At 68.9% G+C, this 56,194-nt stretch carries 54 protein-coding genes (1 of these 54 cut by a window edge); 27 read left to right on the top strand and 27 right to left on the bottom strand.

Annotation, left to right across the window (positions count from 1 at the left end; all coding sequences use genetic code 11):
- Positions 1 to 1,030: the 3' portion of an alkaline phosphatase D family protein gene (locus ACP7AB_RS15135; protein WP_425992700.1), read on the top strand. The gene continues 656 nt to the left of window position 1, outside the view; only the last 1,030 of its 1,686 coding nucleotides appear in the window; its start codon lies beyond the left edge, outside the window; the stop codon is at positions 1,028 to 1,030.
- 1 nt (position 1,031) lies between these two features.
- Here the strand turns inward: ACP7AB_RS15135 and ACP7AB_RS15130 are convergent, their stop codons facing one another.
- Positions 1,032 to 1,322: a YciI family protein gene (locus ACP7AB_RS15130; RefSeq protein ID WP_425992702.1), complete on the bottom strand. Its 291-nt coding sequence runs from the start codon at positions 1,320 to 1,322 to the stop codon at positions 1,032 to 1,034.
- A 117-nt stretch (positions 1,323 to 1,439) separates the two neighbouring features.
- On the opposite strand from ACP7AB_RS15130, the gene ACP7AB_RS15125 reads away from it, so the two are divergent.
- On the top strand, positions 1,440 to 1,673 hold the full coding sequence (locus tag ACP7AB_RS15125; protein ID WP_425992703.1) for a hypothetical protein: 234 nt from the start codon (positions 1,440 to 1,442) through the stop codon (positions 1,671 to 1,673).
- A gap of 37 nt (positions 1,674 to 1,710) precedes the next feature.
- Here ACP7AB_RS15125 and hutI read toward each other — a convergent pair whose 3' ends face one another.
- Genes hutI through ACP7AB_RS15110 form a run of 3 tightly spaced genes read right to left on the bottom strand, consistent with a single transcriptional unit; the run spans position 1,711 to position 4,537 of the window.
- A complete protein-coding gene (gene hutI, locus ACP7AB_RS15120; protein ID WP_425992705.1) occupies positions 1,711 to 2,916 on the bottom strand; it encodes an imidazolonepropionase in 1,206 nt (401 codons plus the stop codon).
- Complete coding sequence (locus ACP7AB_RS15115) at positions 2,913 to 3,803, bottom strand: agmatinase family protein (RefSeq protein ID WP_425992707.1); 891 nt, start codon at positions 3,801 to 3,803, stop codon at positions 2,913 to 2,915. Before ACP7AB_RS15115 ends, hutI begins: the two co-directional genes overlap by 4 nt.
- 2 nt (positions 3,804 to 3,805) lie before the next feature.
- Entirely contained in the window at positions 3,806 to 4,537 is a 732-nt protein-coding gene (locus ACP7AB_RS15110; protein ID WP_425992709.1) for a UTRA domain-containing protein, read from the bottom strand.
- Positions 4,538 to 4,628: 91 nt separating this feature from the next.
- Here ACP7AB_RS15110 and hutU point away from each other — a divergent pair, with 91 nt between their 5' ends.
- Both hutU and hutH read left to right on the top strand, forming a co-directional pair.
- Positions 4,629 to 6,296, top strand: coding sequence for a urocanate hydratase (gene hutU, locus ACP7AB_RS15105; protein WP_425992711.1), 1,668 nt, complete (start codon positions 4,629 to 4,631; stop codon positions 6,294 to 6,296).
- A 2-nt stretch (positions 6,297 to 6,298) separates the two neighbouring features.
- The gene (hutH, locus tag ACP7AB_RS15100) at positions 6,299 to 7,828 is read left to right on the top strand and encodes a histidine ammonia-lyase (RefSeq protein ID WP_425992713.1); all 1,530 of its coding nucleotides are present in this window, start codon (positions 6,299 to 6,301) and stop codon (positions 7,826 to 7,828) included.
- An 86-nt stretch (positions 7,829 to 7,914) separates the two neighbouring features.
- On the opposite strand, the gene ACP7AB_RS15095 is transcribed toward hutH, so the two are convergent.
- Genes ACP7AB_RS15095 through ACP7AB_RS15035 form a run of 13 tightly spaced genes read right to left on the bottom strand, consistent with a single transcriptional unit; the run spans position 7,915 to position 18,323 of the window.
- Entirely contained in the window at positions 7,915 to 8,361 is a 447-nt protein-coding gene (locus tag ACP7AB_RS15095) for a chemotaxis protein CheE (protein WP_425992715.1), read from the bottom strand.
- Complete coding sequence (locus ACP7AB_RS15090) at positions 8,358 to 8,957, bottom strand: response regulator (RefSeq protein WP_425992717.1); 600 nt, start codon at positions 8,955 to 8,957, stop codon at positions 8,358 to 8,360. The genes ACP7AB_RS15095 and ACP7AB_RS15090 overlap by 4 nt, the downstream gene beginning before the upstream one ends.
- A 4-nt stretch (positions 8,958 to 8,961) precedes the next feature.
- Positions 8,962 to 9,303, bottom strand: coding sequence for a hypothetical protein (locus ACP7AB_RS15085; RefSeq protein ID WP_425992719.1), 342 nt, complete (start codon positions 9,301 to 9,303; stop codon positions 8,962 to 8,964).
- Positions 9,303 to 9,842: a chemotaxis protein CheD gene (locus ACP7AB_RS15080; RefSeq protein ID WP_425992790.1), complete on the bottom strand. Its 540-nt coding sequence runs from the start codon at positions 9,840 to 9,842 to the stop codon at positions 9,303 to 9,305. The genes ACP7AB_RS15085 and ACP7AB_RS15080 overlap by 1 nt, the downstream gene beginning before the upstream one ends.
- Entirely contained in the window at positions 9,842 to 10,231 is a 390-nt protein-coding gene (locus ACP7AB_RS15075; protein ID WP_425992720.1) for a response regulator, read from the bottom strand. The genes ACP7AB_RS15080 and ACP7AB_RS15075 overlap by 1 nt, the downstream gene beginning before the upstream one ends.
- A gap of 9 nt (positions 10,232 to 10,240) precedes the next feature.
- Entirely contained in the window at positions 10,241 to 11,281 is a 1,041-nt protein-coding gene (locus ACP7AB_RS15070) for a protein-glutamate methylesterase/protein-glutamine glutaminase (RefSeq protein WP_425992721.1), read from the bottom strand.
- Positions 11,278 to 12,162 (bottom strand): CheR family methyltransferase, encoded by an 885-nt coding sequence (locus tag ACP7AB_RS15065; RefSeq protein ID WP_425992723.1) that lies wholly within the window; start codon positions 12,160 to 12,162, stop codon positions 11,278 to 11,280. Before ACP7AB_RS15065 ends, ACP7AB_RS15070 begins: the two co-directional genes overlap by 4 nt.
- Positions 12,159 to 12,617, bottom strand: coding sequence for a chemotaxis protein CheW (locus tag ACP7AB_RS15060; RefSeq protein WP_425992725.1), 459 nt, complete (start codon positions 12,615 to 12,617; stop codon positions 12,159 to 12,161). The genes ACP7AB_RS15065 and ACP7AB_RS15060 overlap by 4 nt, the downstream gene beginning before the upstream one ends.
- 2 nt (positions 12,618 to 12,619) lie before the next feature.
- Positions 12,620 to 14,932 carry a chemotaxis protein CheA gene (locus ACP7AB_RS15055; protein ID WP_425992727.1) on the bottom strand — a complete coding sequence of 771 codons (2,313 nt, stop codon included), beginning with the start codon at positions 14,930 to 14,932 and terminating at the stop codon, positions 12,620 to 12,622.
- 3 nt (positions 14,933 to 14,935) lie between these two features.
- Positions 14,936 to 15,301, bottom strand: coding sequence for a response regulator (locus ACP7AB_RS15050; RefSeq protein WP_425992729.1), 366 nt, complete (start codon positions 15,299 to 15,301; stop codon positions 14,936 to 14,938).
- Positions 15,298 to 15,576 carry an STAS domain-containing protein gene (locus tag ACP7AB_RS15045; RefSeq protein ID WP_425992731.1) on the bottom strand — a complete coding sequence of 93 codons (279 nt, stop codon included), beginning with the start codon at positions 15,574 to 15,576 and terminating at the stop codon, positions 15,298 to 15,300. Before ACP7AB_RS15045 ends, ACP7AB_RS15050 begins: the two co-directional genes overlap by 4 nt.
- Entirely contained in the window at positions 15,576 to 17,510 is a 1,935-nt protein-coding gene (locus tag ACP7AB_RS15040) for a methyl-accepting chemotaxis protein (RefSeq protein ID WP_425992732.1), read from the bottom strand. Before ACP7AB_RS15040 ends, ACP7AB_RS15045 begins: the two co-directional genes overlap by 1 nt.
- Positions 17,511 to 17,561: 51 nt before the next feature.
- Positions 17,562 to 18,323: a TorF family putative porin gene (locus ACP7AB_RS15035; protein WP_425992733.1), complete on the bottom strand. Its 762-nt coding sequence runs from the start codon at positions 18,321 to 18,323 to the stop codon at positions 17,562 to 17,564.
- A 556-nt stretch (positions 18,324 to 18,879) separates the two neighbouring features.
- On the opposite strand from ACP7AB_RS15035, the gene ACP7AB_RS15030 reads away from it, so the two are divergent.
- The 16 genes from ACP7AB_RS15030 (at position 18,880) to ACP7AB_RS14955 (ending at position 36,382) form a co-directional block, all read left to right on the top strand.
- Positions 18,880 to 20,376: a sensor histidine kinase gene (locus ACP7AB_RS15030; protein ID WP_425992735.1), complete on the top strand. Its 1,497-nt coding sequence runs from the start codon at positions 18,880 to 18,882 to the stop codon at positions 20,374 to 20,376.
- A complete protein-coding gene (locus tag ACP7AB_RS15025) occupies positions 20,373 to 20,984 on the top strand; it encodes a response regulator transcription factor (protein ID WP_425992737.1) in 612 nt (203 codons plus the stop codon). Before ACP7AB_RS15030 ends, ACP7AB_RS15025 begins: the two co-directional genes overlap by 4 nt.
- Positions 20,985 to 21,193: 209 nt before the next feature.
- Positions 21,194 to 21,907, top strand: a complete 714-nt coding sequence (gene rutB, locus ACP7AB_RS15020) for a pyrimidine utilization protein B (RefSeq protein ID WP_425992739.1) — start codon at positions 21,194 to 21,196, stop codon at positions 21,905 to 21,907.
- Positions 21,908 to 22,300 carry a pyrimidine utilization protein C gene (gene rutC, locus ACP7AB_RS15015; protein ID WP_425992741.1) on the top strand — a complete coding sequence of 131 codons (393 nt, stop codon included), beginning with the start codon at positions 21,908 to 21,910 and terminating at the stop codon, positions 22,298 to 22,300.
- 50 nt (positions 22,301 to 22,350) lie between these two features.
- Positions 22,351 to 22,656 carry a DUF3147 family protein gene (locus ACP7AB_RS15010; RefSeq protein ID WP_425992792.1) on the top strand — a complete coding sequence of 102 codons (306 nt, stop codon included), beginning with the start codon at positions 22,351 to 22,353 and terminating at the stop codon, positions 22,654 to 22,656.
- Complete coding sequence (gene rutD / locus ACP7AB_RS15005) at positions 22,644 to 23,453, top strand: pyrimidine utilization protein D (RefSeq protein ID WP_425992794.1); 810 nt, start codon at positions 22,644 to 22,646, stop codon at positions 23,451 to 23,453. The genes ACP7AB_RS15010 and rutD overlap by 13 nt, the downstream gene beginning before the upstream one ends.
- Positions 23,454 to 23,465: 12 nt before the next feature.
- Entirely contained in the window at positions 23,466 to 24,539 is a 1,074-nt protein-coding gene (gene rutA / locus ACP7AB_RS15000) for a pyrimidine utilization protein A (protein WP_425992743.1), read from the top strand.
- A gap of 3 nt (positions 24,540 to 24,542) precedes the next feature.
- Positions 24,543 to 25,376 (top strand): enoyl-CoA hydratase-related protein, encoded by an 834-nt coding sequence (locus ACP7AB_RS14995; RefSeq protein ID WP_425992745.1) that lies wholly within the window; start codon positions 24,543 to 24,545, stop codon positions 25,374 to 25,376.
- A 183-nt stretch (positions 25,377 to 25,559) separates the two neighbouring features.
- The gene (locus ACP7AB_RS14990; protein ID WP_425992747.1) at positions 25,560 to 27,197 is read left to right on the top strand and encodes a TldD/PmbA family protein; all 1,638 of its coding nucleotides are present in this window, start codon (positions 25,560 to 25,562) and stop codon (positions 27,195 to 27,197) included.
- Between the two features lie 22 nt (positions 27,198 to 27,219).
- A complete protein-coding gene (locus tag ACP7AB_RS14985; protein ID WP_425992749.1) occupies positions 27,220 to 28,548 on the top strand; it encodes a TldD/PmbA family protein in 1,329 nt (442 codons plus the stop codon).
- Between the two features lie 28 nt (positions 28,549 to 28,576).
- Complete coding sequence (locus ACP7AB_RS14980; RefSeq protein WP_425992796.1) at positions 28,577 to 29,284, top strand: DUF4159 domain-containing protein; 708 nt, start codon at positions 28,577 to 28,579, stop codon at positions 29,282 to 29,284.
- A 31-nt stretch (positions 29,285 to 29,315) separates the two neighbouring features.
- Positions 29,316 to 30,314: an AAA family ATPase gene (locus ACP7AB_RS14975; protein WP_425992751.1), complete on the top strand. Its 999-nt coding sequence runs from the start codon at positions 29,316 to 29,318 to the stop codon at positions 30,312 to 30,314.
- A gap of 8 nt (positions 30,315 to 30,322) precedes the next feature.
- A complete protein-coding gene (locus ACP7AB_RS14970; RefSeq protein ID WP_425992753.1) occupies positions 30,323 to 31,210 on the top strand; it encodes a DUF58 domain-containing protein in 888 nt (295 codons plus the stop codon).
- Positions 31,207 to 32,358 carry a BatA domain-containing protein gene (locus ACP7AB_RS14965; protein ID WP_425992755.1) on the top strand — a complete coding sequence of 384 codons (1,152 nt, stop codon included), beginning with the start codon at positions 31,207 to 31,209 and terminating at the stop codon, positions 32,356 to 32,358. The genes ACP7AB_RS14970 and ACP7AB_RS14965 overlap by 4 nt, the downstream gene beginning before the upstream one ends.
- Positions 32,355 to 34,523, top strand: a complete 2,169-nt coding sequence (locus tag ACP7AB_RS14960) for a DUF4175 family protein (protein ID WP_425992757.1) — start codon at positions 32,355 to 32,357, stop codon at positions 34,521 to 34,523. Before ACP7AB_RS14965 ends, ACP7AB_RS14960 begins: the two co-directional genes overlap by 4 nt.
- The gene (locus tag ACP7AB_RS14955) at positions 34,520 to 36,382 is read left to right on the top strand and encodes a hypothetical protein (RefSeq protein ID WP_425992758.1); all 1,863 of its coding nucleotides are present in this window, start codon (positions 34,520 to 34,522) and stop codon (positions 36,380 to 36,382) included. The genes ACP7AB_RS14960 and ACP7AB_RS14955 overlap by 4 nt, the downstream gene beginning before the upstream one ends.
- A 177-nt stretch (positions 36,383 to 36,559) precedes the next feature.
- Here ACP7AB_RS14955 and ACP7AB_RS14950 read toward each other — a convergent pair whose 3' ends face one another.
- The gene (locus tag ACP7AB_RS14950; protein ID WP_425992760.1) at positions 36,560 to 39,013 is read right to left on the bottom strand and encodes a S9 family peptidase; all 2,454 of its coding nucleotides are present in this window, start codon (positions 39,011 to 39,013) and stop codon (positions 36,560 to 36,562) included.
- Positions 39,014 to 39,168: 155 nt separating this feature from the next.
- Between ACP7AB_RS14950 and ACP7AB_RS14945 the strand changes: the two genes are divergently transcribed.
- From ACP7AB_RS14945 to ACP7AB_RS14935, 3 genes are read left to right on the top strand one after another with little or no spacing between them, the layout of a single operon-like run.
- Positions 39,169 to 40,176: a cysteine synthase A gene (locus ACP7AB_RS14945; protein WP_425992762.1), complete on the top strand. Its 1,008-nt coding sequence runs from the start codon at positions 39,169 to 39,171 to the stop codon at positions 40,174 to 40,176.
- A complete protein-coding gene (gene gcvA / locus ACP7AB_RS14940; protein ID WP_425992764.1) occupies positions 40,173 to 41,117 on the top strand; it encodes a transcriptional regulator GcvA in 945 nt (314 codons plus the stop codon). Before ACP7AB_RS14945 ends, gcvA begins: the two co-directional genes overlap by 4 nt.
- Positions 41,118 to 41,126: 9 nt before the next feature.
- The gene (locus ACP7AB_RS14935) at positions 41,127 to 42,356 is read left to right on the top strand and encodes an NAD(P)/FAD-dependent oxidoreductase (protein ID WP_425992766.1); all 1,230 of its coding nucleotides are present in this window, start codon (positions 41,127 to 41,129) and stop codon (positions 42,354 to 42,356) included.
- Between the two features lie 471 nt (positions 42,357 to 42,827).
- Here ACP7AB_RS14935 and ACP7AB_RS14930 read toward each other — a convergent pair whose 3' ends face one another.
- From ACP7AB_RS14930 to ACP7AB_RS14895, 8 genes are all read right to left on the bottom strand, one after another.
- Complete coding sequence (locus ACP7AB_RS14930) at positions 42,828 to 44,249, bottom strand: NAD(P)(+) transhydrogenase (Re/Si-specific) subunit beta (RefSeq protein ID WP_425992767.1); 1,422 nt, start codon at positions 44,247 to 44,249, stop codon at positions 42,828 to 42,830.
- Positions 44,250 to 44,286: 37 nt separating this feature from the next.
- Positions 44,287 to 44,670 carry a hypothetical protein gene (locus ACP7AB_RS14925; protein ID WP_425992769.1) on the bottom strand — a complete coding sequence of 128 codons (384 nt, stop codon included), beginning with the start codon at positions 44,668 to 44,670 and terminating at the stop codon, positions 44,287 to 44,289.
- Positions 44,670 to 44,972, bottom strand: coding sequence for a hypothetical protein (locus ACP7AB_RS14920; protein ID WP_425992770.1), 303 nt, complete (start codon positions 44,970 to 44,972; stop codon positions 44,670 to 44,672). The genes ACP7AB_RS14925 and ACP7AB_RS14920 overlap by 1 nt, the downstream gene beginning before the upstream one ends.
- Positions 44,972 to 45,268, bottom strand: a complete 297-nt coding sequence (locus tag ACP7AB_RS14915; protein ID WP_425992772.1) for a hypothetical protein — start codon at positions 45,266 to 45,268, stop codon at positions 44,972 to 44,974. The genes ACP7AB_RS14920 and ACP7AB_RS14915 overlap by 1 nt, the downstream gene beginning before the upstream one ends.
- 5 nt (positions 45,269 to 45,273) lie before the next feature.
- Complete coding sequence (locus tag ACP7AB_RS14910) at positions 45,274 to 45,618, bottom strand: NAD(P) transhydrogenase subunit alpha (RefSeq protein WP_426046172.1); 345 nt, start codon at positions 45,616 to 45,618, stop codon at positions 45,274 to 45,276.
- Positions 45,618 to 46,751, bottom strand: a complete 1,134-nt coding sequence (locus tag ACP7AB_RS14905) for a Re/Si-specific NAD(P)(+) transhydrogenase subunit alpha (protein WP_425992774.1) — start codon at positions 46,749 to 46,751, stop codon at positions 45,618 to 45,620. The genes ACP7AB_RS14910 and ACP7AB_RS14905 overlap by 1 nt, the downstream gene beginning before the upstream one ends.
- A gap of 179 nt (positions 46,752 to 46,930) precedes the next feature.
- Positions 46,931 to 47,194, bottom strand: coding sequence for an aa3-type cytochrome c oxidase subunit IV (locus ACP7AB_RS14900; protein ID WP_425992776.1), 264 nt, complete (start codon positions 47,192 to 47,194; stop codon positions 46,931 to 46,933).
- Between the two features lie 201 nt (positions 47,195 to 47,395).
- Positions 47,396 to 49,210, bottom strand: coding sequence for a M3 family oligoendopeptidase (locus ACP7AB_RS14895; protein ID WP_425992778.1), 1,815 nt, complete (start codon positions 49,208 to 49,210; stop codon positions 47,396 to 47,398).
- Between the two features lie 104 nt (positions 49,211 to 49,314).
- Between ACP7AB_RS14895 and ACP7AB_RS14890 the strand changes: the two genes are divergently transcribed.
- The 3 genes from ACP7AB_RS14890 to ACP7AB_RS14880 all read left to right on the top strand — a co-directional run bounded on the left by ACP7AB_RS14890 (position 49,315) and on the right by ACP7AB_RS14880 (position 53,202).
- Complete coding sequence (locus ACP7AB_RS14890) at positions 49,315 to 49,788, top strand: DUF1203 domain-containing protein (RefSeq protein WP_425992780.1); 474 nt, start codon at positions 49,315 to 49,317, stop codon at positions 49,786 to 49,788.
- Between the two features lie 52 nt (positions 49,789 to 49,840).
- Entirely contained in the window at positions 49,841 to 51,634 is a 1,794-nt protein-coding gene (locus ACP7AB_RS14885; protein ID WP_425992782.1) for a DUF4153 domain-containing protein, read from the top strand.
- A gap of 125 nt (positions 51,635 to 51,759) precedes the next feature.
- Positions 51,760 to 53,202: a sigma-54-dependent transcriptional regulator gene (locus ACP7AB_RS14880; protein WP_425992784.1), complete on the top strand. Its 1,443-nt coding sequence runs from the start codon at positions 51,760 to 51,762 to the stop codon at positions 53,200 to 53,202.
- On the opposite strand, the gene ACP7AB_RS14875 is transcribed toward ACP7AB_RS14880, so the two are convergent.
- Positions 53,186 to 53,887 carry a GNAT family N-acetyltransferase gene (locus ACP7AB_RS14875; protein WP_425992786.1) on the bottom strand — a complete coding sequence of 234 codons (702 nt, stop codon included), beginning with the start codon at positions 53,885 to 53,887 and terminating at the stop codon, positions 53,186 to 53,188. The genes ACP7AB_RS14880 and ACP7AB_RS14875 overlap by 17 nt on opposite strands.
- Positions 53,888 to 54,002: 115 nt before the next feature.
- Here ACP7AB_RS14875 and ACP7AB_RS14870 point away from each other — a divergent pair.
- Positions 54,003 to 56,194, top strand: a 2,192-nt coding sequence (locus tag ACP7AB_RS14870) for a TonB-dependent receptor (RefSeq protein WP_426046171.1), incomplete at its 3' end; no start/stop codon positions are given.

The following is a 56,194-nucleotide window of genomic DNA, read 5'->3' as shown; positions in this document are numbered from 1 at the left end:
CGATCTTCAGGCCGCCCACGCCCGCGCCGCCTTCATCTGCGTCTGGGACGACCACGAGGTGGCCAACGACGCCTGGTCCATGGGGGCCGAGAACCATACCGAAGCGACCGAGGGCGACTATGCGGCCCGCAAGGCCATCGCCCTGCGCGCCTACTACGAATGGATGCCGATCCGGGAGCCGCGCGCCGGGCTCGATCTCGACGCGATCAACCGCAGCTTCGAGTTCGGCGACCTGGCGACCCTGGCCATGGTCGAGACGCGTCTGACGGCGCGCAACAAGCAACTCGACTATGCCACCGACATGCCGATGGTCGACGGCGTGCCCGACCTCGTCGCCTTCAATGAGACGCTGAACGCCCCGGACCGGGACCTGCTGGGCGATGCGCAGCGGAACTGGCTGAAGGGCATGCTGGCGGCGTCGAAGTCTGCGCACAAGCCCTGGCAGGTGCTGGGTAATCAGGTCGTGATGGCCCGGGTCATGGGGCCGGACGTCACCAAGATTGCGTCGGAGGCGCAGATCGAGGGGATGATTGCCGGCCTGCCCGAGGCGGTTCAGGGCGGGCTTCGCCAGATGATCCAGCTCTACAAGCTGGGCGTGCCGTTCGGCCTCGACAGCTGGGACGGCTATCCGGCGGGTCGCGAGCGGCTCTATGCGGCCTTCAAGGAGGCCGGGGTGCAGCCGATCGTCCTGGCCGGCGACAGCCACGCCTACTGGGTCAATGACCTGAAGGATGCCGCCGGCGAGCGTCGCGCGGTCGAGTTCGGAACCAGCGCCATCTCCAGCCCGTCGCCCGGCGACGCCGTTGCCCCCCTGCCGCTGGGGCCGCTGCTGTCGGCCAACAACGACGAGGTCGTGTTCTGCGACCAGACGGCCAAGGGCTATGTCCTGCTGACCCTGACGCCCGAGCGGGCGGAGGCGAAGCTGCAGACCGTCTCGACCATCCTGGCCAAACCCTATGTGGCGCGCACCCTGTCGACCTGGGTCGTGACCCGGGACGCGGACGGCGTCACCGGGCCGACGCGGGCCTGATCTATTCCCAGGTCAGAAGCCGCAACGGCGTCACTTCGACCGTCACCCAGACGCCGGACGTCGTGTAGGGCTCCTGCGCCACATAGGCGTCGGCGGCCGCGCGGTCGGGAAACTCTCCGATCATGGCCGATCCGATCGGCGACCCGGCGTCGTCCAGAAGGGCGCCGACCTCGATGACCTCGCCCGCGGCCCGGCGCGCCTTGAGGCCTTCGATGTGAGCGGGACGCGCGGCCTGGCGGCGGGCCGGCGCGTCGGGGTCATGACCGTCGCGGGCGATGATGAGGAACTGCATGTGTTCTGGACCCTGGTGTGCATCCCGCTGTCGAGGGGAATGCCGATCCGGGCGGTGTAGCGCGCAGCACGCACACATGACAGCGGAACGGCGGTCTCTGCCACGGCGACCCCACGCGTGGTCCAGGTGCTGGAGTCACAGCAGGGGTTCTGCCCCCCCGGACGGACTCAGCTCGCAGACATCGCCGGTACGGTGCCGGCCCTCGAAGCCCCTGCGCGCCGCGCCGGGCCGCTCTGGTCGCGCAACCATGACCTCGTTACCGGCCTGCGGATCTTCGGCGACAAGAACCAGATGATCGATGACAACGTGAACGATATCTCGATCGGTCGGCGCGCCGCAGAGCGCGCTTGACGCCTTTGTGGTCTGGAATCCCGCCCATCCGGGCTGATCAGGCCGGGCCGCCCGCCACATAGCGTGAATGCAGGATCGGCTTGCCGAGCCAGTAGCAGAGCTCGGCCGGACGTGTGACGTCCCACACCGCCAGGTCGGCCGCCTTGCCGACCTCAAGCGTGCCGATCTCGTCAGCAAGACCCAGCGCCTTCGCCGCATGGCGGGTCATGCCCGCCAGCGCTTCCTCCGGCGTCAGACGGAACTGGACGCAGGCCAGGGTGAGCGCGGCGGTCATCGAGGCGACCGGCGAAGTGCCGGGGTTGCAGTCGGTGGCCACGGCCATCGCCACGCCGTAGCGACGCAGCATCTCGATCGGCGGCGGGGTCGTCTCTCGCAGCATCAGATAGGCGCCGGGCAGCAGGACGGCGACGACGCCGGCCTCGCCCATCGCCCGGACGCCCGCCTCGCTGGAGTGTTCGATGTGGTCGGCGGACAGGGCGCCGTAGCGGGCCGCCAGCGCCGCGCCGCCGCCGTCGGACAACTGGTCGGCGTGGAGCTTGACCGGCAGGCCGAGCGCCTTCGCCTTCTCGAACAGGCGCGAGACCTCGGCGTCGGAGAAGGCGATGGGTTCGCAATAGGCGTCGACTGCATCGACCAGTTCCTCTGCGTGAGCGGCGGGCAGGATGTCGTCGATGGCGAGGTCGACATAGGCCGAGCGATCGGCCCGATGCTCCGGCGGAACGGCGTGAAGACCGAGGTAGGAGGTGCGGACGCGGACGCCGGCCTCTCGCCCGATGCGACGGGCGACGCGCAGCATCTTGAGTTCGGCATCGCGGTCGAGGCCGTAGCCGGACTTGATCTCGACGGCGGTGACGCCGGTCGCCTTCAGGCCCTCCAGCCGCGACAGGGCGGAGGCGTAGAGATCGTCCTCCGACGCCGCGCGGGTCGCGGTCATGGACGAGACGATGCCGCCGCCGGCGCGGGCGATCTCCTCATAGGTGGCGCCGTTGAGACGCTGTTCGAACTCGCCCGAACGGTCGCCGCCGAAGACGAGATGGGTGTGGCAGTCGATCAGGCCCGGCGTGACCCAGCGGCCGTCGAGCCGGTGAATTTGCACGGCATCGTGCGGGGGCTGATCAGCGCGCGGCCCGACCCAGGCAATGCGACCGTCACGGATCAGCAGCGCCGCGTCCTCAATGGCCCCGTAGGGCTCCCCACCCTCGACCATGGTGGCGACACGACAGTCGGTGATGAGGGTGGTCATCGCGTTTCGAACCCGGCCAGCAATTCGCAGAACCAGCGTCCCGCCGTCAGGAAGCCGAGATCGCCGATCTCCAGCGACGGATCGTATTCGGTCAGGTCCACGGCGCGGACCTTTGGATGGGCGCCGATGACGCGCGTGGCGTCGAAGAAGTCGTGGACCGAAACGCCGCCCGGGCGGGCGCCGGGACTTGCCGGCCACTGGCTGCGGTCGATCACATCGATGTCGAAATCGACGTAGAGGACGTCGCAGAGGGCGGACAGTCGCTCCAGTTCCTCGGCGACGACGGAGGCCAGACCCCGCTCGCGGCACTCCCGCGCCATGCGGACGCTGATGCCCGCCACCCTGGCCTTCTCATGAGCGCGGCGGGTGTTGGCGAAAGGGGCGAGACCCACCTGGCTGATGCGTTTTCCGTCCAGGCCGTCGTCGAGCAGGGCCTGGATCGGATTGCCGTTGGTCAGGCCCTGGTCCGTATCGCGCAGGTCGAAATGGGCGTCGAGCGTCAGCACCCCGACGCGGTCCAGACCCAGGCCATGGACGCCCGGTCGGGTAATGGCGTTGTTGCCGCCGACGAGGATGGTCAGGCCTCGGTGCGCCTGGGCCTTCACCGCGTCGCGCACGGGGCTGAAGGCGTCGGCGGGCGACACCGCCTTCAGCGGCACATCGCCTGCGTCGTGCACCCGCAGGCCCAGCTCCCTGCCGGTCTCGACGTCATAGGTGGACAGGCGCGGCAGGACGGCCCGCAACGCCTTCGGACCGAGGTCGCAGCGGCCGGGCGTCAGCGACCGTTCGTTCAGCGGCGCCCCGATCAAGGCCACGGGCGCTTCCGGATGATCTCCGACCAGATCCGCGACGGAGCGCCAGCCGAGAGCTTCTGACGTATGGCTCATGATCATCCCTTGGTCGGAGAAAAGCGCGCCACCAGATCATAGGCGGCGCCGGGGAAGGTTTGGAAAGCCCAGGTCACGCCGAGGCCGTCGCGCCAGGTGCGACGCTCAAGCCTCAGACAGGGGGCGCCGTCGGCGAGGCCCAGCCGCGCGGCCGCGTCGCCCTCGGCCCCCACGGCGGCGATGCGGTGCTCGGCCTCGGTCCAGGGCATGTGGGCCAGGAGCCATCCGCCGGGCGGCTCGGTCGAGAAGTCCGCCGTCTCGGCCTCGGGCGCCGTCTCCAGTGCGATCAGCCGGCGCTCGAAGGCGAACGGCAGGCCGTCGGCCAGATGCAGGGTCTCCAGCTCAATCACCCGGACGCCGAGCCCCGTCTCGTCGGGCCGCGCCGGACGCACGACGCGGGTGAGCAGACGGTGCTCGTAAGCCATGCCACGGCCCTCGACCTCGGACCGGATGTCGGGAATGGCCAGCAGCGCCGAGGAATGGACGGGCGGCGGGGCGACGACGGTGCCGGCCCGCTTGCGGCGCATCAGCAGACCGCGCGCGGCCAGGTCCGAAAGGGCGCGCGACACCGTCATCCGGGCGCAGCCGTACTCGGCCATCAGGGCCGTCTCGGTCGGGACGCGGAAGCCTGGCCGCCACTCGCCCGAGGCGACACGACGCTCGATGTCGCCGGCGATCCGGCGGTGAAGCGGTTCAGGCGTTTGCGGCTCAGGGTTTTGCGGCGCGTGATCCATGCGCCGAACGTGCCGCTTGCCTCAGTTAATGTCTAGACATAACACTGCGGACCACGACAGACGGCCTGCTGCAGGCCGCATGGAGGACTCGATGACCGCCACGCGCAACACCCGTATCGTCCGTGCCCCACGCGGGATCGAGATGACGGCCCGGACCTGGGCCGCTGAGGCGGCGCTGCGGATGCTGATGAACAATCTCGACCCCGAGGTGGCCGAGCGGCCGGAGGACCTCGTCGTCTATGGCGGCATCGGCAAGGCGGCGCGGGACTGGGCCAGTTTCGACCGGATCGTCGAGAGCCTGCGCGCCCTGGCGCCGGACGAGACCCTGCTGGTGCAGTCGGGCAAGCCGGTCGGGGTGTTCCGGACGCATGAGGACGCGCCGCGCGTGCTGATCGCCAACTCCAACCTGGTGCCCAAATGGGCGACCTGGGAGCATTTCAACGAACTCGATCGCAAGGGCCTCATGATGTACGGCCAGATGACGGCCGGGTCGTGGATCTACATCGGCACCCAGGGGATCGTTCAGGGGACCTACGAGACCTTCATGGAGGCAGGCCGCCAGCACCATGGCGGCGACTGGTCCGGCAAGTGGATCCTGACCGCCGGTCTCGGCGGCATGGGCGGGGCCCAGACCCTGGCCGCGACCATGGCCGGCGCCTCCTGCCTTGCCGTCGAATGCCAGCGCAGCCGGATCGAGATGCGGCTGCGCACCCGCTACCTCGATGTCATGGCCGAGACCCTGGACGAGGCGCTCGCCCTGATCGAGGAGGCGGGACGTATCGGCAAGCCCATCTCCGTCGGCCTGCTCGGCAACGCCGCCGAGATTCTACCGGAGATGGTCCGGCGCGGCGTGCGGCCCGACCTCGTCACCGACCAGACCAGCGCCCACGACCTCATCAACGGCTACCTGCCCGCCGGCTGGACCGTGGCCGAATGGGAAGACAGGCGCGTTTCCGACCCTGCCGCCGTCGAGGCGGCAGCGCGCCAATCCTGCGCCGTCCATGTGCAGGCCATGCTCGACTTCCAGGCGGCGGGCATCCCGGTCACCGACTACGGCAACAACATCCGTCAGGTCGCCTTCGATCAGGGCGTGGCCAACGCTTTCGACTTCCCGGGCTTCGTGCCGGCCTATATCCGCCCGCTGTTCTGTCGCGGGATCGGACCGTTCCGCTGGGCCGCCCTGACCGGCGATCCGGAGGATATCAGGAAGACCGACGCGGCGATGAAGACGCTGTTTCCCGACAACGCCGGCCTGCACCGATGGCTCGACATGGCCGGCGAGCGGATCGCCTTCCAAGGCCTGCCGGCGCGCATCTGCTGGATCGGTCTGGGCGACCGGCATCGGGCCGGTCTGATGTTCAATAACATGGTCGCCTCGGGCGAACTGAGCGGCCCGATCGTCATCGGCCGGGATCACCTCGACAGCGGCTCCGTCGCCAGCCCAAACCGCGAGACCGAAGCGATGCTGGACGGCTCGGACGCCGTGTCTGACTGGCCGCTGCTGAACGCCCTGCTGAACACCGCGTCGGGCGCGAGCTGGGTGTCGTTGCATCACGGCGGCGGGGTCGGCATGGGCTACTCCCAGCACTCGGGCGTGGTCATTGTCGCGGACGGCACGTCGGAGGCGGCGAAGCGGCTGGAGCGGGTCCTGTGGAACGACCCGGCGACGGGCGTCATGCGCCACGCGGACGCTGGCTATGAGATCGCCCGCGCCGCCGCGCGCGAGCATGGCCTGAACCTGCCAAGCCTGAAGGCCTGACCATGACGAAGATCATCCTTGGCGCCGAACCACTCACACTCGCCCAGTTGCGCGTCGTCCTCGACGGTCCGATGACCGTCGATCTCGCCCCCGCAGCCTGGATCGATGTCGACAAGAGCGCCGCCACCGTCGCCGCCATCATCGCCGAGGGCCGCACCGTCTATGGCATCAACACCGGCTTCGGCCTGCTGGCCAGCACCTCGATCGCGCCCGGCGATCTGGAGACGTTGCAAAAGAACCTGGTGCTCAGCCATGCCTGCGGCGTCGGTCCGCTGCTGGACGACGCGGTCGTTCGCCTGATCCTGGTCTTGAAGATCGCCAGTCTGTCGAAGGGCGCCTCGGGCGTCCGGCGCGAGACGCTCGAGGCGCTCATCGCTCTGGTGAACGCCGACGTCCTGCCCTGTATTCCGTCCAAGGGTTCGGTCGGCGCCTCGGGCGATCTGGCCCCATTGGCCCATATGTCCTGCGTCCTGATCGGCGTGGGCGAAGCGCGGCATCGGGGCGAGACGCTCGATGCCGAGGCGGCCCTGGCGCGGGCCGGACTGTCGGTCCTGACCCTGGGGCCCAAGGAAGGCCTCGCCCTGTTGAATGGCACCCAGTGTTCGACGGCGCTGGCGCTGGCCGGTCTGTTCGCCACGGAGGCCGCCTTCGCCGCCGGGATAGCGGCAGGGGCCCTGTCGGTCGATGCGCTGATGGGATCGGACGCGCCGTTCGATCCTCGCATCCACGCCTTGCGCAACCAGCCCGGCCAGATCGATGTCGCCCGGACCCTGCGCGCGCTCATGGTCGGAAGCGCCATTCGCGACAGCCATCGCGAGGGCGACACCAAGGTTCAGGACCCCTACTCCCTGCGCTGCCAGCCCCAGGTCATGGGGGCGGTGCTGGATGTGATCCGCAGCGCCGCCGCGACGCTGGAGCGCGAGGCCAATGCTGTGACCGACAATCCGCTGGTCTTCATCGAGGACGGCGACGTGATTTCCGGCGGCAATTTCCATGCTGAACCCGTCGCCTTCGCCGCCGACCAGCTGGCCATGGTCCTGTGCGAGATCGGCAACATCTCGGAGCGCCGAACCGCCATCCTGGTCGACCCCAAGATGAGCGAACTGCCCGCCTTCCTTGTGCGCGAGAGCGGGCTGAACTCCGGCTTCATGATCGCCCAGGTGACCGCCGCCGCCCTCGTCGCCGAGAACCGGATGATGAGCCATCCGTGCAGCATCGACACCGTCCCGACCTCGGCCAATCAGGAGGACCATGTCTCCATGGCCACCCATGGTGCGCGGCGCCTGCTGGAGATGGCGGAGAACACCGCGACCGTCGTCGGCATCGAGCTTCTGGCCGCCGCCCAGGGCATCGAATTCCGGCGTCCGCTCAGGAGTTCGCCGGCGCTGGAAGCAGTGTGGTCGATCGTGCGGGAGGCGGTCGCCGCCTATGACAGCGACCACTATTTCGCACCCGACATCGCCCGCGCAACCGATGGGGTGCGGGCCGGTCGTTACCGTCAGTTCGCGGCGGAACTTCTGCCCTCGACCTGACCTTGCGCCGCGCCCCCTCCGGGCCTGGAGCCGGGCTCTGGAACAGGGTCCGGGGAGACCGGAGGGTCCGCCGCGAGGGAGACTCCCTAGCGGCTCTGGGTGATCGAGCGCAGGCCGGCCAGCAAGGTCTCGCTGGTGCGTCCGACGCGGCATCCGCTCGCGAGGATCAGGCGCAACGCCTGGGTGTGGACCCGGATCGACGGCCAGTGCCAGGTCTCGGCCTGGAGCATCCGGTCGGAGACCTCGCACAGACTGTAGGCCGCCTGGAAGAGCGGGCCTGTGTCGAAATAGCCCGCCACATCCACGATCGACGATGCCAGGGCGTAGACGCGCGGTCCGGCATCGATGGCCGCCTCGGCGCAAAGGGCGTCGAGGGCGTCCAGCGTTGCGACCACGGCGGCCATGGCGTCGTCGCGATGGGTTTCCAGCCTGGCGGTCGCCTGCCGCTCGAGGTCGCGGACCTGGCTGCCGCCCGGACCCTGAAGTTGCAGCGCCAACGGGCTCTTGATCTTAAACGTCCGGGCTTCGCTCACAGTGCGACCTTCATCGGCTTCATCATCATATCGATAGAGGACTGATCCATGTTCGCCTCGGTGGCGGCGCCGACGTGTTCGGACAGATCGCCGCTACGCCGGCCCGGCATTCCCACCGGCGGACCCAGGCTGCGCACGCGACGATCCGGCCCCACATAGGTGTCGCATTCCACCAGGTTCCGCTCGTCGGCGCCCAGCCACAGGATGCGCTGCAAGAGCACGTTCGGCGTCAGCGGCTTGGTGACAACGAAGCTCGCCCCGCAGTCGCGCCCCTTCCGCACCTTCGACTGGGCGGCGTGTCCGGTCAGCAGGATCACCGGCGTGTAGCGTACCGGTGGCTTGGTCTCGCGCCGCAGCCAGCGCGTGAAGTCATAGCCGTCCATCTCCGGCATCGAACAATCGATCAGGACCAGATCGACGTCGCGCGTCTCCATGATCGACACGGCCTCGGGCGTAGACCCGCACTTGATCTGCAGCTTGACCCCGAAGCCGTGGAAGATCGAGCTCAGCATATCGAGCGAATTCTGATTGTGATCGACCAGAAGCACTTTCGAGCGCGCCAGGTTGACCCGGTCCAGGGTGGAAGGACGCGGCATGGCTTCAGTCGAACAGGGTCAGTTCGCCGGATGGCGCGGACATCGAGGGACGGATACCGGGGTCACCGACGAGACGGTCATAGAGGTCCGAAAGGGTCAGGGCGTGCAGGGCCGTGGCCAGAGGCGTGCCGGCGCCCAGGGCGGCGGCGAGACCGCTGAGTCCGTCGAGGCGCTGGATCAGGAGGTCGAAATCCTGGACGCTGGACATGGCCTCGGCGCGGCGCTCGGCCGGGCAGTCCGTCATCAGCTCGGACGTCAGGTCCGCGAGGTCTTCGAGACGCTCCCGGATTTCCGCCAGTTCGTTGGAGACGGCGACCAGCAGGTCGCGGCTTTGGGACTGGGACATCAGAACAACTCCACGGCGCCGGTAGCGACCGGTTCGATGCGGGGGGAAGCCTGGACCGGCACATGGCCGTCCGTGACAGCGCGTTGCAGGGCCCGCCCGGTGGCGGGCCAGTAGTGAAGCCGGCGACCGCCCGGGCCACGCAGGCTGCCGCCGACGACGGGAATGCCTTCATCGCGCAGGAAGCGTTCGGCGAAGTCGGCGTTCTGCAGGCCGACGTCGCGCAGACTGTCGAACATCCGGCCGCCGCCGAACAACTTGGCCTCCAACCGGTCGCGACGCGCCCCGGCCTTCATCACATCGTTGATCAGCAGTTCCATCGCATAGGCGCCGTAGCGGCGGCCTGCGTCAGTGCCAGCCCCCGCGCCTTCCGGCAGCAGGAAGTGATTCATGCCGCCGACGCCGGTGTCGGGATCGCGCAGACACATGGCCACGCAGCTGCCGAGGATGGTGGTCAGCATCACGTTCCGGTCGGACGTCACATGGTGCTCGCCCTGGCCCACGTGGATTCGCTGTTCGGTCGCCAGGGCCTCGGCGGACATCATGTCAGGGGGCCGAACACGCCTTCCAGCTTCTCTTTCAGCTGGGCGACGGTGAAGGGTTTGACCAGGTAGTTGTTGACGCCGAACTGAACAGCGCGCTGGACCAGTTCCTTGTCGGCCCGGCCGGTCAGCATGATGAAGGCGGCGCCCTGGGTCGGCGGGTGCGAGCGCACGGCGCGGAGCAGGCCGAGCCCGTCGAGCTTGGGCATGTTGAAGTCGGAAATGACCAGGTGCGCGGGTTTGGTGATCATCTCGCGCAGGCCGGCCTCGCCGTCGGCCGCCTCGCGGAACTCGCGAAAACCGATCTGTTGCAGGCTGGTGCGGATGAGGCTGCGCATCGACATCTGGTCGTCGACGATGAGGACTTCAATGGCGGAAGCGGCGGGCATTAAAAATCCTCAGACGACTGTCTGGGCGCGGGACGAGGCGCACAGATCGAGAATGGCGGATGAAAGACGGTTGAGCGGGAGCTGGCGTTCGACGGCGCCGATCTCGTGGGCGACGCGCGGCATGCCGTAGACGACGCAGCTGGCCTCATCCTGACCCAGGGTGTGGGCGCCGGCGCTGCGCATCTCGAGCAGACCTTGCGCGCCGTCGCGGCCCATGCCGGTCAGGATGACGCCGGTCATGGGTCTGCGCAGGCGGGCGATCGATCGGAACAGGACGTCGACCGACGGGCGGTGGCCGCTGACCGTGTCGCCCTGGCTCAGGCGGCAACGCGGCGTCGCGCCCGAAACCTCGAGATGGGCGACGCCGCCTGGGGCCAGATAAATGTGACCGGGCATCAGCGTCGCGCCGTCGACGGCCTCGCTGACCGTGGCGGCGGACATCTTGTCGAGGCGGGCGGCGAAACTGGGCGTGAAGGTCGCCGGCATGTGCTGTGTGATCACCGTCGCCGGGCAGTTGGCCGGGAAGGCGGACAGGAGAGTGATCAGGGCTTCCACGCCGCCGGTCGAGGCGCCGATGGCCAGGATGTGGTCGGCGCCCGGGCGGTGATCGGTGCGCGGACGCGGCGCTTCGACGGCCTCGCGGGCCCGGACGCGGGAGCGGGCGGCGGTCTTCACCTTCAGGGTCAGTTCGGCGAAGGCCTCGACGGCGGTAACGCCCGCGCCGGGTTTGCCGACCGCATCGATCGCGCCCATCTCCAGCGCTCTGAGGGTGACCTCGGCGCCGGCCTGGGTCAGGGTCGAGACCATGACCACGGGCATGGGCCGCAGGCGCATGATCTTCTCGAGGAACTCCAGCCCGTTCATGTTGGGCATCTCGACGTCGAGCGTGATGACGTCGGGGTTCAGGTCCTTGATCAGGGCGCGGGCTTCCAGCGGATCGGCGGCCGAGCCGATGACCTCGATCTCCGGATCGCGACGCAGGGCGGCCGTGATCAGGCCGCGCATCGTGGGCGAGTCGTCGACGACCAGAACACGGATGGGCGCACTCATGGCGCCAGCCTGTAGGTTGTGAGGCCGGCGGGGGTCAGCTGGTTGACGGCGGACCCGCTGACCCGTTCCGAATGACCGATGTAGAGGGTGGCGCCGGGGGTCATCAACGGGGTGAACCGCTTCCACACCCGCTCCTGGGTCGCGTCGTCGAAATAGATCACCACGTTGCGGCAGAAGATGACGTCGAACTTGTGCCGCATGGGCCAGTCGCCGATCAGGTTCAACTCACGGAACGAGACGAGCTCGCGCAGCGCGGCATTGGCCGACAGCATGTCGCGGCCTTGTGCGGGCGCCTTGTCGAAGAAGCGGTTGCGCAGCATCGGCGGCGCGGCGTCCAGGTGTTCCGCCGAATAGACCCCGGCGATGCCGTCGGCGACCATGTTCGGATCGATGTCGGTGGCCAGGATGCGGAAGTCGAGATCGTTGGCTTCCGGCAGGACCGCCAGCACGGTCATGGCCATGGAATAGGGCTCCTGCCCGTTCGAACAGGCGGCCGACCACAGGCGGACCCGCTCGCCCCGACGGGCGCGCTCGGCCAGACCCGGCATGACCTGGTCGCGCAGGTGTTCGAAATGGTGGGGCTCGCGGAAGAAGCGGGTAACGTTGGTCGTCAGGGCGGCCGTCATCAACTGGCGCTCGTCCACGCCGTCCACGCCCTGCACCAGTTCGCAGTAGTCGCGGAAGCTGCGCAGACCCAGGGTCCGCAGCCGCTTGGCGAGGCGCGAATAGACCAGCGCGGCCTTGCCGTCGTTCAGGGCGATTCCCGCATAGCTGTGCAGGATTTCGGCGATGTGGCGGAAGTCCTCGGCGGTGAAGACGAACTCGCCTTCGACCAGGGATTCACGCCCGGCGGCCCTTCGTGACCCTGAATCCGACGTCATGCGGCTTCGGCTTCGACTTCTGGAACGATCCGGTCCAGCTCGATCAGGCTGATCAGGCGGCCCTCGAGGGCGAACAGGCCTTTGACGAAGGACTTCACCTGTTCGCTGGCGACATCCGGCGTCGGCTGCAGCGCTTCGTCGGTCAGCTGGATAATATCCGACACGGCGTCGACCAGCAGGCCGACCATCCGCCCGCCGATATGGGCCACCATGATGACGTGGCGCTCGGACGGTTCCGAAGTGCGCAGGCCGAAGCGGGCGCCCAGGTCGATGATCGGCAGGACGGCGCCGCGAAGATTGATGACGCCCTTCATGAAGCCAGGCGCGCGGGGAAGCGGCGTCGCCGGGGTCCAGCCGCGGATCTCCCGCACGGACATGATGTCCACGCAGAACTCCTGCTCTCCGATACGGAAGGCGATCAGCTCACGGGCGGCGGCGTTGGTGGCTTCGGTCATGATCAGCTCGCGATTTTCAGTTCGGAACGCGCCGCCTCGTGCCGCACGAACCGGCGGCGCGAACCGGCGACAATGGCGTCGACGTCCAGGATCAGGGCGACGCGGCCGTCGCCCAGGATGGTCGCGGCGGCGACGCCCTCGACCTGCTGGTAGTTGGTCTCAAGGCTCTTGATGACCACCTGGCGCTGGCCCTGGATGGCGTCGAACAGCAGGGCGGCGCGCGTGCCGGCCTCGGTCTCGATGACCACGGCGACGCCGGTGCCGGCCTCGAGGGGCACGTCGCGGAAGCCCATGCCGAGGGCGACGTCGATCAAGGGCACGAACTGGTCGCGGAAGCGGATCACCGGGTCGTGGCCGCCGACGTAGTGGATGTCTTCCAGACGCGGCGTCAGGCTCTCGACGATGGCGGTCAGAGGGGCGACCAGGGTCTGGTCGGCGCCGGTGACGACCATCCCGTCCAGCACCGCGAGCGTCAGCGGCAGGCTGAGGGTGAAGGTCGAGCCCTTGCCGGGCGTCGAGGCGATGGTGATCCGGCCGCCCAGCGCCTGGATCGAGCGACGCACCACATCCATGCCCACACCCCGGCCCGAGACGTCGGAGATGACTTCGGCGGTCGAGAAGCCGGGCAGGAAGATCAGGTTGTCGATCTCGTCGTCGGTCAGGGCGGCGTCCTCGGCGATCAGGCCGCGCGAGACGGCGATTCCCTTGACCCGTTCGCGGTTGATGCCGCGACCGTCGTCGGAGATCTCGATGACGATCCGGCCCGAGCGGTGCAGGGCGGCGAGGCGCACCGTGCCTTCCACCGGCTTGCCGGCGGCGGCGCGATCTTCCGGTCCTTCAAGACCGTGGTCGATGGCGTTGCGCAGCATGTGGGTGATCGGTTCGGCCAGGCGTTCGACAACGGTCTTGTCGACCTCGGTGTCCTCGCCGGCGGTGACCAGGCGGACACGTTTGCCGGTCATCTCGCCGACTTCGCGGACGAGGCGCGGCATGCGCTGGAACACCGACTTCACCGGCTGGGCGCGGATGGCCATGACGCTGTCCTGGATCTCGCGGGTCAGCAGTTCGAGGTCTTCCAGACCGACCGAGATGCCGGACGACCGGGCCAGGCCGCTCTCGATCACCCGCTGGGCCAGCATGGCCTGCTGGATGACCAGTTCGCCGACGACGTTGATCAGACGATCGACGCGGTCGAGATCGACGCGGATGGTGACGGCGGCGGGCGCAGCGGGCGCGTTGGCCGCAGCCGGGGTCGCGGCATTGGCGGCGGTTGCGGCCGGGGCGGGCTCCGGGATCGGCGCCGGCGCGGCGGCCGGCTGAACGACGGGGGCGACCTGGGCGACCGGGGCGGGCGCGGGCGCGGGCGCGGGCTCGGCGACCACAACGACCTCGGCCTGGGCCCGGGCCAGCAGGGCGGCGATGTCGGAGTCGGGAGCGGGCGTGGGCTCGGCTTCGACGGCTTCCGTTGCCGCAGAAGCCGGACGGATCGACAGGTCACAGTCGCTTTCGACGAAGTCGAAGACCTCGTGGATCGCGGCCTCTCCGGCGTCGGTCGTCAGCTCGATGGTCCAGGACAGATAGGACTCCTCGGCCTCCAGCGCGTCCAGCTGCGGCACGGCGGAGACGTCGAGATCGACGGTCATCTCGCCGAGATGCGAGAGCTCGCGCAGCAGCAGGCCGGTCTCGTTGGCGTTGACGTACATCCGGCCGTGCGGACGGAAGACGATACGCCAGGCGTTTTCGGCAGGGGCAGCGGCGGGTGCGGCCGGTTCAGGCGGCGCATCCAGAGCGGCGAAGTTGAAGGCGACGGGCCGGAAGCCGAACTCGTCGGCGCCGTCGTCCGCCGGCGCGGCCACGACCGGGGCGAAGGCGGGTTCGATGTCGGCGCCCCCGGCGACGGCGGCCGGGCCGGCCTCGCCGTGCGTCAGGGCCTCCAGCTCGGCCACCAGACCGGCCGAACGGGCCTCGTCGACCGGCGCGCCCTGACCGCGAGCGGCGGCGATATGGTCGGCCAGCACGTCCGAGGCGCGCAGCAGGGTCTTGACCGTGACGTCGTCGCACGGCTTCCGCTCCGAACGGATCTCGTCCAGCAGGGTCTCAAAGACGTGGGCGAACCGCACCAGGGCGTCGAGGCCGAAGGCCCCTGCTCCGCCCTTGACCGAATGGACCGCGCGGAAGACGGCGTTGACCGTCTCCATGTCCGCGCTGCCCTGCTCGATGGCGAGCAGGCCCGTTTCCAGGTCGGCGAGCAGCTCGTCGCACTCCTGGAAGAAGACGACCTTGATCGCCTCGAAGGGATCGACCGCGTCACTCATCGGTCAGGCCGCCACGCGACGGACGGCGTCGACCAGCCTGGCCGGGTCGAACGGCTTGACGATCCAGCCAGTGGCGCCGGCGTCGCGGGCGCGCTGTTTCTTCGCGGCATCGCTCTCGGTCGTCAGCACCAGCACGGGCGTGGCGCGATGGTTGGGGTCCGCTCGGACGCCCTCGATCACGCCGAAGCCGTCCATGCGGGGCATGTTGATGTCGGTGATGATGACGTCGGCCCCCTCGGCCGCCAGCGTCTCCAGACCATCGATGCCGTCGACGGCCTGGATGACGCGGTAGCCCGCCTCGACCAGGGCCATCATCAGCATCTCGCGCATGGTGCGGCTGTCATCGATGGTCAGCACGGTCTTGATCACGAGAGGGCTCCCAGCGGGCGATCGGCCGAGGCCGCCCCGAATGCGTTCCATTGATCGGCGAACTCACGCGACACCTCGTCGATCTTCAGCACATGGCCGTCGGCGGCCCAGGTCTTCTGCGCCGAGATCAGGACCTGGAGGCACAGACCGCCCAGGCGCTCGACGCGAGAGGCGTCGATGACGAGCGGCTGACCGCGCATCGGCAGCAGGGCCGCCTTCAGCGCATCGGCCTGGGCCAGGTCGAGGACAGGCGGAAGGGACAGGGAGGCGCTCATCAGAACTCCTCCCAGCCGTCCTCGGAGGCGACCGGCTGGGGCTTGCGTGCGGCCCCGCCGGAACCGACGGTGCGCATCTGGGCGACCGGACGGTTGGCTGGACGGGGCTGGGACCGGGGCGCGCCACGCTCCGCCGGAGCGTGGGCCACGGCGCCGATCTGGAAGCGCGACACAGAGCCGGCCAGGGTCTCGGCTTCCTGCGACAGCGAGTGGCTGGCGGCGGTGGATTGCTCGACCATCGCGGCGTTCTGCTGAGTGACCTGATCCATCTGGTTGACGGCGGTGTTGACCTGCTGAAGGCCGGTGGCCTGTTCCTGGGCCGAGGCGGCGATCTCGGACACCAGGCCGTCGATCTCGGCGACGCGGCCGACGATGCGTTGCAGCGCCTCGCCCGTCTGGCCGACCAGGGCGACGCCGGCGTTGACCTGGCTGGTCGAGGCCGAGATCAGCACCTTGATCTCCTTGGCGGCTTCGGCGGACCGCTGGGCCAGGGCCCGGACCTCGGAGGCGACGACCGCGAAGCCGCGTCCGGCGTCTCCGGCGCGCGCGGCCTCGACCCCGGCGTTCAGGGCCAGCAGGTTGGTCTGGAAGGCGATCTCGTCGATCACGCCGATGATCTGGCTGATCTCCTGGGCGGACTTCTCGATCGCGCCCATGGCGCCGACGGCGTCGCGGACGACATTGCCCGAGGTCTCGGCGTCGCCCTTGGCGGCCTGGACGGTCTCGGAGGCCTGGCGGGCGCCCGAGGCCGTGCGGTTCACCGTGGCCGTGATCTCGTCCAGGGCGGCGGCGGTCTCCTCCAGCGAGGCGGCCTGTTGTTCAGTGCGGCGCGACAGGTCGTCAGAGGCCTGGGCGATCTCACCGGCGCCGGAGCGGATGGCCGAGACGTTGCCGGCCACCACCGACATGGCGTCCTTGAGCTGGCCGATGGCGGCGTTGAAGTCCTCCTTCAGCTTCACATAGTCGTCGGGGAAGGACTGGGTCAGGGTGTAGGTCAGATCGCCGCGCGTCAGGTGATCCAGGCCTTCGCCCAAGGCGGCTACGACGCTGGCCTGTTCACGGGCGGCGGCGTCGGCGGCGCGCTGGTTGCGGGCGCGCTCCTCGTCCGACTGGCCGCGCAAGGCGGCGCCCTCGGCTTCCAGACGGGTCTTCTCGATGGCGGCGTCGCGGAAGGCGATGACCGAACGACCCATCTCGCCGAACTCGTCCTTGCGGACGACGCAGGGGACTTCGAAGTTGGTATCTCCGCCGATCAGGCGGCGCATGTAACCGATCATGTTGTTGACCGGACCGACGATGCCGCGGGTCAGGATCAAGCCGAAAGCGACCGACAGGATCAGGGCAAGACCGACCCCGACCATCAGGGTAAGCCGCGTCGAAGCAAACGCGGCCTCATTGGCGGCGTTGGCGGCGTCGATCCGACCCTGGGCACGCGAGCGGATGTCCTCGAACGCCGTCTCCACCTGCTCCATGTGGCGGCCGGCGACGCCGGACTGGATGATGGCCACGGCCTGCCCCCGCGTTGCCGGATTGGCCGCGAGACGGGTTTCCTTCTCGACGATTTCAGTCCGATAGGTGGCTTCGGCCTGCTCCAGGGTGTCGATTCGGCCCGCGGCGCCGTCGATATGCGCCAGCTGCTCGCGCAGCTTGGCGATCCCCGCATCAAACGCGAGGGATTCCTGCTCGATGACACTCAGATATCTGGGGTTTTGGTAAACGACGTAGACCCGGGTGTTGCTCTCCATCTTCGACAAGGAAAGCTTCAGGCCGTTGATCGTCTCAATGTTCTTCTGCTCAAGAGACACCGCCTCTTTTCGGGTTTCGAGGCCGTTCACCTGCAGGAGGATCGCCGCACTCAGCGCGACGATGATCAGCACGATGAACGCAAAGGCACCGGCCAGTCTTCGTGAGATTTTGATGTTGGCGAGGGTCACGGTGAGTTCCTTCTCAAGGAGCCGCTTGACAGCAGCCGGTCAGGGTTGCGGTCAGAAAGAATAGGTGAGGGCGGCGACCAGACGGCTTTCGTAGGCATCGCCGTAACTGTGGCCGTCGGTGTCATACCAGCGCACATCGAGGGCCAGGTGGTGCGGCAGCTTGCGCTTCACGCCGACGTTCCAGGCCGCGTATTCGGCCCCGCCGTCGGCGGTGCGGTTCCCGATCGCGGCGGTGGCCTTGGTGTTGTCATCCAGAGCGATCCCGCCCTGGAATTCGACCCACCAGGCTTCCTTTGTCGAGGCGAACCCGTCCGCCGAATAGTTGACGCGGAGCCGGGTCGAGACCGGGCCGACCTGGCCCGAAAGGTCGGCCTGATACTCGGTGATGTTGGCGTCGATGCCCGCCCGGGTTCCGGGGAAGTCCCGATTGATCACCGCCACGTCCAGACCGAAATCGGCGACCGTGGTGCGGTAGCCCAGGGTCGTCACGAATTCCGCGTCCGAACCCTGCGACAGTTCGGCTGACGAGGCGAACAGGCTGCCGTAGAAGCCATTGCTGGACAGTTCGATCGAGCCCGAGGCGCTCGGCTCGCCGTTGCTTCGTCCGACGCCCTTGGTGACATACTGGCTGGCCACGCCCAGGGTTCCCGTGAGGCGGGGCCCGGCCGGGGCCGGGGCGGCGGTGGGGCCTTCTGCCAGAGCCGTGCCGGCGATCGACAGGGAGAAGAGCGTCAGGGCAGCACCCGCGATACGACCCGCAAGCGGGCTTCCAAGCCGGCGTGGCGATCCGCCCCTGTTGATCGTCCCGTACATCCAGCCAGCTCCAGGTTGATTATCAAGCGTGGTTTCTGGCTAGACCGATCTCGATTATTGTTGGTAAACAGACATTTAGGTATAAATACGTAATCGTGGGGCGGCCCCCTCATTTCGAAACGACCGGGTGGGGGCGCGGCCGGCCTGTCTGTGCGGACACCGGTTACCCGCATGCGCCTGCGAAAGCCGGACGCCGTCCCCGTCCCAGGCCCGGACGAGCCGCTGCCGGGACCCGAATGACTGCGGCGCGGGACGGATTCGCCCACGGGCCGCGACGTCTGCCGACGGACACCCGGTTCAACGATCCGCGATTTCCGTGATGGACGAATCAGGGTTCGCGCGGTCAACACTCTGATTATTCACGAAGGGATGAATGCCATGTGCCCGAATCTCCTGCAGTCGGACGTGGAGACCGCGCCGCACCCGGGCCGTTCCCGGGCGGTTGCGCCGGGCGGTGACGGCGTCTTCGGTCCGCGATGCCGGTCAGGGACACGCCGCGTCGTGACACGGACGAACTGCCGCAGGCCCCACAGCACCGAATGTGTTTATCGGAATCATGGCTGATTTGATCCGCCCCGGCCTCCGACGCGTCGACCGGCCCTGGCCGCGATTGACAGACGTCGTCGCCAAGGTCGTCCGCTGGGCGTCGCGGGGTGCAAACGGCTACATGCTCGCGATCGCTTCAGTCGCCCTCGGCGTTGTGGCCCTCCGCCTCGGGGTCGTGGGCCGGCTTCAGTATCTGCCCCTGATCCCCGCCGTCCTGATACCGGCGCTTCTGGCGTCACGCGGGCCCACCATCCTGGCGATCGGGCTGGCGGTGATGTCCAACATCATTCTGGTTCAACGCGAGGAATTGGGCGACACGATCGTCTATGCCCTGTCGTTCGCCGCCATCGGGCTGGCCGTCGGCGAGATGGCGACGGCGCGCCGCTCCGGGAAGGCCAGCGTAGCGGCGCTGGCGTCGGAGCTGAAGCGGCGCGAGGCGACGCTCGAGGCCATGCTGGCCGCGACGCCCGTGGCGACCCTGGATGCGCAGGGCGTCGTGCTGACCATGAGCCGGCCGGCCTGCGCGCTTTTTCAGACAACCGAGCCCGAGGCCGCCGGCCGGGCCTTCAAGGATTTCGTGGCGTCCTTCGATGCCTGGGCAGCGGATACACCCGCCAAGGGTGATTCCCCGCTGCGACGGTACTGGATGGCCCGCCGCTCCGACGGCAATCTGTTCCCGCTGGGAATCAGGGTGGCCTATGTCGATGCCCATACGAGGTCCTCGCGGGTCATGTTGACCCTGACCGACCTCAGCGACTGGCACTCCGCGCAGGCCAGGAATCAAGAGCTCAGCGAACAGCTGAACCAGGTCTGGCGTTTGAATTTCCTCGGCGAAATGGCCGCGATCCTGTCCCATGAGCTGAACCAGCCCCTGAGCGCCGCGGCGATCTACATGCAGGCGGCCCAGACCGATCTGGCGCGGACCCCGCCGGTCATCGCCAATGCCAGCCGCACCCTGGACCTGGCCAAGGGACAGGCCCTGCGGGCGGGAGAGGTCATCCGCCACGCCCGCGACCTGCTGAAGGTGGGATCGCAGACGCTGAAGCCCGAGCGCATGACGTCGATGCTGTTGGAAATCGGGCCCATGCTGAAGCTGATCGCGCCCGCAGCCGATGCAATGATCAGAATCGATATCGGCGCCGACAACGACCTCGTCATGGCCGATCGCATCCCTTTCCAGCAGGCCATGATCAACCTTGTCCGAAACGCCGTCGAGGCGGTCAGCGGCCGCGATCGCCGCGAGGTCCACGTCCTCGGCCATGCCGTCTCGGCGACGCACTATGAGATCCGCGTCGAGGACAGCGGCCCCGGCGTGCCCCCCGAGGAGGTCGCGCGAATCTTCACGCCGCTGACCACCACCAAGGCCGACGGCATGGGCCTGGGCCTGTCGGTCACACGGACGATCGTCGAGGCCCACCACGGCGCCCTGACCGTCGCGACCAGCCCCCTGGGCGGCGCGGTCTTCGCCTTCTGTCTCCAACGCGTGCAGGAAAGCCGGCAGCCATGATCTTGCCCCCTACCTTCGTGATCGAGGACGATTTCGCGGTCCGCGACGCCCTGGTGACCCTGCTCCGGGCCGAAAGCGTGCCGGCCCGGGGCTTTGCCAGCGGGACCGATTTTTTCGACAGGATGCCGGCCGACGCGGTCGCCTGCGTCGTCACCGATCTTCGCATGCCCGGACTGGACGGCGTCGAGGTCGTGCGCCGCGTCGCAGAAATGAAGGGCAATGCCTGGCCCATCATCGTCATAACCGGCCATGGCGACGTCGCCGCGGCGGTCGAGCTGATGAAGTCGGGCGTCGTCGATTTCATCGAGAAACCGTTCGATCCCCCTCGTCTGCTCGAAGCGGTGCGTGGGTGTCTGATTCATTTGATGAACGATGGCAGCGCGCGTCAAAGCCGGCTGGAGGCCGCCGCGCGTATCGCCCAACTGAGCCAGCGGGAGAGCCAGGTCTTCCGCGCCCTCGTCGAGGGGCGGTCCAACAAGGAGATCGCCGCGGACCTGGCCATCAGCCCGCGCACCGTCGAGATCTTCCGCGCCAAGGTCATGACTAAGATGCAGGCGAACAGCCTGTCGGCCCTGGTCCGGATGGGACTGGCGTCGCCTGCCGACTAGAGCGTTCGACGGGTGAGTTGCGGCGCCCTTGGAGCGCGGACCTCCAGGTCCGCTCTTCGGCGGCGACAAGAGCGGACCTGGAGGTCCGCGCTCCTTTGATTCCTTTTGACCGCCGAACGCTCCTGACCCTACGGCGCGAAGCGGCTGCGCCACGACATAAGTCGCTCCAGCCGACTTGGCGTCGCCCGCGCATCTGTCATGGTGCAGGGATGGCCACCCTCACCCTGCCCTGCCGACCCGAACCGCTGGAGATCGATCCGGCGAAGACGGCGGTCATCGTCATCGACATGCAGAACGCCTACGCCTCCCCCGGCGGCTATCTGGACCTCGCAGGTTTCGACATCTCCGGCGCGGCCAGGGTGATCGAGAACACCAGGGGGGTGCTCGAGGTCGCGCGCCGTGCGGGCGTCCAGGTCATCTATTTCCAGAACGGCTGGGACCCCGCCTATGTCGAGGCCGGCGGGCCCGGCTCGCCCAACTGGCACAAGTCCAATGCGCTGAAGACCATGCGCGCCCGGCCCGAACTGGCGGGGACGCTCCTCGCCCGTGGAACGTGGGACTACGAACTGGTCGACGCGCTCAAGCCGCAGCCGGGCGACATCTGCCTGCACAAGTCCCGCTACTCCGGCTTCTTCAATTCCCAGCTCGACAGCGTCCTGCGCTCGCGCGGCATCCGCAATCTCGTCTTCGTCGGCATCGCCACCAACGTCTGCGTCGAGTCCACGCTCCGCGACGGCTTCTTCCTCGAATATTTCGGCATTGTGCTGGAGGACGCCACCCATCAGGCGGGGCCGGAGTTCGTGCAGCAGGCCGCGATCTACAATATCGAGACATTCTTCGGCTGGGTCTCCAGCGTCGCCGACTTCAAGGGCGTCGTCGGTCAGATCGCGCCCCCGGAATCGAAAAGCGCACAGGAGACCTGAATGCCCAAGACCGTCATCACACCGCCCGGCACCGTCACCCCGATCGCCCCCTTCTCGCCCGGCACGCTCGCCGACGGCGTCGTCTATGTCTCGGGCACCCTGGCCTTCGACAAGGACAACAGCGTCGCCTGCGTCGGCGACGCCGAGGGCCAGACGCGCATCGTGCTGGAGACCATCAAGTCGGTCATCGAGACCGCCGGCGGGACCATGGACGACGTGACCATGAATCACATCTTCCTCAAGGACTGGTCCGACTACGCCGCCCTGAACAAGGTCTATGCGGAGTATTTCCCCGGCGACAAGCCGGCGCGGTTCTGCATCGTCTGCGGCCTCGTCCGCCCCGACTTCCTCGTCGAGATCGCCACCATCGCCCACATCGGCAAACGCGCCTGAGCCCGCTCGCGACCCTGCTGATCAAGGCGGTCATCTCCGCGATCCTGATCGTGGCGGCGGCCGAGATCGCGCGCCGCCAGCCCGGCATCGGCGCCCTGATCGCGTCCCTGCCGCTGGTCTCGGTGCTCGGCATGATCTGGCTCTGGTCGGCCAGGCCCGATGCGGAGAACATGGCGCAGCACGCCCAGGCGACCTTCTGGTACGTCCTGCCGTCCCTGCCGATGTTCCTGCTGATCCCGATGCTGCTGAGGCGCGGGATGGCGTTCTGGCCCGCACTCGGCCTCGGCTGCGCCCTGACCATCGGCCTCTATCTGGCGATGACCGCCGTCGGCCCGCGCTTCGGATTGAAACTGTGACGACAGGCATCGCCGACGGCCTCTATTGGGAAATCCACGACGGACCCGAAGACGCGGCGTCGGTCATCCTGTCCGCCGGTCTCGGCGGATCGGCCGCCTTCTGGGCCCCGCAGATGGAGGTCCTGACCGAGCATTTCCGCGTCATCCTCTACGACCATCGTGGCACGGGTCGCAGCGACCGCAGCCTGAAGCCGGATCATTCCGTCGCCTCGATGGCCGGGGACATCGTCGCGGTCCTCGACGCCACGGACACGGCCAGGGCCCACCTCGTCGGCCACGCGGCGGGCGGCAACGCCGGGCTGCAGCTGGCGCTCGACCATCCCGAACGGCTCGACCGGCTGGTCGTCGTCAACGGCTGGTCGCGGCCGGACCCGCATGTCGCCCGCTGCTTCGCCGCCCGCATTCGCCTGCTCGAGGCCTTTGGCCCCACCGCCTATGTCGAGGCCCAGGCGGTGTTCCTCTATCCGCCCGACTGGATCAGCGAGAACGACGCCCTGCTGAAGACGCAGGACCACCATCACATCCAGACCTTCCCCCGCACCGACGTCATGCTGGCCCGGATCGGCGCACTGCTGGCCTTCGACATCGACGACCGGCTCGGAGAGATTCCGCACCCGGTTCTGGTCGCCGCCTCGGCCGACGACATGCTGGTTCCGCCGCTCCTGTCGCGACGTCTGGCCGAGGGTTTGCCCACCGCGACGCTCGATGTCGTCCCCCGGGGCGGACACGCCTTTACGGCGGCGGTTTCCGGTGCGTTCAATGCGCGCCTGGTCGCCTTCCTGAACGGCGACGGCTGAGGGGCGATCATCATGGAAGTCGGCGTCTTCGTACCGATCAACAACAACGGCTGGCTGATTTCCGAGACCGCGCCGCAGTACATGCCCTCGTTCGATCTGAACAAGCGCATCGCCCAGCGCGCCGAGCACTACGGCCTCGATTTCCTGCTTTCGATGATCAAGCTGCGGGGGTTCGGCGGCAAGACGGAGTTCTGGGAATACGGTCTGGAGAGCTTCACCCTGATGGCCGGGCTCGCGGCCGTCACCGACAGGATCAAGATCTATGCGACCTGCCCGACCCTGGTCATCCCCCCGGCCTTCGCCGCGCGCATGTGCAACACCATCGACAGCATCAGCCACGGCCGTTTCGGCCTGAACCTGATCACCGGCTGGCAGAAGCCGGAATACTCGCAGATGGGTCTTTGGCCGGGCGAGGAGCATTTCCGTAACCGCTACCAGATGCTCGACGAATACGCCCGCATCCTGCGCGAGCTGTGGGAGACGGGTCGCTCGGACTTCAAGGGCGACTACTACACGATGGACGACTGTCTGGTCCGGCCGACGCCGTCGACGGACATGAAGATCATCTGCGCCGGATCGTCGGACGAGGGGCTGGCCTTCTCGGCCCAGTGGGCGGACTACGCCTTCTGCCTCGGCAAGGGGGTCAACACGCCCAGGGCCTTCGCCTTCAACAACGAGCGTCTGGCCGAAGCCACGGCCAGGACCGGCCGCGACGTGAAGATGTTCGTCCTCGTCATGGTCATCGCCGCCGACACAGACGAAGAAGCCATGGCGAAGTGGAAACTCTACAACGACGGCGTCGACGTGGACGCGATCAGCTGGCTCAAGGATCAGGGCGCGGCCGACAAGGTCAACGCCACCACCAACGTCCGCCAGCTGGCCGCGCCCGAGGGGGCGGTAAACATCAATATGGGCACGCTGGTCGGTTCCTACGCGAGCGTCGCGCGGATGCTGGACGAGATGTCTGAGGTTCCCGGCACCGGCGGCGTCCTGCTGACCTTCGACGATTTCGAGACCGGCATCGAGGACTTCGGCCAGAAGATTCAGCCGCTGATGACCTGCCGCGCCAATGTGAAAGCCGCCTGAGCCTTGCCCAGTTTTGAGATCACCCGCGACGGCCCGGTCGCGCATCTGCGTCTGACGCGGCCGGAGGCGTCGAACGCGCTCAACATGGATTTCTGGCGTCGCTTCGGGCCGGAACTCAAGGCGCTGGATGCGACGGGCGAGGTCCGCGCCCTTGTCCTCTCCGGCGAGGGCCGGAACTTCTGCGCCGGCATGGACATCTCCGTCTTCTCGGGCGGCGCGATCCTGAACACCGACAAGGCCGGTGACCGCCAGGCCTTCCACCAGACCGCCCGAGACTTGCAGGAAACCCTGACCACGCTGGAAAAGGTGCGGTTCCCCGTCATCGCCGCCATCCAGGGCGCCTGCGTCGGAGGCGGGCTCGACCTGATCGCCGCCTGCGACATCCGGCTGGCGTCGCAGGATGCGTACTTCCGCATCGAGGAAATCAACATCGGCATGATGGCCGATATCGGCAGCCTGCAACGCCTGCCGAAGCTCATGCCCGAGGGCGTGGTGCGGGAACTGGCCTATACGGGCGCCACCTTGACGGTCGATCGCGCCGAACGGCTGGGCATGATCAACGCCGTCCTGCCCGACGCCGAGGCGGTGGTCACGGCGGCGCTCGACATGGCGAAACGGATCGCGACCAAGGCGCCGCTGGCGATCTCCGGGTCCAAGGCCGCCCTCAACCACGCCCGCGACCACAGCGTCGCCGAGGGGCTGGAATGGATCGCCGTCATGCAGGGCTCGCTGTGGAGCCCGGCCGATGTCACGGCCGCGATTCAGGCGCGCATGTCGCGGGCGGAGGGCGAATTCGCCCCGCTCTCGCCGCTGCGACCGTTTGACCCGGCGGTCTGAAAACCCGCCAGCACTGGGGTCGGCGTGAAGATTTCGTAATGATCAGCCTGAATGGCTCCGATCGTTTGACCTGTGTCATCCGCCTGTCAAAGATGCGGCCCGCGTGACGAGGGGGCTCTGTGCGATGCCCGCTCAACACCGCCTGTGCGCCCCCGCGGCAGGCCATTCGGGTGGAGAGAAGCCTTGGATAGACGTTCATTCCTCGCCGCTTGCGGCATCGGCGCGGGCGGGCTTCTGCTGCCCGGGTTCGCCGGACGCGCCATCGCGGAATCCCAGCTGGTCGAGACCATCGACATCGCGGTCAAGAAACGCCTGGCCGACGCCGGCCTGAGCGCCGCCTCGGCTGCCGGAGCCAGCTATTGCGACGTTCGCGTCGGCCGCTACCTGCGCCAGTTCGTGATCACCCGCGAAGCCAACGTCCAGAACATCGTCAACACCGAGTCGATCGGCACGGGCGTTCGGGTCATCGCTGACGGGGCCTGGGGATTCGCCGCCACCAACGACATGACGGCCGAAGCTGTGGCCGAGGCCGCGCGCCTCGCCACCGCCATCGCCAAGGCCAACGCCCGGAACCAGACCCAGCCCGTCCAGCTGGCCCCCACCCCCGGCGTCGGCGAGGTCAGCTGGAAGACCCCGATCCGCCGCAACGCGATGGAAGTGCCGATCGCCGAGAAGGTCGAACTGCTGCTGGGCGTCAACGCGGCGGCGATGGCGGCCGGTGCCAACTTCGTCAACTCGCAGCTCTTCCTGGTCAACGAGCAGAAGTATTTCGCCAGCTCTGACGGCTCCTACATCGACCAGGACGTGCACCGCATCTGGGCCCCGATGTCGGTCACGGTCATCGACCAGACCTCCGGCAAGTTCCGCTCGCGTCAGGGGCTGTCGGCCCCGATGGGCCTCGGCTACGAATATCTGGAAGGCCGGGCCGAGGACAAGCTGGAGTCGGCCAACGGCGCCGTGATCAGCTACGGCATGTCCTACGACATGCGCGAGGATGCGGTCGCCGCCGCCCGTCAGGCGCGCGAGAAGCTGACCGCCAAGTCGGTGGAGCCGGGCCAGTACGACCTGGTCCTGGACCCCGATCACCTCGGCCTGACCATACACGAGTCCGTCGGTCACCCGCTCGAGCTCGACCGGGTTCTGGGCTACGAGGCCAACTATGCCGGCACCAGCTTCGCCACGCTCGACAAGCGCGAGAGCCGCTTCCAGTACGGGTCGGAGATCGTCAACCTGTTCGCCGACAAGACCCAGCCCGGCAGCCTGGGCGCGGTCGAGTACGACGACGAGGGCGTCAAGACCAAACAGTGGGATCTGATCAAGGACGGCAAGCTGGTCGACTACCAGGCGACCCGCGATCAGGTTCACATCCTGGGCAAGAACGCTTCGGACGGCTGCTCCTACGCCGACAGCTGGTCGACGGTTCAGTTCCAGCGGATGGCCAATGTCTCGCTGAAGCCCGGCACGCAGCCGATGACCCGCAACGACATGATCTCGAACGTCGAAAACGGCATCTACATCCTCGGCCGCGGGTCGTTCTCGATCGACCAGCAGCGCTACAATGCCCAGTTCGGCGGCACCCTGTTCTACGAGATCAAGAACGGCGAGATCACCCAGCCGCTCGAGGACGTCGCCTATCAGATGCGCACGCCCGAGTTCTGGAACGCCTGCTCGGCCATCTGTGACCAGAGCGACTACCGCATGTTCGGTTCGTTCTTCGACGGCAAGGGCCAGCCCAGCCAGGTGTCCGCGGTGAGCCACGGCTCATCCTCGACCCGCTTCGACAAGATCAACGTCATCAACACCGCGCGTTCGCTCGGTTGATCGGACCCAAGGGAAAAATCACATGAGCATCATGACGGAAGCCGAGGCCAAGACAATCCTCGACAAGGTGATCGCGCTGTCGACCGCCGACGAATGCACCGCCCAGCTGGACGGGACGATCGATGGAAACATCCGCTTCGCCCTGAACAACGTCTCGACCTCGGGGGTGATCACCAACACCGATCTCGCTGTGCAGGTTGCGTTCGGCAAACGCGTCGGAACGGCCTCGATCAACGAGTTCTCCGACGAGGCCCTGGCCCGGGTGGTCAAGCGGGCCGAGGACCTGGCCAAGCTGGCCCCCGAGAACCCGGAGTTCATGCCGGCGATCGGGCCCCAGACCTATCGCGCCACCGACACCTTCAGCGCATCGACGGCGGCCATCACGCCCGAGAACCGCGCCGAGATCGCGCGCGCATCGATCGAACCCTGCAAGTCGCAAAGCCTGATCGCCGCGGGCTTCCTGAACGACAACCAGAGCTTCACCGCCTTCGCCAACTCGAACGGCGCCTTCGGGTATCAGCGCTCCACCGAGATGGACTACACCTGCACCGTGCGGACCGAGGACGGCACGGGATCGGGCTGGGTCGCCCGCAACCTCCAGGACGCGAGCACCTTCAACGTCGACACCGACATCCAGATCGCCATGCGCAAGGCCAGCGCCTCGCGCGATGCCCAGGCGCTGGAGCCCGGAAAATACACGGTAATCCTGGAGCCGGCCGCGGCCGCGGGCCTGATCTCCTTCATGTTCAACTTCTTCGACGCCCGGGCGGCGGACGAGGGACGCAGCTTCCTGTCGAAGCCCGGCGGTGGCAACAAGATCGGCGAACAGGTCTTCGATCCGCGCGTCAACGTCTACTCCGATCCCCGGCACGCCGAGACCCCCGCCCTGCCCTGGGACGGTGACGGCCTGCCACGCGAGCGCGTCAACATCGTCGAGAACGGCGTCATCCGGAACCTGGGCTATTCGCGCTTCTGGGCCGACAAACAGGGCAAGCCGGCGCAGGCCCAGCCGGGCAATATCATCATGGAGGGCGGGACCAAATCCACGTCCGACCTGGTGCGCGAGACCGAGCGCGGCATCCTGGTGACCCGCACCTGGTACATCCGCATGGTGGACCCGCAGACAGTGCTGCTGACCGGCCTGACCCGCGACGGCACCTTCTACATCGAGAACGGCGAGCTCAAATATCCGCTGAAGAACTTCCGCTTCAACGAGTCGCCGGTGATCATGCTGAACAACATCGACGAACTGGGCCGTTCGGTCCGGGTCGGCGATGACGGCCCGACCATGATGATCCCGCCGATGCGCCTGCGTGACTTCACCTTCACCTCCCTGTCAGACGCCGTCTGACCGGAGAGGGTGCGTGTCGCGTTCGAGTATGACACGCGCGGATGCCTTGCGACTGCTGACCGGCGGCGCGCTGGGGGCCCTGCTTGCAGGCTTCCCGCGCGCCGCCGACGCGCAGGCGAGCTATGATTTCTGGTTCACCCGGCTGCGCTATGATTCCGGCGACTGGGACGTGGACCAGCGGATGCCGGCCAACATCCTGACCTCCCTGGTCGACTACACCAACCTGCGGGTCGATCCCCAAGAGCGGGTCGTGGCCCTGGCCGATCCGGCCATGCTGACCGCCCCCTTCTGCTATCTCGCCGGCCACAAGCTGGTGGAGTTCAACGCGGCCGAGGCGCGCAATTTCGAACGCTATGTCCGCAACGGCGGCTTCGTCTTCGTCGACGACTGCAACCACGATATCGACGGCCTGTTCGCCACCACCTTCGAGCGCCAGATGGCCTCCATCTTCGGCGCCGAGGCCCTGAAGAAACTGCCCAACGACCACGCCATCTACCGCAGCTTCTTCGAGTTCGAGGACGGTCCGCCGGCGACCAGTTTCGAACTGAACGGCTGGGGCGACGACCTGATCCACGACTACCTCAAGGGCATCGAGATCGATGGCCGGCTGGGCGTGCTGTATTCCAACAAGGACTATGGCTGCGAGTGGGACTACGACTGGCGCAACAAGCGCTTCCTGGCCGAGGACAATACGAAGTTCGCGGTCAACATCATCCTCTACGCCCTGACGGCCTGACCTTCCGCCTCTCCTCCTCCCCGGAGCCTCTATGACCACGCCCACCCAATCCGAGATCGACGCACGGCTGGCCCAGCTCGGCAAGCTGAAGGCCGCGATCGGCCAGGCCATCGTCGGCCAGAACGAGGTCGTCGAACAGCTGCTGATCGGCCTGCTCGCCGGCGGCCACTGCCTGATCGAGGGCGTCCCCGGCCTCGGCAAGACCCTGCTGGTCCGCACCCTGGGACAGGCCCTGCAGCTGGAATTCCGTCGGGTCCAGTTCACCCCCGACCTGATGCCCTCGGACATCCTCGGCACCGAGGTGCTGGAGGAGGATCACGGCACCGGCCACCGCAGCTTCCGCTTCCAGCCCGGCCCGGTCTTCACCAACCTGTTCCTCGCCGACGAGCTGAACCGCACCCCGCCCAAGACCCAAGCCGCCCTGCTGGAGGCGATGCAGGAGCACACGGTCAGCTACGCCGGCGTGACCCACAAGCTGAACGAACCCTTCTTCGTCCTGGCGACCCAGAATCCGCTGGAACAGGCCGGCACCTATCCCCTGCCCGAGGCGCAGCTTGACCGTTTCCTGCTCAACATCCGCGTCGGCTATCCGACGGCGGAGGAAGAGCGCGCCATCCTCGTTCAGACCACCGGCGCCGGCGCTGGCGCGGTGCCCCAGGTCATGGTCGGCGAGGATATCGTCGCCCTGCAGAAATGGGTGCGCGAGGTCTATGTCGGCGAAGCCCTCCTGACCTGGATCACAGCCCTGGTCCGCGCCACCCGGCCGTCGGCGGACTCGCCGAAAGCCATTCAGGACTATGTCCGCTGGGGCGCCGGTCCGCGCGCCGGTCAGGCGCTGGTCCTCGCCGCCAAGGCACGCGCCCTGCTGCATGGCCGTCTGGCTGCAACGCGCGAGGACGTCGTCGCCCTGGCCGCACCGGTCCTGCGTCACCGCATCCTCCTGTCCTTCGCCGCCGAGGCGGAGCGCAAGACGGCCGACGACGTCGTCGCCGCCCTTCTGGCCGCCCTGCCCGCACCCGCGCCCGACTGATCCACGGCATGTCCCCGCTCGACCTGCCCCCGGAGTTGCGCAGCCGCCTTCGTCGTCTGTCCATCGTCCCGCGTCGCGCGGCGGTGCTGGCGAGCGCAGGCATGCACGACAGCCGCAACAAGGGCGGCGGGCTCGAGTTCGCCCAGTACCGGGCCTATGAGCGCGGCGACGATCTGCGCGCCATCGACTGGAAGCTCTATGCCCGGTCCGACAAATTCTTCGTCCGCGACGCCGAGCGCGAGAGCCCGGTCGCCATCTGGATCGTCCTGGACGCCAGCGCCTCCATGGCCCAGGCCGATCTCGCCCGCCCCGACTGGTCCCGCTTCGACGCCGCGCGCCGCCTCACCGCCAGCCTGATCGAGATCGCCCTGTATCAGGGCGACCGCTTCGGCGTGGTGGTCGAGCGCGCCGAGGGTCCGATGGTGCTGACGCCGCATGCCGACAGCCGCCACCGTGACCGCGTCCTCCTGACCCTCGCCCCGCTCAAGGCCTCTGGCGTCGCCGACTGGCAGCGCGATGTCGGCGTGTTCGGCGAGCAGATCGGCGCGCGCGACCTGATCGTCATCCTGACCGACGGCTTCGACGAGGGCTGTATCGCCACCGCCGAACGGCTGGCCGCCTCGGGCCGCGACATCTGCCTGATCCAGATCCTGACCGGCGACGAACGCGACTTCCCCTTCGACCAGGGCTTCCGCTTCCACGATCCGGAGACCGGCGCCGAACTGATCGGCGGCGGCCGTTCCCTGCGTGAGACCTTCCTCGCCCGCTTCACCGCCGCCCGTGCGGCCCTGGCCGCCCGCCTGGAAACCCGAGGCATCCGCCACGTCGAGCATTTCATCGACGAGAGCGCGGACGTTCCGATCCGCACCCTGTTCCGCCCGACCGGCCGCCAATGAACCCGGCGCTGCTCCTCCCCGCAGGCCTCGCCGCCCTGCTGGCCCTGGCGATCCCGATCGTCATCCATATCGCGCGCCGGACCGAGAGCCGGACGATCGACTTCGCCGCCCTGCGCTGGCTCGATCCCCAGCCGAAGCCGCGCCGCAGCCTGACCATCGACGAGCGGTTGCTGCTGGCCGCCCGCCTCCTGCTGCTGGCCCTGATCGCCCTCTGGCTGGCCGCGCCCGTGCTGTGGAACGCCGCCGACGATCGCCCCGTCGTGGCCATCGCGCCGGGCGCCGACGCCGCGACCATCGCCGCCGCCAGGGACGAGGGCGACCGCGTCGTTTGGCTGGCGCCCGGCTTCCCCGAGCACGGCGCCCTGACCCCGGTCGCGCCCGGGAATGTCGCCAGCCTGATCCGCCAGCTCGACGCCGAACTGCCGCCCGGCGCACCGGTCAAACTCGTCGTTCCCGGCACGCTCGACGGCGTCGACGCCGAGCGGCCGAGACTGTCCCGCCGCGTCGGATGGACCGTCGGCGCCGAAGCGCCTGCGGCCCAGGTCGGCTCGCCCGCGCCGCCGTCCCTGACCGTCCGCTTCGCCCCGGAGGCCGGGGATGCCGTCCGCTATTTCCGCGCCGCCGCCACGGCCTGGATCGCCGCCGACGTGGAGCCCGCCTTCGCCGCCGAGCCGATCGACCGGAGCGTTCCAGGCGGCGCAAGCCACCTGATCTGGCTGGCGTCTGGGCCCGTCCCCGTTCCGGTCGAGCGGTGGGTCCGCAATGGCGGCGTGATCCTGACCGCGCTGGAGGCCCGCATCCCCGTGGAGGGCGAGACCGTTCCCGTGTGGCGCGGCACGGCCGGAGAGCCGCTGGCTGTCGCAGGCCGTCTCGGCCGGGGCCGCGTCATCCGCCTGACCCGCGCGCTTGAGCCCGCCGCCATCCCGCAGCTGGTCGAGCCAGACTTCCCCGACGCCCTCCTGTCCATGCTCGATCCGCGTCCGGCGCCCGGCCGCGTCGCCGCCGTCGATCATGCACCCCTGGCCGGCGCCGCCCCCTATGACCAGCAGCCGCTCGACCTGCGTCCGTGGCTGGCCCTGCTGATCGCCGTCGCCTTCGCGGGCGAGCGTTGGCTGGCCATGCGGCGCCAGAGGGCGGTCGCGCCATGACCGCCGTCCCTGTCCTGCTGAACCACCAGAGCGCCGCCCGCGCGCGCGCCGGTCTCGACACAGTCGCCCTCGGCCTGCCCGGCATTCTCGTTCTCGCCGCGCTGGGCTGGCGGCTGTTCGGAGTGACGGGCGCGGTCATCGCCGCCCTGCCTGGTCTCATCGCCCTCGCCGCCGTCGCCATCTGGCGCTCTCGCCGGTTCGACCTGCGCTGGCTGATCGGCGAGCTCGACACCCGTATCCCTCGCTTCGAGGACAGCACCGCCCTGTTGTTCAGGGACCGCGCCGCCGTCGTCGGCCTCGCCGCCCTGCAACGCGACCGGCTGGAGAGCCGCGTCCACGAAGCCTCCGCCGTCGACCTCCGCCCCGACTGGTCGCAGCGGTCCATCCTGATCGCCTGGGCCGCCGCCGTCATCCTGATCGCCGCCATCCTGCTCTGGCCCATCGCGAACGGCTCCGAGACGAGCACCGCCGCCCCCGCCCGCACCGCCGCCGGAGCCACAGCGTCCGTCCTGACCGGCGCGCGCCTGCGCATCACTCCGCCGGCCTACACCGGCCTGCCCGTCCGCGAGCAGACCGCCCTCGACGCCCGGGCGCCGGAGGGCTCGCGCGTGGAATGGCTGATCGACTTCGCCCCACAGCCGTCCTCGGCCGGACTGGAGTTCCCCGAAAGCACGCCGGTCTCCCTGATCCGCGACGGCCAGCGCTGGACCGGCGCGCGGATCGTCGACCGTCCCCTGCTCTACCGCATCGAGGCCGCCGGCCTTCCGGTCCAACGCCTCAACCGCCTCGACGCCGTGGCCGACGCGGAACCTGTCGTCCGCCTGGTCGAACCCGAAAGCCAGCTGGTCCAGCTCAGCCCCGGCCAGACGACCTGGACGCCGGTGTTCGAGGCCAGCGACGACTATGGCGTCATCGAGACCGCGACCCTGCGCATCACTGTGACCAAGGGCGACGGCGAGAACATCACCTTCGAACAGCGCTCCATGCCGCTGCGAGGCCAGGGCGCTGCGAAACAGCTGCGTTTCTCCACGACGCTCGATCTCGCCCGGGAGGGCATGGCGGCCGGCAGCGACCTGATCGTCCAGCTCATCGTCAGCGATAACCGCGCGCCTGAACGCCAGCAGGTCGAAGGTCCCAGCGTGATCCTGAGATGGCCCGCTAACCTCGCCATGGCCGACGGGCTGGACGGCATGGCCATGCGCATCATGCCCGCCTATTTCGCCAGCCAGCGCCAGATCATCATCAATGCCGAGGCCCTGATCGCCGAGCGTCGTCGGCTGGAGCCTCGCGCCTTGATGGACCGCTCCAACGTCATCGGCGAGGAACAGGCCGCGCTGCGTCTGCGCTACGGACAGTTCATGGGCGAGGAGGCGGAGGGCGGTGGAGGCAGCGGCATCATCCTGCCGACCAGCGACGTTCCGCCCGCCCGCGCGCCCCTGCCGACCAGCGACGCGCCCGCGCCCACCCAGGCGCCTGCGCACGACGATCATGACGACCACGACGACGACCACGGCGGTGAGGCCGCCGGCGGCGCGATGGGGTCCGAGGTCGACGTGCTGCACGAGTTCGGCCACGCCCACGACACAGGCGAGGCCGCGACCCTGTTCGCGCCCCAGACCCGCTCCGCCCTCGCCCGCGCGCTGGACGCCATGTGGAGCTCGGAGCGGGAGTTGCGTCAGGGGCGGCCGGAACAGGCCCTGCCCTTCGCCAACGAAGCGCTGGAACTGCTGAAAGAGGCCCAGCGCGCGACGCGCATCTTCCTCCCCAGACTCGGCAACGACCTCCCGCCCGTCGACTTCGCCCGCCGTCTGACCGGCAAGCGCGAGGACATCGTGGCCGAGAACCCCGAGCGCCCCGAGCGCACGCCTGCCGACGCCGTCGCCGCCGACGCCTGGCGCGCGCTGGAGGAACGGCCCGGTTCGACCTCGGCGCCGCTGGCGCTCGGCGCCCTGGACCGCTGGGCGCGGGAGAACGGCGGACGGCTGGCCGATCCGCTGTCGCTGCGAGCTGCCATCGACACGGTCAGGAACGAGCCCGCCTGCCTCGACTGCCGTCGCCGCCTGCGCGCCCTGCTGTGGACCGCCCTGCAACGTCCGGCGCCGTCGCCCGGCCGCCGCGAGGCCCCCGGCGCGCGCGGCCAACGCTATCTGGACGCCCTGCGATGAACGTCTCCAGCCCGGCTCTCTGGACGGCCCTGGTCATCGTCGCAGGGGTTGTCCTCGGCGTCATCCGTCTGCTCCGGTGGCAAGGATCCGCGGCTCCGAGGGCCCAGGCCCCGCGCTGGCGTCTGGCCGCGCTGATCGGCCTTCAGGTCGTCGCCGGCGCCCTCGTCTGGCTGACGCTGAACCCGCCCCCGTCCGTCATCCGCACCGGGACCCTGATCGTCGCCACGGGCGGTTCACCCGCGACCATCCCGACCGCGCCCGGAGACATCCTGGTGGCCCTGCCCGAGGCCGGCCCCGTCACAGGCGCGATCCGCGTCCCCGACCTCGCGACAGCGCTGCGACGCTACCCCACGCCGGTCCGTATCCGGGTCCTGGGGCAAGGACTCACGCCGCGAGACCAGTCTCCCCTGCCTGTGCCGGTCGAGTTCTCCGCCCCGCCCCCTCCGCGCGGCCTGACCGACCTCGCCCTGCCCGAGGTGACGGCGCCCGGCGCGACCTTCGTCGTCGGCGGACAGGTTGGAACCATGCCTGCGGGAACCGTCGAACTGGTCGATCCCGCCGACGTTGTCGTCGACCGCGCCCGCATCGCGCCCGGTGAGCGTTTCGCCCTGATGGCCGCCGCCCGCGCGCCCGGCCTCGCCCTGTTCGACCTCAGGCTCCGCGACCCCGCCGGCGCCGTCGTCGAGCGGGTCGCCATTCCGGTCGAGACCATGGCTACGACGCCGCCGCGGGTCCTCGTCCTCGCCGGAGCGCCCACGGCCGAGACCAAATATCTGAAGCGCTGGGCCGAGGATTCCGGCGTCGAACTGACCCACGACATCGACGTCGGCGCGGGCGTCCGGCTCGGCGACGCACCCGTGCCGCTCAACGCCACGACCCTGAATGAACTGGATCTCGTGATCCTCGACGACCGTCGCTGGGACAGTCTCGGCGGCGGCCAGCGTGCGGCCCTGACAGCGGCGGTGAACGGCGGCATGGGCCTTCTGTTCCGCCCGACCGGCCCGCTGTCGGCCGCGACCCGGCGTGACTGGGCCGGTCTCGGGGTCACCCTGACCGGCGGCGACGAGGCCGTTCCGCTGCGCCTCGATCTCCCCGCCGAAGAGGCCACGCCCGGAGCCGAGGCCGAGCCGGCCGAAGAGACCGAGGCCCTGCCGGAACTGGCCCGTCGCGACCTGACCGACGAAGGCGCCGGCGCCGTGACCCTGTTGCGCGACGCCGACGGCGTCGCCCTGGCCAGCTGGCGCGCGCGCGGCCGCGGCCGGGTCGGCGTCTGGACCGTGACCGACAGCTACGCCCTGGTGCTCACCGGCCGCCCGGATCGCTACGGCGAGATGTGGAGCGCCCTCTTCTCGGAGATCGGCCGCGCCGGCGACGACAGCCGCGCCGAGGTCGACGGCATCGCCCGTGTCGGCGCCCGCATCGCCGTGTGCCGCCTCGTCGGCCAGGCCAATGTCCTGGGCCAGGACGGCCGCGCCCACGGCCTGCGCGTTGATCCGGCCGTCGGCGACCGCGCCTGCGCCGCCTACTGGCCCGAACAACCGGGCTGGAACGTCATCCGCGACGGCGAGAACCGCCAGACGGCCTTCTATGTGCAGCCCGCAGACGCGGCGCCGTCGCTGGTCATGGCCGCGAACCGTTTGGCTACGCTGGCGCTCGCGGGGACGGCCCCGACCCGGGCCGCGCCGGCCTCGACATCGCACGCGCCCGGCTCGCCCTGGCCGTGGTTTGCCGGGCTGCTGGTGGTGCTGTCAGGCCTGTGGTGGCTCGAACGGAACCGGGACCTCGGCGGATGGGTCGCGGCCCTGCGAACGCGCGTCGGCCGTCGCTGGAGCGGGTTCGCCGCGCGACTCCGGAAATAGACTCGACAGAGTCGCGCCGCTTCGACGGGGTGATGATGAGACCTGTCAAAGACCGCAAGGATCAGATGGGAGCCTCGGCCTGACGCGCAAGACCTGAACGGGAATAAATTCGTAGCGCCCTTTGGCGCCGCGGCCCCCGGCAGGAGGGATCACCCTCCGCCGGAGGCCAGGCCGGACCTATTGCGATCCCGCCGCCGGAGCGGTGGGGTTCTTGATCGTCTGGTCCAGCCAGCGGGTCATCTCCCACAGGGTGTGACCGACCGATTCCCGCGCGCGATAGCCATGTGCCTCGAGCGGCAGGACGACGTAGCGGACCGTCGCGCCATTGCCCTTCAGCGCGGCGTAGAACCGCTCCGACTGGATCGGGAAGGTGCCCTGGTTGTCGTCCGCCTCGCCGTGGATCAGCAGGATCGGCTCGTTGACCTTGTCGGCATAGGCGAAGGGCGACATCTCGTTATAGGTCTCCGGCGCCTGCCAGTAGGTCCGCTGCTCGGCCTGGAAGCCGAACGGCGTCAGGGTCCGGTTATAGGCGCCCGACCGGGCGATGCCGGTGGCGAACAGGTCGGTGTGGGCCAGCAGGTTCGCGGTCATGAAGGCGCCGTAGCTGTGGCCCCCGACGGCGATCCGGCCGCGCTCGGCCACGCCCATTCCGACCACCGCATCGACCGCCGCCTTCGCGCTGGCGCTCAGCTGTTCGATATAGGTGTCGTTCGGCTCGACCCCGTCCGCGCCCACGATCGGCATCGAGGGGTTGTCCAGAATGGCGTAGCCCTGGGTCAGCAGGAACAGGTGGCTGGAGCCGCCCGGACGTACGAACCGGTTGGCGGTATCCACGACCTGACCGGCCACGGCCGCGTCGGTGAACTCCGCCGGATAGGCCCACATCAACAGCGGCAGGGGGCCGTCACGATCCTTGTCGTAGCCGGCCGGCAGATAGAGGGTGCCCGACAGCTGCACCCCGTCGTCGCGGGTGTAGGTGATCAGCTGCTGGGTCACGCCAGCCAGCTGCGGCGCCGGGTCGGGGAAGCTGGTCAGGGGCGTCACGTCGCCGTCCAGGTCGCGGACATGCAGGTTGGCCGGCTCGGTCCGGCTCTCACGCACGGTGACAAGACGGCGGCCGTCGTCATCCAGCAGGCCGATGACGGTCTCGTACTCGCCGCTGGCCGACTGCCAGATCCGCTCTGTCTGGCCCGTTCCCAGGTCCAGCGTACCGAGGAAGGGATACTCACCTTCCCGCGTGGCGCCGTCGCCCTCGACGAAGACGCGCGACCCGTCCGGGGTGAACTGGATCACCTCGCGGCCGGCGGCGTTGGCCTCGGTCGCGATCGAGCCCGGGTCGTTGTAGCGATCCTGATAGTTGCGATCGACGATGACGCGGCCAGCGCCCGGACGCGACGGATCGACGACCGACCGGGTCTCGTGCCGGGTGTTGAACCACTGGGTGTTGACCACGGCCACGTCCGACCGGCCCCAGGTCACGCCGGCGTAGCGTTCGGGCAGGTCGATCAGGGTCGTCGCCTGACCGTTGAACGGCGCGTCCAGCATCAGGACGCGGTCGCGAACGGTCGCCGGCGTACGCGGATCACCGCCGTCCTGGGCCTCGACCCAGGCCAGGGTCGACGGGGTGTCAGCGCGCCACTGGGCTGCGCGGGGGCCGGTCTCTACGGCGTCGAAGGGCGGCGGGATATTGTCGCGCAGCGGCAGGTCGGCGACCTTATGCACGACCCGGCCGTCCATGTCGGTCACCACCACGTCGCCGGGGAACAGGCGCGCGGGCACGACATAGCTGAACGGCCGCCTGGCCGTGGTCTTCAGCAGATAGCGGCCATCCGGCGACACCGAAGCGCCCAGGATCACGCCCGGCGCGCCGATGCTGCGGGCCTCTCCGGTCAGCGGGACGACAACCAGCTGGGTGGTGAAATAGTGGGCGAACAGGGCCTCGTCGCCGGCATCGGCCAGAAGGTCCTGGTAGGTGCGCACCGCCGCGGCGCGGCCGCCGCTCTCGGCGACCGTGGGCCCGGCCGGCGCGGCCGTCACGTCGGGCGCGGCGCCGCGATCAGCCGTCACCGCCCGGACCAGCAGGCCCGAACTGTCCGGCAGCCAGCTCATGCCGGCGCCCGTCGCGGCGTTCACGCGGGCGCCGAACACCTCGCGCGCCGTGGCCGTGCCGACATCGGCGACCCACAGGGCCATGCCTTCGGGCTGGTCCATCAGGAAGGCGACAGACCTGCCGTCGGGTGACCAGCTCGCGCCCGTGAAGCGCGCGCCTTCGGGCAGGGCGACGGCGCGCGCCGCGCCGCCTTCGACCGACTGGAAGCTCAGGCCCGTCACCCAGGAGATGCGGCTGTTGGCCGGTCCGTTGTTGCGTGGATTGATCCGATAGCCGGCGAGGCGGAGCATCGGCTCGGCCAGTTCGGCGATCGTCGGCAGGTTGGACCGCTGGAAAAGGACCAGGGTCTTCTGATCTGGGCTGACGCTGGCGCCGGGCGTCGGCCGGGCGTCCAGGATGTCCGCAATCGGCGCGGGCGGCTGCTGATAGGTCAGCGCGCCACCGGCCGTCTGGGCCAGAGCGGGCGTCGCGAACAGCATCAGCACAGTCGGCGCCACATGACGCATCAGTCGCATCTTCATCGGAAACTCTCACCCAGACAGGACAAGGCGGGCCCCTCCGGCGCGCCGGGCTGGACAGTAACCCCGCATTTCGCCCTGGTCACCAAGGCAAACCTCCCTTCCCGTGCGACCAAAGAGATTCTAAAAGCGGCCTCGTTCAGATGGAGCACCTCCCCGTGCCGATCGCCTCCGATATTCTTTCCCTGATCGGCTCCACGCCGATGATCCGCCTGCGCGCGGCGTCCGCCGCGACGGGCTGCGAGATCCTGGGCAAGGCAGAGTTTCTCAATCCGGGCGGGTCGGTGAAGGACCGCACCGCACGCGGCCTGATCCTCGACGCGAAGGCCTCCGGCGCCCTGCGGCCCGGTGGCACGATCGTGGAAGGCACGGCGGGCAATACCGGCATCGGCCTGGCCCTGGTCGGCGCCGCGCTCGGCCACCCCGTCGTCATCGTCATGCCGCGCAGCCAGAGCGAGGAAAAGAAGAAGGCCGTCCGCCTGCACGGCGCCCGTCTGGTCGAGGTCGATCCGGCCCCCTTCTCCAGCCCCAACCATTTCGTCCATTTCTCGCGCCGCCTCGCCGCCGAGCTGAATGAGAGCGAGCCAAACGGGGCCTTCTACGCCGACCAGTTCGACAACACCGCCAACCGCCGCGCCCATTTCGAGACCACGGGCCCGGAGATCTGGGAGCAGACCAACGGCCGCATCGACGGCTTCGTCTGCGCCGCCGGCACCGGGGGCACCCTGGCCGGCACGTCCGCCTTCCTGCGCTCGAAGAACGCCGCCGTCCGCATCGCCCTCGCCGATCCGCCCGGGGCCGCCCTGCATGCCTGGTTCACCGAAGGCGAGCTGAAGGCCGAGGGCTCGTCCGTGACCGAGGGCATCGGCGTCAACCGCATCACGGGCAATCTCGAAGGCGTCACGGTCGATCATTCCTTCCGCATCGAGGACGCCGAGGCCCTGTCGGTCATCTTCGATCTGGCCAGGGACGAGGGCCTGACCCTGGGCCCGTCCAGCGGGGTCAATGTCACCGGCGCCGTCCGACTGGCCCGCGAACTCGGCCCCGGCCACACCATCGCGACCATCCTGTGCGACCCCGGCCAGCGCTACGCGGGCAAGATCTACAACCCCGCCTTCCTGCGCTCCAGGGGCTTCGACGTGCCCGCCTGGCTGGAGGGTCTATGAGCGACGCAGGCGACGCGGGACGCCGCCTCCCGCCCCTCAACTCTCTGAAGGCCTTCGAGGCCGCGGGGCGTCGGCTCAGCATCTCGCTCGCCGCGCGCGAACTGGGCGTCACCCCCGGCGCCGTCAGCCAGCAGATCAAGGTGCTGGAAGATCACGCCGGCGGCCCCCTGTTCCGCCGCGACGGCGGCGCGGTGGCCCTGACCGAACTCGGCGCCCGGCTCCAGCCCGTGCTGCGCGACGCCTTCGAACAGCTGAAGCGCGCCGCCGATATCGTCTATGGCCCGACCGGCCGCAGGTCGCTCGCCGTCAGCGTGCCCCCCTCCTTCGCCGCCCGCTGGCTGGCGCCCCGGATGGTCCGTTTCTCGGCCGACCATCCCGAGATCGAGGTCTGGGTCTCCGCCGACATGCAACCGACCGACGTCGCCGGGGGCCGGGTCGATGTCGCGGTCCGCTACGGCGTCGGCGGCTACCCCGGCGTCCGCTCGGAAGTCCTGTTCGAGGCCGGAGTCGTGCCCGTCTGCAGCCCCGCCCTCCTGACCGGCCGCTGGCCGCTGCAGAAGCCCGCCGACCTCGCCCGCCACACCCTGATCCACGTCGGCAACGGGCATGTCGAGGAGCCGCGCCCCGACTGGGCCGCCTGGCTGAAGGCCCGCGGCGTGACCGGCGTCGACGCCTCAGCCGGCTCCCGCTACGACCAGACCGCCTTCGCCATCGAGGACGCCGCCAACGGCCGGGGCGTGGCCCTGGCCCCGCGCGCCTTCGTCGCCGCCGACCTGGCCTCGGGGCGGCTGGTGACGCCGTTCGCCGACGGCTACCTGGCGACCGACATGGCCTATCACGTCCTGACCCGGCGCAACGGCGGCCGCGAGGAGGCCCGCACCTTCGTCGCCTGGCTGAGGCGCGAAGCCGATGCCGACGACGGCACGGTCGATGAGCTGTAGGAGACCCGTATGACTGTTCCGGATCGAGGCGTCGTCATCGTCGGCGCGGGCCACGCAGGCGGTACGGCCGCCGCCCTGTTGCGCCAGCACGGCTATGACAAGCCGATCATCCTGATCGGCGAGGAGCCGCTGATCCCCTATCAGCGCCCGCCCCTGTCCAAGGCCTGGCTCAAGGGCGAGGCGGACGGCGAGAGTCTGGCCCTGCGCCCGCGGGCCTTCTACGCCGAACACGACATCGACCTGCGGCTCAGGGTCGAGGTCACCGGCATCGACCGGACGGCGCGGACCGTCGGCCTGTCGGACGGCTCGACCTTGGCTTACGATCACCTGATCCTGGCCACCGGGGCGCGAGCCCGCCTGCTCGACGTCCCCGGCGCGGACCTCGTGGGCGTCCACGTCCTGCGCACGGCTGCCGATGCGGAGGCGATCAAGGCCCAGCTCGGCGAGGGCCGCACCCTGGCCGTGGTCGGCGGCGGCTATGTCGGGCTGGAGGTCGCCGCCTCCGCTCGCGCCCTGGGCGCGGGGGTCGTGGTGCTGGAGCGCGAGCCGCGCCTTCTGGCCCGGGTCGCCTGTGATGTCCTGTCGACCTTCTTCCAGACCTATCACGAGGATCGCGGCGTGCGCTTCGAACTGGCCGCCGAGGTCACGGGCTTTGTCGGCCACGGTCCCCGCGTCGCGGGCGTAACCCTGGCCGATGGCCGCACCATCGCCTGCGACAGCGCCGTCGTCGGCGTCGGCGCCATCCCCAACGACGCACTGGCGGTCGCGGCGGGGCTCGACGTCGAGGGCGGCATCCTGGTCGATCTGGAGGCCCGCACCTCCGACCCCGCCATCTTCGCCATCGGCGACGTCACCCGCCGCCCCATGCCGATCTACGACCGGCTGTTCCGCATGGAGAGCGTCCCCAACGCCCTGGAACAGGCCAAACAGGCCGCTGCCGCCATCACCGGCCGCCCCGCCCCCGCCGGCGAGACCCCCTGGCAGTGGTCGGACCAGTATGACCTCAAGCTCCAGATCGCAGGCTACCCCTTCGACTCGGACCGCATCGTCGTCCGCGGCGACCCCGCCACCGCCAGCTTCGCCGTCTTCCACCTGTCCGGCGACAGGGTGCAGGCCGTCGAGGCCATCAACGCCCCGCCCGAGTTCATGATGGGCCGGAAGCTGATCGGCGAGCGGCGGGCGGTGGATGTGGAGAAGCTGGCGGACAAGGCGGTGTCGATGAAGGAGGTGGGGGTCTGATGCCGACATGGAAGCGGCCGGTGGGCTGAACATCGAGAGCCCTGCGTAAGCTCACTCAGCATTCAAGATATGGTCCTTGAACAACGTCTCCCACCCGTGCACCCCGGCGAAGGCCGGGGTCCAGATGGCAACCCCGGTTTTCATGAGGGAAAATCGGTGTCCGATCCCCGCCGCTCCAGTCTGTGATCTGGACCCCGGCCTTCGCCGGGGTGCACGGAGAACGGGGGGAGGGTGCGTTGAAGGTTGATGACGCGACCTCGCGTCTAATCGACATTCAATCTTGTCATCCCGGAAATCGCATAGGCGATTATCCGGGAGACAGTAGGGTCGCTCGCGTTGTCACCCGGACAATCGCTGGCACGATTTCCGGGAGTGTAAAGCTCAGCGTCCGACGTCCCGGCTCTCCGCTTCGCTGCGGCCGGGATGACAGGCGACCAGCCCAGACTTCGCCGATCTGCTTCGCCGTGCGCCTCACAACCCCTTCACGATCCCCTCGACCATCTTCTTGGCGTCGGCGAACAGCATCATCGTGTTGTCGCGGAAGAACAGCTCGTTCTCGACCCCGGCATAGCCCGCCGCCATGCCGCGCTTGATGAACAGCACGGTGCCCGCCTTTTCCACGTCCAGGATCGGCATGCCGTAGATGGCGCTGGTCGGGTCCGTCTTGGCCGCCGGGTTGGTCACGTCATTGGCGCCGATCACGAAGGCGACGTCGGCGGAGGCGAACTCGGCGTTGATGTCCTCCAGCTCGAACACCTCGTCATAGGGCACATTGGCTTCCGCCAGCAGGACGTTCATGTGGCCCGGCATCCGGCCCGCGACGGGGTGGATGGCGTATTTCACCTCGACGCCTTCTTCCTTCAGCTTGTCGGCCATCTCGCGCAGCGCGTGCTGGGCCTGGGCCACGGCCATGCCGTAGCCGGGGACGATGATGACCTTGGAGGCGTTCTTGAGGATGAAGGCGGCGTCTTCGGCCGAGCCCTGTTTGACGGGGCGGGTTTCCACCGCTCCCGCTGCGCCCGCCGGGCCGGCGTCGCCGCCGAACCCGCCCAGGATCACGCTGATGAAGCTGCGGTTCATGGCCTTGCACATGATGTAGCTGAGGATCGCGCCCGATGAGCCGACGAGGGCGCCGGTGATGATCAGGGCGATGTTCTCGAGCGTGAAGCCCAGGGCCGCCGCGGCCCAGCCGGAATAGGAGTTCAGCATCGACACCACGACGGGCATGTCGGCCCCGCCGATGGGGATGATCAGGGTCGCGCCGAGGATCAGGGCGATGGCGAACACGCCCCAGAAGGCCCAGACCGCCGTGCCGCCGGTCCCGATCAGGATGCCGATCAGGAAGACCAGACCCAGGGCCAGGCCGATGTTGATCAGGTGCCGCGCCGGCAGGATGATCGGCGCCCCGCTCATATTGCCGTTCAGCTTGGCGAAGGCGATCACCGAGCCGGTGAAGGTGATGGCGCCGATGGCGACGCCGAGGCTCAGTTCGATGATCGAGATCATCTTGATGCCCACGCCATCCGCATTGAGGATGCCGAAGGCCTCGGGCGCATAGACGGCTCCGATGGCGACCAGACAGGCGGCCATGCCGACGAGGGAGTGGAAGGCCGCGACCAGCTGGGGCATGTCGGTCATGGCGACCCGCTTGGCGATCAGCGCCCCGCCGCCCCCGCCCACGATCACGCCCCCGGCCAGCAGGGCCAGGGTCACCGGATCGAGCGCGCCCGAGGTCCCCAGCGTCAGCAGGGTGATGCCGACCGCCAGCCCCATGCCGATCATGCCGAAGGTGTTGCCCTGACGGCTGGTCTCCGGGCTCGACAGGCCACGCAGCGACAGGATGAACAGGACGCCCGACGCCAGATAGGCCAGCGCCGCGATGGATGCGTTCATGTCGTTTCCCCCGAAATCGTCTTCGTCAGTCGTGTCATCACAGGAACCCCACCGCTGCCGGTCGGGCCGTATCGTTGGTGGCGTCGGACAGGACCGCACCGTCCTTGACCATGGCGATGGCGACCGGTCCCGGCCCGCCGGTCTTGGTCACGGTGCAGCGTCCGTCCTGATCCGGCAGACGGCCCCGGGCCGCGCCCGTTCCGGTCGTCGCGATCTTGTTGGTCCAGTGGCGCTGGTCCCATTGGCTGGCCTCATAGGTCACCGGTGCGAACCGGCAGACCAGCGACCAGCTGGCCCCCTGCGGGGCTGCGACCGACCACGGCAGGCCGCCCTCGACATTCGGACCGACATGGGTCTGGGCCGAGGCGGCGGACGCGCCCGACAGGACGATCAGGATCAGGAGACCGACAAACCCGCGCATCACCGGGGGTCCGTCCCGGCGCCCGCTGCCGTGCGCGCCAGCCGCCACAGGGCGGCGGCGATGAACAGGGGCCCCAGGAAGACCATGGCCCAGTCCACCGCCATCATCGGCCGGTCCTGCACCACGATCCGCGCCAGAATCCCCGAGAACAACAGCACCACGCCGCAGTCGCGCAGGCGCAGTTTCTGGATCGGGCTCTTCTCGCCGACCCAGCTCCACACCCACATGCCGAGACCGATGCCCGTGGCGATCCACGAGCCGGTCCAGGCGATGCTGTCGGGTGCGAGGTTCAGCGCCTCCATCAGGTCCGCGTCCCGTCGGTCCTGGCTTGCTTGCGCGCCATCACCACGCCCTGCCAGGCTAGCACGCAGGCCAGCGCGGCGCTCAGGCCGGCGCTGATCCAGTCGGCCTCCATCGCCTGCTGCACGCTGCGCCAGCCGAAATAAATCGCCATGCCCGGGTAGAAGGCCAGGATCATGAACCATTCCAGTCGGCGCCGAAGCGTAGGCTTCATCGGTCCTGCAAGAAGGATAAAGGCGATGATGCCCACGACCCCGACAGGGATGGCCAGCATCAGGATGATGTTGGTGGGCGTCATTTCAGTCAGGCCTTTGCCGCCTCTGCGGGCTTCGCGGGTCGTTCCTTCTTCTTGTACATGGCCAGCATCCGCCGGGTGACCATGAAGCCGCCGAAGATGTTGACGCTGGCCAGGGTCACCGCCGCGACGCCGGCGCCCTTGGCGATCCAGGCGTTGGGGCTGGTCGCCTCGCCCGACACGGCCGCCGCCGCGATCAGGCCGCCGACGATGATGACGCTGGAGATGGCATTGGTCACGGCCATCAGCGGCGTGTGCAGCGCCGGCGTCACTGACCAGACGACATAGTAGCCGACGAAGATCGCCAGCACGAAGATGGCTAGGCGAAAGACGGTAGGATCAACGTGTTCCATCAGCCTCGAACTCCTTCATGCACAACTGCGCCGCCGTTGGTGACCACCGCCGCCTTGAGGATCTCATCCTCCAGATCGACCGTCAGCGCCCCGTCCTTGATCAGCAATCCGGCGAAGGCGACCAGGTTCTTGGCGTATAGCGACGACGCGTCCGACGGGATGCGACCCGGCAGGTTGGTGTAGCCGACGATGCTCACGCCATTCGGGGTCACAACCACCTCGCCGGGCTTCGAACCCGCGACATTGCCGCCCGCCTCGACCGCCAGGTCGATCAGCACGCTGCCGGGCTTCATCGAGGCCACCTGTTCGGCGCTGACCAGCACCGGCGCCGCGCGGCCGGGGATCAGGGCGGTGGTGATGACGATGTCCTGCTTCCTGATGTGTTCGCCGGTCAGGGCCGCCTGTTTGGCCTGGTACTCGGCCGACATCGGCTTGGCGTAGCCGCCGGCCGTCTGAGCGTTCCTGAACTCCTCGTCCTCGACGGCGAGGAATTTGGCCCCGAGCGATTCGACCTGTTCCTTGGTCGCCGGGCGCACGTCGGTGGCCGTGACCACCGCGCCCAGACGCCGGGCCGTGGCGATGGCCTGCAGACCCGCGACGCCAACGCCCATGATGAAGACCTTGGCCGGGGCGACCGTGCCCGCCGCCGTCATCATCATCGGGAAGCCCTTGCCATAGGCATAGGCGCCCTCGATCACGGCACGATAGCCGGCCAGGTTGGCCTGGGACGACAGGGCGTCCATCACCTGGGCCCGGGTGATCCGGGGCACGAACTCCATGGCGAAGGCGGTGACATTGGCCCCGGCCATGGCCGCGACCGTGTCCTTCTCGCGATACGCGTCCAGCAGGGCGACGACGACCGCGCCGGGCTTCATGGCGCTGATCTCCTGCGCCGTCGGACCGCGCACCTTCAGCACCAGATCGGCGCCGTCCAGAGTGGCGCGGGTGTCCGGCTTCACCGTGGCGCCGGCTTCCACATACTCGCTGTCGGGAATGGACGAGCCCAGGCCCGTGCCCGCCTCGACCGTCACGGTCGCGCCCAGGGCGGTGAACTTCTTCACGGTCTCGGGAGTGACGGCGCAGCGGGTCTCGCCCTCACGGCGTTCCCGGGTCACGGCGATGGCAACGGCCAAGCGAATCTCCCCATCCAGACTGGATTGGAGAACGTTAGGCGCTGGGATACGGATGCGTCAAAGGCGGAAAGTCGGCAAGGTTCAATCAGAACGCCGCGCGGCGAAGGGTCGCCCGCGCACGAGCCGACCCGCGCTCAAGTCGCGAACCGCCGCTCGGCGAGCGATAGCGCCCTTAAGAGTTAGTGGCTCTTGCCGCCCTTCAGGAAGATGAAGCCGGCCACGGCCAGAACCCCGCCGCCGAGCGCGCCGGCGATGAAGCTGCCGCCCGGCTGGAACCACAGCGTCAGGAACAGCAGCACCGCGGCGATGACCAGCGAACCCCACTTGGCCAGGTTCATGAACAGGCTGTAGGTCGCGGTCTGCTCCTCGACCGTCATCTTGCCGTGGACATAGGCATCCGCGTCGTGATCGGCGTGTTCGGTCGGGGAATGATGGTCGGCCATGAGTCTGCGTCCGTCGGAGAGGCGATTGCGCGCTCTTATAGCGATGCGGGGGTTTGGCTCAAGGCGCCCAGCGAAATCCTCCCCCGTAGGGGAAGGGGGACCGCGAAGCGGTGGAGGGGGCTAGCCGCGACTGCGGCATCTGAAGCGAGCCCCCTCCGGCTCTTCGCTGAGCTTCGAGCCACCTCCCCCGACGGGGGAGGATCAGGAGCCCAGCGCCTCGAACTGATCGATCAGTCGTTCCAGCCGTTTCGTGCCGATGGTCCAGAAGGACGGGTCGCGCGGATTGAGGCCGAACGGCTCCAGCGCCTCGACATAGGTCTTCGTCCCTCCGGCCGCGAGCAGGCCGCGATACAGCGGCGCAAATCCGTCCGGGTCCTTGCGGCGCGTCTCCATCAGGGCCGCCACCAGCAGGTCTCCGAACGCATAGGCGTACACATAGAAGGGCGAGTGGACGAAGTGGCTGACATAGCTCCACCAGGCCTCGTAGCCGGGGTTCAGCGTCACCGCCGGGCCGAGCGAGGCCCCCATTTCCTCAAGGAACAGCTCGCCCAGCCGGTCGGCGGAGACCTCGCCCTTCGCCCGCTCGTCGTGGAAACGGGTCTCGAAGCGATGGAAGGCGATCTGGCGGACGACAGTGTTCAGCCCGTCCTCGATCCGCCCGGCCAGCAGGCCGCGTTGCTCGGCCTTCGGCGCCGTCGCCAGCAGCCGGTCGAACGTCAGACCCTCGGCGAAGATCGACGCGGTCTCGGCCAGGGTCAGCGGCGTATCGGCCAGCAACGTCCCCTTCTCGGCCGCCAGCGTCTGGTGCACCCCGTGCCCCAGCTCGTGGGCCAGGGTGAGGACGTCGCGGCGCTCGCCCATCCAGTTCAGGAAGACATAGGGGTGGCGGTCGGCCGTCACCGGATGGGCATAGGCGCCCGACTGTTTCCCGGCCCGCGCCCGGCCGTCGATCCAGGGCTTGTCGAAGAACCGGCCGGCCGCTTGCGCGAACTCCCCGCCCAGGTCGCCGAAGCTTTCCAGCACCAGCTCACGCCCCTGGGTCCAGTCGAAGCCGCGCGGCGCCGTCGTCTCCAGCGGCGCATTGCGATCCCACTGGTCCAGCTTCGCCTTGCCCAACGCCCTGGCCTTCAGCGCATAGTAGCGGTGCGACAGTTTCGGATAGGCGGCGGCGACCGCATCGGCCATCGCATCCACGGACTCGCCGTCGACCTCGTTGGCGAGGTGGCGACTGTCGGCGGGGCGTTTGAAACCGCGCCAGCGGTCCTCGATCGCCTTGTCGGCCGCGACGGTGTTCAGCACCAGGGCGAGCGTCGAGGTCCGCGCCGCCAGCGCCGTGTTCAGCCCCTCGGCCGCCGAACGTCGCTTTGCCTGCCTGGGGTCGGACAGCTGGTTCAGCGCCTCGGCCAGGGTCAGGCTCTCCTTGCCGCTTTCGACCCGCAGCGCCGCACACGTCTCGTCGAACAGCCGGGGCCATTGCGCCGCGATCGGCATCCGCTCGGCGATGAAGGTCTCCAGTTCGCAGGACAGCTCGTGCGGCTTCATCGCCCGCACCCGCCGCAGCCACGGCTTCCACTTCGCTGCGCCATCATCAGCCGCCAGCGCCGCCTCGATCTCGGCCTCCTCCAGCTGGTTGATCTCCAGCGTCAGCCAGACGGTCGGGGTGGCGATGGCGGTGATCTTCTCGCGCAGATCCGCCTCGAACCCCTGGGCGCCCGCATCGGCCCGGTTGGTCGAGGCCGCCAGGAAGGCATAGGCGCCCAGGGCGCCGAGCTTTTCCGAGGCCTGTTCATACAGGGTGATGGCCCGGTCCAGCGTCCCGCCCAGCGCCTTCGCATCGGCGCGCTCGCCGACGAACCGGCCCTGCAGCCCGTTCAGTCCGGCGACCGCCGTCCGCGCCGCCTCCAGATCGGCGGCGATCCGCGCGTCCTCGCGCGACGCATAGAGATCGGACAGGTCCCAGAGAGGCGGTTCGGCCGGATCGACGGGATGGGGCGGGGCTTTGAAGGGCGCGTTCATGCCTCTCGTTGTGGGGTCGCCGAGGCCGTGGCGCAACGGCCGAAACCCGCCAGACGCGCGGCGCGGTTCGTCGCATCTCTCCCGGCGAACACGGAGACACACCCATGACCTACCGCATCGAAGCCCTGCCGCTGGAACCCTTCACCGCCTATTTCGCCATGACCGACGCCGAACTGGCCGAGGTCGGCGCCCGCCGCTGGGTCGCCGACGCACCGGGCCGCGCCCCCTGCCGCGTCAGCCTCCAGGACGGCGAGGCGGGCGAGGCCCGCGTGCTCGTCAACCACGCCCACCTGACCGATCCCGCCTCGCCCTATCGCGCCTCGGGCCCGATCTTCGTGCGCGAGGCCGCCGTCAGGGCCGAACCGGCGGCCGAGGCGCCCGAAATGCTGCGCAAACGCCCCCTGTCCCTGCGGGTCTACGACCGGCGCAACATGATGATCGAAGGCCAGGTCATCGAGGGCGCCGACCTCGACGACCGGCTGGCGCAATGGTTCGCGAACCCGGCGGTCGAACAGGCCCACATCCATTTCGCCCCGCGCGGCTGCTACCTGGCTCGCGCCGTCCGTCAGGAAACGTAGCTTCCCCGACGCCTCTCCCCGGTTCATGGTCACGCTCCGGGGGAGACACGACATGACCGACCAGACAGACACTGCGGGCCGTAGCGACCTGGGCCAGAGCGACCGCCTCGTCGGTCTGGTCCGGCTGGTGATCGGTCTGGCGCAGGGGATCGCCCTCTATCTGCTGGTCCGCACCACGGAGGGCGAGGGCGCGACCTGGTCCTCGCGCTTCCCCGAGACCTTCGGCCCCCTCGTCCTGGTCGCCCTCTTCCTGCCGCCGCCCCTGCTGGCCGGCGTCGGGCGGTTGCGCTGGCCGACCCTGGCGGTCTGGGGCGTCGTCGCGGCGGCGGCCCTGGCCTTCCTCGCCTGGCACGACGTGGCGCGTCAGGCGGGCGACGTCGGCCGCCAGATGACCTTCCCCCTGTTCGCCTTCTCGGCGGCGGCCCTGTTCATCGCCCATCATCTGATCGTCCCGGCCGATCGCGAGCGGACGCTGATCGCCTCCTTCCCCGCCTATTTCGACGCGGCCTGGATGGCGGGGGTGCAGCTGGTGCTGTCGATCGCCTTCGCCGGCGCCTTCTGGCTGCTGCTGTTCCTCGGCGCCGCCCTGTTCAACATCATCGGCCTCAGCTTCCTCGGCGACCTGATCGAGGAGGGCTGGTTCTCCCTGCCCCTGACCGGTCTCGCCTTCGCCACGGCCGTCCATCTGACCGACGTTCGCGACGGCCTGATCCGCGGCGTGCGCACCGTCGCCCTGATGCTGCTGTCCTGGCTGCTGCTGGTCCTGACCGTCCTGGTCGGAGGCTTCCTCGCCGCCCTGCCCTTCACCGGTCTCGACGGCCTGTGGGAGACCGGTAGCGCCACCGCACTGGTTCTGTCGGCGGCGGGCGGCCTGATCATCCTCATCAACGCGGCGTATCAGGACGGCCGCCCCGACAACCTGCCGCCCGCCGTGCTCCGGATCGCCGTCCGCGTCGCCTCGGTCCTGCTGACGCCCCTGGTCCTGATCGCCTTCTGGGGCCTGAGCCTGCGCATCGGCCAGCACGGCCTGACGCCGGACAGGATCATCGCCGTCGCCTGCGCCCTCGTCGGCGCCGCCTACGCGATCGGCTACGGCCTCGGCGCGATCATTCCCCTCATCCGCAAGGGCTCACCGTGGATGAAGGCGCTGGAGATGACCAATATCGTCACCGCCGTCCTCGTGGTCGCTGTCATCCTCGCCCTGTTCACCCCGCTGGCCGATCCCGCGCGGCTGTCCGTCGCCGATCAGGTCGCCCGGCTTGAAGCTGGCAAGGTCGCGCCCGACAAGTTCGACTACGCCTTCCTCCAGAATGGCAGCGGCAAGACTGGCCGCGCCGCCCTCGCCCGTCTCGCCGGCTCGGATGACGCCGATGTCGCTGAGCGCGCCCGGCAAGCCCAGGCCGACATCTTCCCCGTCGCCGACGCTCCCGCTGATGAGGCCTTCAAGCCGACGATCGCCACCCTCCCCGGCGCCCCCGCCCTGCCCGAGGTCTTCTTCCAGCCGGTCACCGACGACGACGCCCGTCGCGAATGCCGGGCGGACGGCGACTGTCTGGCCACGGTCGGCGAGGCCATCGGCTTCCAGCCGAACACCGTCCTGCTGGTCCAGTCCTACCGGGTCACGATCTATGGCGAGGACGCCGAGTTCGGGACCTACATCCCGCTCGGAACCTACGTCCCGGTGCGGTGCGGCGACGAGACGGCGACCACGGACGCGCGCGACCTGCTGCGTCAGGGCAAGCTCAAGGCCGGCTACAGCGATACTCTGCCCGACCTGGACACCGGCGGAGAGCGTCAGTCGCCCCTGTCGCCCGCCGCCCCATTCGCCTGTCCGCCCGCCCGTTAACCCACCGCACACCACGCCTTCTCACCCGATCTTCACCGCATCGGGCCTAAAACCGTCCCGAAACGGGTCAGTCGCGCAGCTCAGACGCAGGCGGCCCACGGTGATGACAGAGGGTGTCCGCAACCATGGCCAAGACCGTTCTGGTGGTCGACGACGATCCGACCCAGCGCCGCCTCGTCCAGGCGGTTCTGGATCGTGAGGGCTATATCGTCGTCCACGCCGAATCCGGCGGCGAGGCCATCGACCGCCTGACCAAGGGCGGCGGGGCCGACGTGGTCCTGCTCGACCTCGTCATGCCGGGCATGAGCGGCATGGAGGCCCTGGCCGAGATCCGCACCGCCGGCGTCACCACCCCCGTCATCGTCCTGACCGCCAACGGCGGTATCGAGACCGTGGTCAAGGCCATGCAGGCCGGGGCCCAGGACTTCTTCATCAAGCCCGCCAGCCCGGAACGCATCCTGGTCGGCATCCGCAACGCGCTTCAGCTGACCCAGCTGACCGCCGAGGTCGGCCGTCTGAAGAAGCATGTCGCCGGGCGCGTCACCTTCGCCGATCTGGTCGGCGACAGCCGCCCGATGCAGATGGTCAAACAGCTCGGCGCCCGCGCCGCGAAGTCGTCCATCCCGGTCCTGATCACCGGCGAGAGCGGCGTGGGCAAGGAGGTCATCGCCCGCGCCCTGCACGGCGCCAGTGACCGCGCCGGCAAGCCCTTCGTCGCGGTCAACTGCGGCGCCCTGCCCGCCAACCTGGTCGAGTCGATCCTGTTCGGCCACGAGAAGGGCTCCTTCACCGGCGCCTCCGACAAACATCTCGGCAAGTTCATGGAGGCCAACGGCGGCACCCTGTTCCTCGACGAGATCGGCGAACTGCCGCTCGACATGCAGGTCAAGCTGCTGCGCGCGTTGCAGGAAGGCGAGATCGATCCCGTCGGCGCCAAGCGCGCGGTCAAGGTCGACGTCCGCATCGTCTCGGCCACCAATCGCGACCTGTCGACAGCGGTGGCCGAGGGCCGGTTCCGCGAGGACCTGTTCTATCGTCTGAACGTCTTCCCGATCGAGGCCCCGTCCCTGCGCGAGCGCCGCGAGGACGTCCCGGCCCTGATCGACCACTTCATCGGCCGCTTCAACGTCGAGGAGGGCAAGCGGATCGCCGGTGTCGCGCCCGAGACCCTGGCCCTGCTGACCGCCTTCGACTGGCCCGGCAATGTGCGTCAGCTGGAGAACACCATCTACCGCGCCATCGTCCTGGCCGACGCCCCCTTCCTGCAGCCGCACGACTTCCCGGCCATTTCGGGCGTCGCCATGCCGCTGGAGGCCGAGGCGCCGTCGGCCGCGATCACGAACTACGCCGACCTGCCGCCCCTGCCGGACCAGCCGATCAGGATCCTCGACGAGCGCGGCCACCTGCGCACGCTGGAGGACATCGAACGCGACCTGATCCAGCACGCCATCGAGGTCTACGCCGGCCATATGTCGGAGATCGCCCGCCGCCTCGGCATCGGCCGCTCGACCCTCTACCGCAAGGTCCGCGAGCAGGGGCTGGAGGGTGCGCTTAAGGAGGCGGGGTGATCTCTTCGGTCCCGGGGGACTTCGTCAGGGCGTAGCAATCGTTGGGCCCCGCCGCTTCGCCGAGCTGGGGACGGGCGTCCCAGTTGGCGAGCGTCGCCTCGTAAGTCAGTCCGGCCCTGCGGAGGACAGCGGCGGAAGCGACGTTTTCCGGATGGCAGGTCGCCCACACGCGAAAGATTCCGGGCTGGGCGATCGCCCATGCGACCACCGCCGAAGCCGCCTCGCCCGCGAAACCCTGACCCCAGAACCGCTCTCCAAGGATATACCCCAAGTCGGCTCTGGGCGGCTTCAGCCTGAGCTCCAGAGCGCCCATGAACTGTCCCGTGACCCTGTCGGTGACCGCCCAGGGAAAGGCGGAGCCGGAGCGCCAGCAAGCCTCGCAGAAGTCCGCGAACGTCACGCTTTCAGCCACATCGCGATGGCGTGGAAAGTTCATGAACTGCATCGGCCCAGCCTGTCCGGCGTAGGTTCGAAAGATGTCCGCTGCATCCGCTCGCGCAACGGGACGGAGACGCAGGCGATCGGTCTCGAACTCTTCTGGCGCTCGCATGCGGCGATGATGCGTGGCCGAGCGGGCGCGCGCAACGGCTTTAGTTCCCGCGCAGATCGACACTGGAGCCCAGCCGGTGCGGCCCGAAAACCACAGTTTTCCTTCGCGACTCAGAGCTGCAACAAAGCGCCACATTGCCGCCGCGACGGATCATGATGACTGAGCCGTATAACCAGGCCGTCGGATCGATCGCAGCGTTGCGCGTTCGCCTCCCGACGAGCGTCTCCCCACGCCTCGTTCGGATTGTTGAATGACCATCGCCGCCGCCCTGCTCTATGCCCTCGCCTCGGGCGCCATCCAGACCGCGCCCCCGCCGCCGACGACCGTTCCCCCGGCGCAGGCCACGCCCCAGACGACACCTCCGGCGACTCAGGATGACGATCAGGAGAACCTCCCGACAGGCGCTCCCGCCGGAGACGCCGACGTGGTCGACGACGTCGTGGTCGACGGAACCCGCCTGCGCGGCGGCGTCCAGGGCGACATCCCGCCCGATCTCGTCCTGGATGCCGAACAACTGCGCGCCTACGGCGCCTCCAACATCGCCGAACTGCTGACGGCGCTGGAGCCCCTGACCCGCAGCTCGCGCGGTTCCGGCGGTCCCGTCGTCCTGCTGAACGGTCGCCGCACCTCCGGCTTCCAGGAAATCCGCAACATCCCGTTCGAATCCATCGAACGCACCGAGATCCTGCCGGAACAGGTCGCCCTGACCTACGGCTACACGGCGGATCAGCGGGTCGTGAACATCGTCCTGAAGGCCCAGTTCCGCCAGGCGACGGCCGAGCTGTCCAACCGGGGCCCGACCCAGGGCGGCCGCACCTCGACCGAGGTCGAGACCGGTTATTTCAGCATCGTCGACGGCACCCGCATCAACGCCAGCCTGGAGCGGCTGCATGACACTGCCCTGTTCGAGAGCGAACGCGACATCACCCGCGATCCGGGTTCCCAGCCCTTCGACCTGACCGGCAACGTCGCCGGCATTCCCTACGGGACCCGGATCGACCCGGCCCTGGCGGCGGTGGTCGCGGCCAACCCCGGCGTCGCCAATCCGACGCTCGCCCAGTTCGCCGCCGGCGCCAACGCCCCACGCACCGGAAACCTCAGCGACTATCGCACCCTGCTGCCGCGCGGCGACACAACGACGCTGAACGCCTCCATCGCGCGTGATCTGAACTCGACGACCAAGGGCACGGTCAGCCTGAACCTCGTCGATGCCTCGACCTTCGCCTACGGCGGCCTGCCCGGCGTGACCCTGATCGCCCCGGCCGGTCGCAACGGCTCGCCCTTCAGCCGCGACGTCGCCGTCTACCGGTTCATCGGAGACGCCGGCGCCCTGACCCGCGACACGGACACCTCCACCGCCAACGTGGGCCTGCTGCTCGACGGCTTCGTCGGCGACAACTGGCGCTGGACCCTGCAGGGCGCCTACGACCGGGTCGAGACGGACACCACGACCGGTCGCGGCCTCAGCGCCGTGGCGGCGCAAATCGCCGTCACCGCCGGCACGCTGAACCCCTTCGGCGCCCTCTCCGCCTCCAGCTTCACCCGCCTGACCGACACCGCCAACTCCGTCGCCAGCGGCGGCCTGTTGGAAGGCGTCTTCATGGGCAACCTGCTCCAGGCGCCCGCCGGCGGCCTCTATTCGACCTGGAAGGTCGGCGTCGACACCCGCGACCTGAACTCGCAAAGCACCCGGGGCGGCGTCTTCTCGGAGCGCGCCATCGGCCGCGACCGCGCCTATGGCACGGTCAATTTCTCCCTGCCGATCGCCAGCCGCAGCAACGACGTGCTCGCCGGTCTCGGCGACCTCTCGGTCACCGCCAACGCCGGCTACGATGAGGCGTCCGACATCGGCGGCCTCGTCACCCTGGGCGCCAGCATGAACTGGACCCCGATCACCCCCCTGTCCCTGAGCTTCAGTTACAAGGACGAGGAAGGCGCGCCGACAATCCAGCAGCTGAACGATCCGACCATCTCGACGCCCAACGCCTCGGTGTTCGACTTCCGCACCGGCCGCACGGTCCAGATCACCCGCGTCACCGGCGGCAACCCGAACCTCAACCCCGAGGATCGTCAGGTCCTCGCCCTGGGGGTGAACTTCAGGCCGTCGTCCCAGCAGGACTTGTCCGTCAGCTCCAACTACACCCGCACCATCGTCAATGATGCGATCATCGCCTTCCCGACCATCACGGCCGACCTCGAGGCGGCCCTGCCCGAACGGTTCACGCGCGATGCGGCCGACAACCTGACCGCCCTGGACGCCCGGCCGCTGAACTTCGCCCGCACCGAGCGGTCGGAGCTGCGCACCGGCTTCAACTTCTCACGCTCCTTCGGCACGCCCAACCCGGCAGCAGCCATGGGCGGCGGCGGCATGATGATGATGATGATGGGCGGCGGCCGCCAGACCGCGCGCGGCGGTGATGTCGGCCTCGCCTTCCTGGCCCT

This window comes from Brevundimonas sp. TWP3-1-2b1 (assembly GCF_049896165.1).
GTDB lineage: Bacteria > Pseudomonadota > Alphaproteobacteria > Caulobacterales > Caulobacteraceae > Brevundimonas > Brevundimonas subvibrioides_B.
This window is presented reverse-complemented; position numbering and strand designations above follow the sequence as displayed.

Excerpts from the sequence above, each read along its gene's own strand:
- gcvA (WP_425992764.1), top strand. The coding sequence starts at position 40,173 with ATGAGCGACGCAGGCGACGCGGGACGCCGCCTCCCGCCCCTCAACTCT.
- rutA (WP_425992743.1), top strand. The coding sequence starts at position 23,466 with ATGGAAGTCGGCGTCTTCGTACCGATCAACAACAACGGCTGGCTGATT.
- ACP7AB_RS15055 (WP_425992727.1), bottom strand. The coding sequence starts at position 14,932 with ATGAGTGACGCGGTCGATCCCTTCGAGGCGATCAAGGTCGTCTTCTTC.
- ACP7AB_RS14970 (WP_425992753.1), top strand. The coding sequence starts at position 30,323 with ATGTCCCCGCTCGACCTGCCCCCGGAGTTGCGCAGCCGCCTTCGTCGT.
- ACP7AB_RS14895 (WP_425992778.1), bottom strand. The coding sequence starts at position 49,210 with ATGAACGCGCCCTTCAAAGCCCCGCCCCATCCCGTCGATCCGGCCGAA.
- hutI (WP_425992705.1), bottom strand. The coding sequence starts at position 2,916 with ATGACCACCCTCATCACCGACTGTCGTGTCGCCACCATGGTCGAGGGT.
- ACP7AB_RS14985 (WP_425992749.1), top strand. The coding sequence starts at position 27,220 with ATGAGCATCATGACGGAAGCCGAGGCCAAGACAATCCTCGACAAGGTG.
- ACP7AB_RS14950 (WP_425992760.1), bottom strand. The coding sequence starts at position 39,013 with ATGAAGATGCGACTGATGCGTCATGTGGCGCCGACTGTGCTGATGCTG.
- ACP7AB_RS14910 (WP_426046172.1), bottom strand. The coding sequence starts at position 45,618 with ATGGAACACGTTGATCCTACCGTCTTTCGCCTAGCCATCTTCGTGCTG.
- ACP7AB_RS15085 (WP_425992719.1), bottom strand. The coding sequence starts at position 9,303 with ATGTCCCAGTCCCAAAGCCGCGACCTGCTGGTCGCCGTCTCCAACGAA.
- ACP7AB_RS14965 (WP_425992755.1), top strand. The coding sequence starts at position 31,207 with ATGAACCCGGCGCTGCTCCTCCCCGCAGGCCTCGCCGCCCTGCTGGCC.
- ACP7AB_RS14980 (WP_425992796.1), top strand. The coding sequence starts at position 28,577 with ATGACACGCGCGGATGCCTTGCGACTGCTGACCGGCGGCGCGCTGGGG.
- ACP7AB_RS15070 (WP_425992721.1), bottom strand. The coding sequence starts at position 11,281 with ATGAGTGCGCCCATCCGTGTTCTGGTCGTCGACGACTCGCCCACGATG.
- ACP7AB_RS14975 (WP_425992751.1), top strand. The coding sequence starts at position 29,316 with ATGACCACGCCCACCCAATCCGAGATCGACGCACGGCTGGCCCAGCTC.
- ACP7AB_RS15030 (WP_425992735.1), top strand. The coding sequence starts at position 18,880 with ATGGCTGATTTGATCCGCCCCGGCCTCCGACGCGTCGACCGGCCCTGG.
- ACP7AB_RS15065 (WP_425992723.1), bottom strand. The coding sequence starts at position 12,162 with ATGACGTCGGATTCAGGGTCACGAAGGGCCGCCGGGCGTGAATCCCTG.
- ACP7AB_RS14925 (WP_425992769.1), bottom strand. The coding sequence starts at position 44,670 with ATGCGCGGGTTTGTCGGTCTCCTGATCCTGATCGTCCTGTCGGGCGCG.
- ACP7AB_RS15035 (WP_425992733.1), bottom strand. The coding sequence starts at position 18,323 with ATGTACGGGACGATCAACAGGGGCGGATCGCCACGCCGGCTTGGAAGC.
- ACP7AB_RS14960 (WP_425992757.1), top strand. The coding sequence starts at position 32,355 with ATGACCGCCGTCCCTGTCCTGCTGAACCACCAGAGCGCCGCCCGCGCG.
- ACP7AB_RS14875 (WP_425992786.1), bottom strand. The coding sequence starts at position 53,887 with ATGTGGCGCTTTGTTGCAGCTCTGAGTCGCGAAGGAAAACTGTGGTTT.
- hutU (WP_425992711.1), top strand. The coding sequence starts at position 4,629 with ATGACCGCCACGCGCAACACCCGTATCGTCCGTGCCCCACGCGGGATC.
- ACP7AB_RS15090 (WP_425992717.1), bottom strand. The coding sequence starts at position 8,957 with ATGCCGCGTCCTTCCACCCTGGACCGGGTCAACCTGGCGCGCTCGAAA.
- hutH (WP_425992713.1), top strand. The coding sequence starts at position 6,299 with ATGACGAAGATCATCCTTGGCGCCGAACCACTCACACTCGCCCAGTTG.
- ACP7AB_RS15025 (WP_425992737.1), top strand. The coding sequence starts at position 20,373 with ATGATCTTGCCCCCTACCTTCGTGATCGAGGACGATTTCGCGGTCCGC.
- ACP7AB_RS15045 (WP_425992731.1), bottom strand. The coding sequence starts at position 15,576 with ATGAGCGCCTCCCTGTCCCTTCCGCCTGTCCTCGACCTGGCCCAGGCC.
- ACP7AB_RS15060 (WP_425992725.1), bottom strand. The coding sequence starts at position 12,617 with ATGACCGAAGCCACCAACGCCGCCGCCCGTGAGCTGATCGCCTTCCGT.
- rutC (WP_425992741.1), top strand. The coding sequence starts at position 21,908 with ATGCCCAAGACCGTCATCACACCGCCCGGCACCGTCACCCCGATCGCC.
- ACP7AB_RS14935 (WP_425992766.1), top strand. The coding sequence starts at position 41,127 with ATGACTGTTCCGGATCGAGGCGTCGTCATCGTCGGCGCGGGCCACGCA.
- ACP7AB_RS14880 (WP_425992784.1), top strand. The coding sequence starts at position 51,760 with ATGGCCAAGACCGTTCTGGTGGTCGACGACGATCCGACCCAGCGCCGC.
- ACP7AB_RS14955 (WP_425992758.1), top strand. The coding sequence starts at position 34,520 with ATGAACGTCTCCAGCCCGGCTCTCTGGACGGCCCTGGTCATCGTCGCA.
- ACP7AB_RS15075 (WP_425992720.1), bottom strand. The coding sequence starts at position 10,231 with ATGCCCGCCGCTTCCGCCATTGAAGTCCTCATCGTCGACGACCAGATG.
- ACP7AB_RS14930 (WP_425992767.1), bottom strand. The coding sequence starts at position 44,249 with ATGAACGCATCCATCGCGGCGCTGGCCTATCTGGCGTCGGGCGTCCTG.
- ACP7AB_RS14885 (WP_425992782.1), top strand. The coding sequence starts at position 49,841 with ATGACCGACCAGACAGACACTGCGGGCCGTAGCGACCTGGGCCAGAGC.
- ACP7AB_RS15130 (WP_425992702.1), bottom strand. The coding sequence starts at position 1,322 with ATGCAGTTCCTCATCATCGCCCGCGACGGTCATGACCCCGACGCGCCG.
- ACP7AB_RS14890 (WP_425992780.1), top strand. The coding sequence starts at position 49,315 with ATGACCTACCGCATCGAAGCCCTGCCGCTGGAACCCTTCACCGCCTAT.
- rutB (WP_425992739.1), top strand. The coding sequence starts at position 21,194 with ATGGCCACCCTCACCCTGCCCTGCCGACCCGAACCGCTGGAGATCGAT.
- ACP7AB_RS15115 (WP_425992707.1), bottom strand. The coding sequence starts at position 3,803 with ATGAGCCATACGTCAGAAGCTCTCGGCTGGCGCTCCGTCGCGGATCTG.
- ACP7AB_RS14900 (WP_425992776.1), bottom strand. The coding sequence starts at position 47,194 with ATGGCCGACCATCATTCCCCGACCGAACACGCCGATCACGACGCGGAT.
- ACP7AB_RS14915 (WP_425992772.1), bottom strand. The coding sequence starts at position 45,268 with ATGACGCCCACCAACATCATCCTGATGCTGGCCATCCCTGTCGGGGTC.
- ACP7AB_RS15080 (WP_425992790.1), bottom strand. The coding sequence starts at position 9,842 with ATGTCCGCCGAGGCCCTGGCGACCGAACAGCGAATCCACGTGGGCCAG.
- ACP7AB_RS14920 (WP_425992770.1), bottom strand. The coding sequence starts at position 44,972 with ATGGAGGCGCTGAACCTCGCACCCGACAGCATCGCCTGGACCGGCTCG.
- ACP7AB_RS15110 (WP_425992709.1), bottom strand. The coding sequence starts at position 4,537 with ATGGATCACGCGCCGCAAAACCCTGAGCCGCAAACGCCTGAACCGCTT.